Annotated in this window: 31 protein-coding genes and 1 pseudogene; 17 read left to right on the plus strand and 15 right to left on the minus strand. The window is 68.5% G+C overall.

All coding sequences use genetic code 11. The annotated features are described in order from the left end of the window. The 4 genes and pseudogenes from HMPREF2581_RS17350 to HMPREF2581_RS17365 form a co-directional block, all read left to right on the plus strand. Positions 1-344 (plus strand): annotated as a pseudogene (locus HMPREF2581_RS17350) (glutamine synthetase); the annotation flags it as partial. A 156-nt stretch (positions 345-500) separates the two neighbouring features. Then, entirely contained in the window at positions 501-1,871 is a 1,371-nt protein-coding gene (locus HMPREF2581_RS17355; RefSeq protein ID WP_003088677.1) for an APC family permease, read from the plus strand. A 487-nt stretch (positions 1,872-2,358) separates the two neighbouring features. Then, positions 2,359-3,588, plus strand: a complete 1,230-nt coding sequence (gene sstT, locus HMPREF2581_RS17360) for a serine/threonine transporter SstT (RefSeq protein WP_003088680.1) — start codon at positions 2,359-2,361, stop codon at positions 3,586-3,588. Positions 3,589-3,708: 120 nt separating this feature from the next. Beyond that, positions 3,709-4,611, plus strand: coding sequence for an RluA family pseudouridine synthase (locus HMPREF2581_RS17365; RefSeq protein ID WP_003111649.1), 903 nt, complete (start codon positions 3,709-3,711; stop codon positions 4,609-4,611). Positions 4,612-4,768: 157 nt separating this feature from the next. Here HMPREF2581_RS17365 and HMPREF2581_RS17370 read toward each other — a convergent pair whose 3' ends face one another. The 4 genes from HMPREF2581_RS17370 to cmrA form a co-directional block, all read right to left on the minus strand. Then, complete coding sequence (locus HMPREF2581_RS17370; RefSeq protein WP_003139685.1) at positions 4,769-6,643, minus strand: DUF3857 domain-containing transglutaminase family protein; 1,875 nt, start codon at positions 6,641-6,643, stop codon at positions 4,769-4,771. A 174-nt stretch (positions 6,644-6,817) separates the two neighbouring features. Next, positions 6,818-7,078: a membrane protein insertion efficiency factor YidD gene (gene yidD, locus HMPREF2581_RS17375; RefSeq protein ID WP_003088692.1), complete on the minus strand. Its 261-nt coding sequence runs from the start codon at positions 7,076-7,078 to the stop codon at positions 6,818-6,820. Between the two features lie 58 nt (positions 7,079-7,136). Then, positions 7,137-8,492: a hypothetical protein gene (locus HMPREF2581_RS17380; RefSeq protein ID WP_015503020.1), complete on the minus strand. Its 1,356-nt coding sequence runs from the start codon at positions 8,490-8,492 to the stop codon at positions 7,137-7,139. An 87-nt stretch (positions 8,493-8,579) separates the two neighbouring features. Beyond that, positions 8,580-9,512: an AraC family transcriptional regulator CmrA gene (gene cmrA, locus HMPREF2581_RS17385; RefSeq protein ID WP_003088694.1), complete on the minus strand. Its 933-nt coding sequence runs from the start codon at positions 9,510-9,512 to the stop codon at positions 8,580-8,582. 581 nt (positions 9,513-10,093) lie between these two features. Here cmrA and HMPREF2581_RS17390 point away from each other — a divergent pair. Then, positions 10,094-10,390: an antibiotic biosynthesis monooxygenase family protein gene (locus HMPREF2581_RS17390; protein WP_003088696.1), complete on the plus strand. Its 297-nt coding sequence runs from the start codon at positions 10,094-10,096 to the stop codon at positions 10,388-10,390. A gap of 57 nt (positions 10,391-10,447) precedes the next feature. Here the strand turns inward: HMPREF2581_RS17390 and HMPREF2581_RS17395 are convergent, their stop codons facing one another. Continuing rightward, entirely contained in the window at positions 10,448-12,442 is a 1,995-nt protein-coding gene (locus tag HMPREF2581_RS17395; protein ID WP_016254166.1) for an alkaline phosphatase D family protein, read from the minus strand. A gap of 327 nt (positions 12,443-12,769) precedes the next feature. On the opposite strand from HMPREF2581_RS17395, the gene HMPREF2581_RS17400 reads away from it, so the two are divergent. Further along, positions 12,770-13,276, plus strand: a complete 507-nt coding sequence (locus HMPREF2581_RS17400; RefSeq protein ID WP_003139679.1) for a sigma-70 family RNA polymerase sigma factor — start codon at positions 12,770-12,772, stop codon at positions 13,274-13,276. After that, positions 13,273-14,226, plus strand: coding sequence for a FecR family protein (locus HMPREF2581_RS17405; protein ID WP_003139677.1), 954 nt, complete (start codon positions 13,273-13,275; stop codon positions 14,224-14,226). Before HMPREF2581_RS17400 ends, HMPREF2581_RS17405 begins: the two co-directional genes overlap by 4 nt. 37 nt (positions 14,227-14,263) lie before the next feature. On the opposite strand, the gene cynS is transcribed toward HMPREF2581_RS17405, so the two are convergent. Together cynS and cynT are read right to left on the minus strand one after the other, a co-directional pair. After that, entirely contained in the window at positions 14,264-14,734 is a 471-nt protein-coding gene (cynS, locus tag HMPREF2581_RS17410; protein WP_003088707.1) for a cyanase, read from the minus strand. A 39-nt stretch (positions 14,735-14,773) separates the two neighbouring features. After that, complete coding sequence (gene cynT, locus HMPREF2581_RS17415; protein ID WP_003139674.1) at positions 14,774-15,436, minus strand: carbonic anhydrase CynT; 663 nt, start codon at positions 15,434-15,436, stop codon at positions 14,774-14,776. 114 nt (positions 15,437-15,550) lie between these two features. Between cynT and cynR the strand changes: the two genes are divergently transcribed. After that, positions 15,551-16,438, plus strand: coding sequence for a transcriptional regulator CynR (cynR, locus tag HMPREF2581_RS17420; protein ID WP_003139672.1), 888 nt, complete (start codon positions 15,551-15,553; stop codon positions 16,436-16,438). 6 nt (positions 16,439-16,444) lie between these two features. Here cynR and HMPREF2581_RS17425 read toward each other — a convergent pair whose 3' ends face one another. Beyond that, the gene (locus tag HMPREF2581_RS17425) at positions 16,445-17,830 is read right to left on the minus strand and encodes an MFS transporter (protein WP_049259910.1); all 1,386 of its coding nucleotides are present in this window, start codon (positions 17,828-17,830) and stop codon (positions 16,445-16,447) included. Between the two features lie 140 nt (positions 17,831-17,970). Here HMPREF2581_RS17425 and HMPREF2581_RS17430 point away from each other — a divergent pair, with 140 nt between their 5' ends. The 8 genes from HMPREF2581_RS17430 (at position 17,971) to HMPREF2581_RS17465 (ending at position 30,362) form a co-directional block, all read left to right on the plus strand. After that, entirely contained in the window at positions 17,971-18,873 is a 903-nt protein-coding gene (locus tag HMPREF2581_RS17430) for a LysR family transcriptional regulator (protein WP_003107805.1), read from the plus strand. A gap of 261 nt (positions 18,874-19,134) precedes the next feature. Then, the gene (locus HMPREF2581_RS17435) at positions 19,135-22,092 is read left to right on the plus strand and encodes a TonB-dependent receptor (RefSeq protein ID WP_016254167.1); all 2,958 of its coding nucleotides are present in this window, start codon (positions 19,135-19,137) and stop codon (positions 22,090-22,092) included. Positions 22,093-22,095: 3 nt separating this feature from the next. Beyond that, the gene (locus HMPREF2581_RS17440) at positions 22,096-23,904 is read left to right on the plus strand and encodes an extracellular solute-binding protein (protein WP_003139665.1); all 1,809 of its coding nucleotides are present in this window, start codon (positions 22,096-22,098) and stop codon (positions 23,902-23,904) included. Between the two features lies 1 nt (position 23,905). After that, on the plus strand, positions 23,906-24,979 hold the full coding sequence (locus HMPREF2581_RS17445) for a microcin C ABC transporter permease YejB (protein ID WP_003139663.1): 1,074 nt from the start codon (positions 23,906-23,908) through the stop codon (positions 24,977-24,979). Position 24,980: 1 nt separating this feature from the next. Beyond that, entirely contained in the window at positions 24,981-25,997 is a 1,017-nt protein-coding gene (locus HMPREF2581_RS17450; protein WP_003109648.1) for an ABC transporter permease, read from the plus strand. A gap of 1 nt (position 25,998) precedes the next feature. Continuing rightward, complete coding sequence (locus tag HMPREF2581_RS17455; protein WP_011666683.1) at positions 25,999-27,609, plus strand: ABC transporter ATP-binding protein; 1,611 nt, start codon at positions 25,999-26,001, stop codon at positions 27,607-27,609. 145 nt (positions 27,610-27,754) lie between these two features. Continuing rightward, positions 27,755-28,936: an aminotransferase class V-fold PLP-dependent enzyme gene (locus HMPREF2581_RS17460; protein WP_003120247.1), complete on the plus strand. Its 1,182-nt coding sequence runs from the start codon at positions 27,755-27,757 to the stop codon at positions 28,934-28,936. Between the two features lie 202 nt (positions 28,937-29,138). Continuing rightward, the gene (locus HMPREF2581_RS17465) at positions 29,139-30,362 is read left to right on the plus strand and encodes a DUF2235 domain-containing protein (RefSeq protein WP_003139649.1); all 1,224 of its coding nucleotides are present in this window, start codon (positions 29,139-29,141) and stop codon (positions 30,360-30,362) included. 19 nt (positions 30,363-30,381) lie between these two features. Here the strand turns inward: HMPREF2581_RS17465 and HMPREF2581_RS17470 are convergent, their stop codons facing one another. From HMPREF2581_RS17470 to HMPREF2581_RS17500, 7 genes are all read right to left on the minus strand, one after another. Further along, positions 30,382-31,437: a copper resistance protein B gene (locus HMPREF2581_RS17470; protein WP_003139648.1), complete on the minus strand. Its 1,056-nt coding sequence runs from the start codon at positions 31,435-31,437 to the stop codon at positions 30,382-30,384. Then, positions 31,434-33,254, minus strand: a complete 1,821-nt coding sequence (locus HMPREF2581_RS17475) for a copper resistance system multicopper oxidase (protein ID WP_003139647.1) — start codon at positions 33,252-33,254, stop codon at positions 31,434-31,436. Before HMPREF2581_RS17475 ends, HMPREF2581_RS17470 begins: the two co-directional genes overlap by 4 nt. Before the next feature lie 148 nt (positions 33,255-33,402). Next, complete coding sequence (locus HMPREF2581_RS17480) at positions 33,403-34,041, minus strand: YdcF family protein (RefSeq protein ID WP_003088740.1); 639 nt, start codon at positions 34,039-34,041, stop codon at positions 33,403-33,405. Further along, positions 34,038-34,706: an HAD family hydrolase gene (locus HMPREF2581_RS17485; RefSeq protein ID WP_003139646.1), complete on the minus strand. Its 669-nt coding sequence runs from the start codon at positions 34,704-34,706 to the stop codon at positions 34,038-34,040. The genes HMPREF2581_RS17480 and HMPREF2581_RS17485 overlap by 4 nt, the downstream gene beginning before the upstream one ends. 1 nt (position 34,707) lies before the next feature. Continuing rightward, on the minus strand, positions 34,708-35,871 hold the full coding sequence (locus tag HMPREF2581_RS17490) for an MFS transporter (protein ID WP_003109654.1): 1,164 nt from the start codon (positions 35,869-35,871) through the stop codon (positions 34,708-34,710). 43 nt (positions 35,872-35,914) lie between these two features. Continuing rightward, entirely contained in the window at positions 35,915-37,639 is a 1,725-nt protein-coding gene (locus tag HMPREF2581_RS17495) for a carbamoyltransferase family protein (RefSeq protein ID WP_003139645.1), read from the minus strand. 179 nt (positions 37,640-37,818) lie between these two features. Next, entirely contained in the window at positions 37,819-40,461 is a 2,643-nt protein-coding gene (locus HMPREF2581_RS17500; protein WP_003139644.1) for a TonB-dependent receptor, read from the minus strand. 275 nt (positions 40,462-40,736) lie between these two features. Here HMPREF2581_RS17500 and fusA point away from each other — a divergent pair, with 275 nt between their 5' ends. Then, positions 40,737-42,845, plus strand: a complete 2,109-nt coding sequence (gene fusA, locus HMPREF2581_RS17505; RefSeq protein ID WP_003139642.1) for an elongation factor G — start codon at positions 40,737-40,739, stop codon at positions 42,843-42,845. The last annotated feature ends 17 nt before the right edge of the window (positions 42,846-42,862 follow it).

The raw sequence follows: 42,862 nt of genomic DNA on the forward strand, positions 1-42,862 counted from the left end.
CCACCGGCAGCCCGGACGCGGTACGCCTGGAACATCGCGTCGCCGGCGCCGACGCCAACCCCTACCTGCTGCTGGCCTCGGTGCTGGCCGGGGTACACCACGGCCTGACCAACCAGGTCGAGCCGGGCGCGCCGATCGAAGGCAACTCCTACGAGCAGTTGGAGCCGAGCCTGCCGAACAACCTGCGCGACGCCCTGCGTGAACTGGACGACAGCGAGATCCTGGCGAAGTACATCGATCCGAAGTACATCGACATCTTCGTCGCCTGCAAGGAAAGCGAGCTGGAGGAGTTCGAGCACTCGATCTCCGACCTCGAGTACAACTGGTACCTGCACACCGTGTGAGCATGGGCGGGCGGCTCCGGTCCGGCGCCGCCCGCCCGTTCTTCCGTCGAGGTTTCCACCCTTGCTGAAGGTAGACGGCGGCAAGCCTGCGGTTTCCGCCCGTCCGCCTTCCTTTGCTGTGCATTAGAAAAAGAAGAAATCGAGGCAAGCATACCCATGTCGAATCCTCCCCCCACCGCAGAACGAACCCAGCTTCGCAAGTCCCTCAAGCTGTGGCAGATCGTCATGATCGGGTTGGCCTACCTGACCCCGATGACCGTCTTCGACACCTTCGGCATCGTATCCGGGATTTCCCAGGGACACGTGCCCACCGCCTACCTGCTGGCCCTCGCCGGCGTGCTGTTCACCGCGATCAGCTACGGCAAGCTGGTCCGCCAGTTCCCCACCGCAGGCTCGGCCTATACCTACGCGCAACGGGCGATCAATCCCCATGTCGGCTTCATGGTCGGCTGGTCGTCGCTGCTGGACTACCTGTTCCTGCCGATGATCAACGCGCTGCTGGCGAAGATCTACCTGACCGCACTGTTCCCCGAGGTCGCGCCATGGGTCTGGGTGGTGATGTTCGTGCTGATCATGACCCTCATCAACATCAAGAGCGTGAACCTGGTCGCCAATTTCAACACCGTCTTCGTGCTGGTCCAACTGGCGATCATCGTGGTCTTCATCGGCCTGGTGATCCATGGCCTGAACAACGGGGAGGGGACCGCCACGGTGCTCAGCACCCAGCCGTTCTTCTCCGAGCACGCGCATCTCTCGGCGATGGTGGCGGGGGCGACGATCCTCTGCTTTTCCTTCCTCGGTTTCGACGCGGTGACCACGCTGTCCGAGGAAACCCGCGACGCCGCCAAGGTGATCCCGCGGGCGATCTTCCTCACCGCGCTGTACGGCGGGGTGATCTTCATCACCGTGTCGTATTTCCTGCAGTCCTATTTCCCGACCAACGTACGCTTCAAGGAACCCGACGCGGCGCTGCCGGAAATCGCCCTGTACGTCGGCGGCAAGCTGTTCCAGTCGATCTTCCTCTGCGCCACCTTCATCAATACCCTGGCGTCTGGCCTGGCCTCCCAGGCCAGCGTGTCGCGCCTGCTGTACGTGATGGGGCGGGACAATGTGCTGCCGGAGCGGATCTTCGGCTTCGTCCATCCGAAATGGCGTACGCCGTCGATCAACGTGCTGATCGTGGGCATGGTGGCGCTCTCGGCGATCTCCTTCGACCTGGTGACGGCGACCGCGCTGATCAATTTCGGCGCCCTGGTGGCCTTCACCTTCGTCAATCTCTCGGTGATCGTGCATTTCTATGTGCGCGGCGGGCGCAACCGCAGCCTCAAGGAGCATTTCCACTACCTGGTCCTGCCGCTGCTCGGCGCGGCCATCGTCGCGGTGCTCTGGCTCAACCTGGAAAGCACCTCGCTGGTGATGGGGCTGATCTGGGCCGGGCTGGGCTTCGGCTACCTGTTCTACCTGACCCGCAGCTTCAGCCGTCCGCCGCCGCGCTTCCAGGAGAGCGAACTGAGCCCGACCCAGTGAGGCGAGCGGTGAATGGATTCAGCGAAAAAGTGAAGGAAAAAGATTGGTAATCTTCACGAAATTTTCACGGTGACGGGTCAATCATGGACCCATGGCTAACGGACTAGCCCCCCATCTGAAGCCCGCCTCACGGCGGGCTTTGGCTATCTGCAGACAGCGAATTCAGCGTTTTCCCTCCTTTTCACAGGGGTTTCCGGCCTCCCGGCTGGCAATGCACCTGCGACGACATGTCCGAATCCAGACAGAATTGGACGCCCCCAAAAAGCGCAGACACGGCTAGAATCCACGCCGTCCCGATCCGGTTCGATGGCCGTGGCGGGGGAGCCTGGTATCCGCTGGTCGGTGTTTCCTGTGGTGCTGCGCGTCCTTCCCTAGACTACCCGGCTCGCTCGAACCATCCCTTCGCGGGGGCGGAACGGCACAGGGTCGTTCGGCATGGAAGCTGCCTGGGCCGGCCTTCGACACACCTATAAGAGTAGAAATCTGCATGACATACCCTGAACGTCCCCTGCTTCATCTGCTGACGCGTACCAGCCTGGTGGGCCAGATCATCGTCGGCCTGATCGCCGGCCTGCTGCTCGCCAGCTTCTTCCCGGCCGCCGCGCTCAAGGTCGGCTTCATCGGCAAGGTCTTCGTTTCCGCGCTGAAGGCCGTCGCGCCGGTACTGGTGTTCGTCCTGGTGATGGCATCCATCGCCAACCACAGGCAAGGCCAGCAGACCCATATCCGGCCGATCCTGCTGCTGTACCTGGTCGGCACCTTCAGCGCCGCGGTGGTGGCGGTGATCGCCAGCTTCGCCTTCCCCTCGAGCCTGGTGCTGGCCAGCCATCCGGGCGAGATGTCGCCTCCGGGCGGCATCGCCGAGGTGCTCCAGTCCCTGCTGCTGAGCGTGGTGGACAACCCGGTCAACGCCCTGATCTCGGCCAACTTCATCGGCATCCTGGCCTGGGCCATCGGCCTCGGCATCGCCTTCCGCCACGCCAGCGATACCACCCGCAACCTGCTCTCCGAGCTGTCCAACGGCGTCTCGCTGATCGTCAAGGTGGTGATCCGCTTCGCCCCGCTGGGCATCTTCGGCCTGGTCGCCTCGACCTTCGCCGAGTCCGGCGTCGAGGCCCTGAAAGGCTATGCCCACCTGCTGGTGGTGTTGCTCGGCTGCATGCTGTTCGTGGCCTTCGTGGTCAACCCGCTGATCGTGTTCCTGAAGATCCGCCGCAATCCCTATCCGCTGGTGCTGACCTGCCTGCGCGAAAGCGGCATGACCGCCTTCTTCACCCGCAGCTCGGCAGCCAATATCCCGGTCAACCTGCAGCTCTGCGAGCGCCTGGGCCTGCACGAAGACACCTATTCGGTATCGATCCCGCTGGGCGCGACCATCAACATGGCCGGCGCAGCGATCACCATCACCGTGCTGACCCTGGCAGCGGTGCATACCCTGGGCATCGCCGTGGACGTACCGACCGCGATCCTGCTCAGCGTGGTGGCGTCGGTCTGCGCCTGCGGCGCATCCGGCGTGGCCGGCGGCTCGCTGCTGTTGATCCCGCTGGCCTGCAGCCTGTTCGGGATTCCCAGCGAGGTGGCGATGCAGGTGGTAGCGGTAGGCTTCATCATCGCGATCCTCCAGGACTCCGCGGAGACGGCGCTGAACTCCTCGACCGACGTGCTGTTCACCGCCGCCGCCTGCCTGGCGGAGGAGCGCAAGGCGAGCGCCGCCTGATTCGATCCCTGGATCACGGAAGAAACCGCCCTCGGGCGGTTTCTTCGTTTCGCTCCGGCGCGCTTTGACCTGTGCGCCGCGCTGCGGCCTAATGTTCGCCCGTCCTTCCCGAGTTGCCGCATGTCGTCTCCTTCCTTGCCCGACGCCAGTCTCCGCGCCAGCACCCTGCATCTGCCGGCCGGCCCCTGGAGCACCGTGCTCGATTGTCTCTGCGCGCGTTTCCCGGCCATCGACCGCGATACCTGGCTGGCGCGCATGCAGCGGGGCCGGGTGCTGGACGCCGAGGGGCGTGCGCTGGGCCCGCAGGCGGCGTATCGCGAAGGCCTGCGTGTGCACTACTTCCGCGAGTTGCCGGCGGAGGCGCCGATCCCTTTCGAGGCGCGCATCCTGTACCGCGACGAGCATCTGCTGGTGGCGGACAAGCCGCACTTCCTGCCGGTGATGCCGGCCGGCGGCTATGTCGAGCAGACGCTCCTGGCGCGGCTGGCCCGCAGCACCGGCAATCGCGACCTGGTGCCGCTGCATCGGATCGACCGGCATACCGCCGGGCTGGTGCTGTTCTCGACCAATCCCGGCAGCCGCGGGCGCTACCAGGCGCTGTTCCGCGAGCGGCGCATCGACAAGTACTACGAAGCGATCGCTCCGGCCTTGCCGCGACTGGACTTCCCGTTGCTGCGCAGGACCCGCCTGGTGCCCGGCGAGCCGTTCTTCCGCATGCGCGAAGGCGAGGGCGAGCCGAACAGCGAGACGCGCATCGAGGTCGCCGAGCGCAACGGCCGCTGGTGGCGCTACCGGCTGTATCCGGTGACCGGCAAGAAGCACCAGCTGCGCGTGCACCTCGCGGCACTCGGCGCGGGTATCCAGAACGACGGGTTCTATCCCGAGCTGCTGGACGCCGAGGACAGCCCCGACGATTACCGGCGGCCGCTCAAGCTGCTGGCCAGGGGGCTGCGCTTCGACGACCCGCTGAGCGGGGAGAGGCGTACGTTCGAATCCGGGCTGCGGCTCGATTGGCAGGTGTAGGCGACAGGCTCGCCAGCGGAATGCTGGCGTACGTCGCCGACCCGGAGCGCATGGCGCGTTTCTATGAGCAGGCGCTCGGCCTGGAGGGCTGCGCGGGCGAGTAGAAGAATCGCCCGCTGTGCGGCTGGACGCGCCCGCCGGAGCGGGCGCGCGTCGCTCAGGGACGCTTGTCCAGCTTGACCACCAGGCGCAGTTGCTCGACGCAACCGCGGCTCTGCTCGATCAGCTTGCCGAACTCGGCGCTGTTGATCTCGTCGTGGTTGAGCCAACTGGTCTTCTGCACTTCCCGGTAGCGATAGTGGTAGCCGCCGTCCTTGGCCGGTTCGGCCTGCAGGTCGATGTCGAACCAGGGGCTGCGGATCTCGCAACTGTGCGCCGGCTCGTCGGTCTTGCCGCCGGACAGGCTGATGTCGTAGGAGGTGATCTGCGGTTCGCCCAGGTACAGCTCGGCCAACTGGCCTTCGCTACGGTACTTGGCGAAGGCATCCCACTGGCTGGCCAGGTCCTGGCGGTTGTAGAAATACTCTCCGCCGAGCCGGTCGAGGGCGCGGCGGTCGGTAAGCCTGGCACTGATCGTATAGCTGGGTGGCAGCACGAACTGGCTGTCGTCGCGCTCCAGCACGCAGTCGCTGCCTTCCTTGGCGAAGTTGCGGCACAGGTCCTGGTCGGTGCTGGTGCGGCCGCGCTGGCGATCGGCGACGCTGAGCTGCATCAGCGGCGCATTGGACAGCTCCACGCGCGACTCGACCCGGGCTTCGCCGTCATGGGTGTAATACTCGCTGCGGGTCACGCGCAGGGTGTCGCCGGGCGCTTCCAGGGGAATCTCGTCGCGCCGCACCTTGCCGTCGGCGCCCAGCACCAGCGCCCAGCGCTGCTGGATGTCGGGCATGGTGCGGCCGGGAGCGAACACCGGGTTGGTCGGGTCCAGCCACCAGGTCTTGCCGTCCACCTCGGCGCGGACGATGGCATGGTTCGGCGCGTACATGCCGGGCACCAGCAGGTCCCAGACCACGTCGCCGCGGCTGACCAGGGTCGGTTCGGCCTTGATCCCGGCGGCCTTGAGCATGGCGGCGAGGAGGATCGCCAGGTCCTTGCAGTCGCCGTAGCCATTGCGCTCGATCTCCGCCAGGGAGAAGGGCACGTAGCCGCGCTCGCTGGCGCGCCAGTCGCCCAGGTAGCGGTAGGTGTCGTTGATGTACTGCATCAGGCCGGCGACCTGCTCGCGGGCCGGCTTGCCCTTCACCGCGGCGACGGCCGCCGCGGCGCCCTTGGGCAGCTCCGCGGCGAGGATCTCGTTGTAGCGCGCGGCGAACGGGCCGAAGTTGTCCTGCAGGTCCAGCGAACTGCCCAGCTCCAGGCGCGGGGTATGGCGCAGGTAGGCGTTGCCGGCTTCGTTGATGTAGTTGGTGTATTGCGGCTTTTTCAGGCTGACCTTGAGGGTCTTCTTGTCGGCGCTCTGTTCGATGCGATAGGCGTCCATCAGCTCGCTGCGCACGAAGATCGGCCGCTCGGCCTTGAACTCGGCGACGAAGCGGTCGTCGCGCACCGGCATCGGCGGGCGGCTGAGGATGTAGTGGAACTGGGTGCTCAGCGGCTTGGCGGTGAAGTGCTCGCGCAGGGTGTAGCTGATGCGGGTGCCGACGCGCAGGTTGGGGAACGCCAGGGAGGTCTGGCGTTCGCGCAGGAAGCCCTGGTCCGGGTTCGGCGCGGTGCGCGTATCGATCTGCGACTGGTCCAGCGGCACCGGCTTGCCGCCGGGCTGGGTCAGCTCGGCCTTCTCCACGATCAGGCTGTCGGTCTCCGCGTAGCTGCGATCGATGCGCGAGAGCATCTCGCGGCCGCTCGGCTTGAGGATGGTGAAGCTGTAGGTGCTCACGCAATCGGTGCTGTTGTCGGCGTTGAACTGGCAGCGGAACTCGGTTTCGCCGGCCAGCGGCGCCTCGGCGATCGGTTGCAGCGCGGCGAGGGCCGGGGTGGCGGCGCAGAAGACGCTGGCGGCGAGGAAGGAAGGGGAGAAGGGATGACGGGGCATCGGAGCCTCAGGATGAAACGTTTGAGCGGAACTCCCCGGCGTAGTCGGGCGCAAGGGGGCGCCGGGCGATAGCCGGGGAGATGGACCCTGAATGATAGGTTTTATCAATTCCGCATGTCGACCGGCGGGTCCGGTTATGTGCGGGATGTCGCCGTTGCGATCTTTTCGCCGGCTTCATTCGCCGGGCTTCGCCGTTCTGTGGCAGGCGCACGCCTGTTCCTGGCGCTCCGGAACCGGGTCGTAGCCGCCCGGGTGCCAGGGGTGGCAGCGCAGCAGCCGGCGCGCGCCGAGGTAGCCGCCTCGCAGCGCGCCATGTACGCGGATGGCTTCCAGGGTGTAGTGCGAGCAACTGGGGTAGAAGCGGCAGCGGGGACCGATCAGCGGGCTGATTGCGTACTGGTAGAAGCGGATCAGCCCGATCAGCAGGAACTTCATGGCGAGCCCTCGGCGGGGTTGCGGCGGCGAGCGGGCATTGTAGCGCCGTTGTCGGTCCTCAAGGAGCATTCTCCGCTGCGCAATAAAGGGTCCGCCCGTCGACGAGGCTGCGAGCAGTCGCCAGGCGGCCGCGCAGGCCGGGTTCTTCCGGCGCCAGCGTGCCCTCGCGCCAAGCGCCTCCGCGCAATGGAATCAGTGCCGAACGGCCGTAGCCCGGGCAGTACGCCTCGGCGTCGCCCTCCAGGTAGTCGACGCCGTCCAGGGTCAGCTCGCCGACATTCCAGCGCGCGCCGAGGTAGGCCTGGCGGAACGGCCCGTCGGCAAGAACGTAAAAGCCCCCGCGCACCTTGCTGGCCGCCGTGGTGAAGCCGATGGTGCGGCGCGGTTGCGGGATCACCAGCAGCGGTCGCCGTGGGTCGGCGAAGGCCTCCTGCAACTCGACCAGGCGCTGGCGGGTGGCGCCCATCTCACGCCGGTAGCGCTCGCCGCGCGCCCGCGCGTCGTCGGGAAGTTCGCTCCAGGCCGGAGGCTGGTCGCGCAGCAGGTAGTCCAGCGGCCAGGTGCCGGCTATCGCGGCCTCCTTCCAGTCCGCGTCGTCGTCGCGCAGGTCCAGCAGCACTCCGGCCAGCGCGCCGATCTCGTAGGCTTCGCTGTCGACGCCGACGCCGATCTCGTTGGCATCGTAGAAGGCCAGCGCGTACTCCCGCAGCGCCTGCCGATAGCGTTGCGGATCCTCGGCGAAATCGGTGCGGTAGCGCGCGGCGGCGGCCATCTCGATGTAGCGCGCGGTGCCTTCGCTGAGATCGACCTGCGCCGCCAGCCGGCTTTCCTCGGGAGCAGCTTCGCGCCAGCGGCGCAGCCAGCCCTGGGCGTCGCTCAGGTAGCTGTCGCGCTGCCCGGGCGTGCGCAGGGCCTGGAGCAGCGACTGGAACAGGGCATAGCGGTATTCCCGCGGGCGCGGGTCGAGCGTGGCCAGGTCGCCGCGATAGCCACCGGGCTTGCGCAGGCCCGGCCAGTCTTCCTGGGCGTAGCGATGGAAGGCTTCGTGCGGGCCGATGGCGGCCAGCGTCTCGCTATTGCCGGTATTGCTCCGCAGGTGCGCGGCGCTGATCTGCAGCAGCACCGCCGGACGGCCCCGGTAACGCGGAAAGGCATAGCTCAGGTCGAGATCCGGGTCGCTGTCGCCCGCCGCCGTGGTGCGCTGCGCGCGGCCTTCGGCATCGGCGACCCAGGTACTGCGGCCATCGCTGTAGAGGAAGGCCTTGTCGGCCATCCGCCAGCCGGGCCAAAGTCGTTCGCTGTGCTGGCCGACGGCATGGGCATAGGCCAGGTAGCGGCGGGCGAACGACTCGCTGTCCGTCGCCGCGGCGGGAAGGGACAGGGCAAGCAGGAGCAGGGGCAGGGCTCGGGTCATGGCGGGTACGGTTGCGCAAGGTCGGTCGGGGCGACGAAGGTATCCCGCCGCTTCCCGATTGACCGTCGCGGCCGCTGCCGCGTTCCCCTAGGCGGTGTTGCGCGCCCGCGCCAGGTCGCGCAGCGGCGGGGCGCCGAACAGCCGGCTGTACTCGCGGCTGAACTGCGACGGGCTTTCGTAGCCGACCCGGTAGCCGGCGGCGGCCACTTCCAGGCCCTCGCTGAAGATCAGCCGGCGTGCTTCCTGCAAGCGCAGCTGCTTCTGGTACTGCAACGGGCTCATCGCGGTCACGGCCTTGAAGCGGTGGTGCAGGGTCGAGGGGCTGAGGTTGACCACCTGGGCCAGTTGCTCGATGCGCAGCGGCTTGCCGTAGTTCTGGTTGATCCAGTCGATGGCGCGGGTGATGCGGTGGGCCTGGCTGTCGGCGATGGCGATCTCGTGCAGGCGCTGGCCCTGGCCGCTGCGCAGCAGCCGGTAGAAAATCTCGCGGAGGATCAGCGGCGCCAGCATCGGGATGTCGCGCGGGCTGTCCAGCAGATGGATCAGGCGCAGCACCGCATCCAGCAGGCTGGCGTCGATACGGTCGACGTAGAGGCCGCGGTCGCCGCGCCGGCTGGCCACTTCCATGGGCCCGGCGTCGGAGATCAACTGGGTGATTTCCGCCGGGTCGATATCCAGCCGGACGCAGAGGTAGGGCGCGTCCGGCGAGGCGTCGATCACCTGGCCGGCCAGCGGCAGGGTGACCGAGACCACCAGGTAGTGCAACGGATCGTAGATATAGCGTTCCTCGGCCAACTGCACCTCCTTGCGGCCCTGGGCGATGATGCACAGGGCAGGTTTGTGCATGCCGCGCGCCGGCAGGGTGGGGCCGTCGGCGCGGATCAGGGCGAGGGGTTCGACGGCGGTGCCGTAGATACCGTCGCGGGGGCAATGCCTGAGCAGCGACTGCGCCAGTTCGCTCTGGCGCTGGCGCAATTCGGCGGGGAGATCGACGGAAAGAAGCGGGGTGTTTTCGCTCATGCGGGGACTCGCGGGGGAAACCTTCCCAAGACTAGCGCGCGTCGCGGCGACAGGCATCCATCGCGCTGCGCGATGGCAGGATCAGGCAAGCATTCGCCAGGAACAGGCAAGCCAGCTCGTTTCACCGGGCGCAAGCGGATGAGAAAAAACCGGAACGCGGCAGTTTCAGGCAAGAACCCGACAGTATCCGTCTACCGATTCCCCGCGCCGTCCCCCTAATCTGGCTGGCATGGCGGAATCTCCGTCATGCCGATGGGAAATACCTGCAGGGGGACACACCTATGTCAAATCAACAGGCCAGACTGTCATCGGGCGGCGTGCCGCCGGAGCGCGCGCCGGGCGCCTCCCGTTCGCGGTCGCGCGACGGCGCTCTGGTCCCCGACACGCCTTCCCGTTCGCCTGCCGGCCCCGCCGCGGGCGGCACGCTGGCGCGGACCCATCCCGGCAACTGGTAATCGGAGGCAGGGCACATGCGTCACCCTTACACCCCACAGCGGCCGGCCGGCGTCTCGGCGCCGCCGGCCCTTCCACTCCTGGTGCCGCTTGCGCAGCGGCGAATCCATGTCGAGGAGGCAGAGAGCATGCCAGCGTTCAATCGGGCCAGTCACCTGGTCAGCATTCGCGCCCGCAGCGGCCAGTCGCACCGCCTCGGCCTGCGCCTGCAAGAGCTGGCGCAGGCGGGCCAGGCCGCGCCCGGTTGCCTGCGCTACGAACTGCGCCAGGCGGACGGGGACGCCGACCTGTGGCTGTTGCACAGCGAGTGGAGCGATGAAGCGGCCATGCAGGCGTACCTGTCCGGCGACGCCCAGCGGGTCTTCGCCGAGGTGCTCTGGCAAGCGCTGGCGGCGACCCTGGACGTGCAGGAGCGGCCGTTCTGAAACCGGGCGGGCGGATGACGCGGCGCGGCGTCCGCCCGTCCCCCTTGTTCTGGCGTCTCAGCGACCCGGCGCGACCGGCGACTGGTCCGCTCGTTCGTCTTCGACGTCGCGATGTCGCTCGAAGGCGGTCGCCGGCGAGCCATCGGCATTGACCTGCAACACCGCGCGCGGACGGCCGTCCTCGCCAATGAATACCTGGCCGATCCCGGCGCTGTTCCACAGGCGCTCGCCGGCCTGGCTGTGCTGCGGAACGCGCGGGCGGATTTCCAGGCTGCGCCGCTGGGTCAGCCAGTTCAGTGGCGACCAGGGCGCATAGAGCCAGCGGTTGAGGCGGTCGAACCAGTCCAGCAGGCGTCGCGGGAATTCGTTCTTGATCCCGCTGCTGGTGATCTGCCAGAGCCGGGGCCCGCGCTCGCGGTGGCGAATCCGGATGTCGTAGACGAAGGAGTAATGCACGTCGCCGGAAAGGATCAGGTAGTTACCCGGCGTGCGCGAGTGGCGGAAGATATTCATCATCACCGAGGCCGCGCCGCGATGGGCCATCCAGTTTTCCGCATCGACCAGCAGCGGCTGGCCGATCCAGCTGAAGAGCTTCTGCACGCCCTCGATCAGCTTGACCCCGAACATCGGCGCCGGCGACACGATGATCGCCGCCTTTTCGCCGAGCAGGTCCTGCTGGAGTTCACTCAGCGCCTCCCAGTCCATCAGCCCGGAGGGCCGGCCCAGGTTGCGCTCGCTGCGCCAGCGGCGGGTGCGCGTGTCGAGGACGATCAGGGTCGGGCTGCCAGGCAACCGGTAGTGCCAGTGCTGGAAGTCGAGCAGGGCATCGAGCAGGCGGTCCTGCTCGGCGCAGGGCAGCCGGCCGTCTGCCGCGGCGCCCTCCATCAGGGCCGCGACCGGCGCCAGCCATTCGCCGCAATGCTGCGGGTCGTTGCCCCAGCCCTGGCAGAGCAGGTAGGCGAGCAGGGCGTTGCCGATGATCCGCCGGGAGAACGGATGGCCGTAGGCGGTCAGCTCCCAGCGCGCGGAAAGGTTCCAGTCGTCGGTGATGTCGTGGTCGTCGAAGATCATCAGCGACGAGATATGCGCCAGTGCCCGCGCCACGCCGGGCAGGCCATCGCGGAAGGCTTCGATGTGCCGGCGCTCGTCGGCGAAGCGCTGCGCGTGCCGCGCATCCAGCCCCGGCGGCGGTTCCAGCCTGACCAGGCGCCAGGGCGCCGGCGACCAGACCAGCAGGTACATCGCCAGCACCTCGGCCAGGCCGACCAGATGGTTGTGGGCGTTGGCCGAGGTGAAGATCGGCTTCTTCACCCCGCCGAAGAAGCGCTCGCGCAGGGCTTCGTTGGACTTGAAGGCGGGCAGCAGGTCCTCGCGCCGGTAGTAGGTGGCCGGGTGTGCGTAGAGCGCCTCGCTGTCGTCCACCAGCGCGCCTTCCAGGTGTTCGCCGTACAGGCCGAGGCGGCGGATCAGCCCATGGATGGCCACCAGCATCGGCCCGGCGACGTCGTCGGCGTAGACCTGGTCGCCGCTCATCATCAGCAACGCCGGGCGGCTTTCGGCCTGCAGCAGGTTTTCCTCCAGCAGCCGGTCGACCTGCAGCAGGCCATCGGCCGCCGGGTGATGCGGCTTGCGGCAGGAGCCGTGGAGCAACTGGTCGAGACGTGGCTTGAGCACCAGGCTGGCGCGCTGGCGACCGGGGTAGAGCAGATGCGGCGCCCATTCGGCGATTCCCGCGGGCTCCCCGCCGTCGGCGGCGAGGCGCAGGTCGTAGTCGACCAGGCGGGCGCAGGGCAACGGCGGGTCGAGCGCGACATCCAGCAGGTGCAGCCAGGCATGGGTGCCGATGCGGATGGCCGAGTGGGTTCCTTCCGCGAGGCGGATCCGACGCTCCGCCTCGCCTTCGCTGGCGAGGATCAGTTCGATGGTCGTCGGGCATGACGTGGCCAGCCAGAACACCAGGCGCTCGGGCTCTGCGCGGCGCAGCAGGGGGCCGGCCAGGACCAGGGGCAGGGTGTCGTTGGGCGGGGTGTCGTTGGGGAGCGAGGCGGACATTGGTGCGGGCGCTGTCGACGCGGCGAAACAAGCTGACGAGTATGCCGCTTTCCGCGGATCGCGGCGTTGCCATTTCGTAAGGAATGACGACAGTCGTCGCGGGATGGCGATCTTCTAATGCCAAAAAGTTAAGTACACCTTAATTAATATTCTTTTTTGCGTTCGGGCTTCTGCGGCATATTGCCTTCCGCGCAGGCCCGGCGGCCTGCCATCGCTGTTTGCGGGAGGGACACGTGCAATCCGACGTCGGCGCCGCCTCCCGCCGATCAAGGTTTCGCCTGCCACCCCGACGCCCGGTGGCGCAGGCCCGTAGCACGAGAGTGCGGAATGGGCATGGATCAGACACGCAATCGCCTCGTCGGCCTGATGTTCCAGAACGACTATTCCTGGCTGAGCGGGCGCCTGCGGCGCTACCTCGGCTGCCCCCACAGCGCCGAGGACATCGCCTCGGAAACCTTCCTCAAGGTCCTCGCCCTGCCGGACCCGGCAAGCATCCGCGAGCCGCGCGCGCTGCTCACCACCATCGCCCGCCGGTTGATGTACGACGGCTGGCGGCGCCAGGACCTGGAACGCGCCTACCTGGACAGCCTGGCCGGGCTTCCGGAGGCCCTCGCGCCGTCCGCCGAGGAGCAGGCCCAGGTGGTGGAAACCCTGCTGCGCCTGGAGCGCATGCTCGCCGGGCTGTCGCCGAAGGCCCGCGCCGCCTTCATCCATAGCCAGATCGGCGGACTGACCTACGTGGAGATCGCCGGCTTGCTGGAGGTTTCCGTCAGCCGCATCCACCAGTACATGGTCGAGGGCTTCAAGCAGTGCTACCAGGTGCTTGCCGAATGAGACAGGGAAGGCGAGAACGCATCCTCGACGAAGCGGCGCAGTGGATGGCGCTGCTGCAATCCGGCCATGCCGGCGCCGAGGAGCGCCTGGCGTTCCAGCAGTGGCGCCAGGCCGACGCCGAGCACGGTGCGGTGTTCGACCGGCTCAGCCTGGGCTTGCAGTCGTTTCGCGACGAGCCCTTGCACGGCTTGCGCGCCGAGCAATTGATCGGAGCCCTCGAGGCGCCGTCCGCCCGTCGCCGGTTTCTCCAGCGCAGCCTCGGCCTGGCGGCGTTCGGCGTGGCGACGCTGGCGCTGGGGCGGATCGGCATCGTCGGCTTCCCCTGGCCCGGCGACCTGTATACCGGCACCGGACAACGCCAGAGTTTCCGCCTGGAGGATGGCAGCCAACTGGTGCTGGACGCGCGCAGCCGGGTACGCCCCGAATTCGATGGCTACCGGCGTCGCCTGCGCTTACGCGAGGGGCGCCTGCTGGTTGACGTGGCACGGGAACCGGCGCGGCCGTTCGTCGTCGACACCGGGCGCGGCCAGGTCGAGGCGCAGGGAACCCGCTTCCAGGTCAGCGATGACGGCGCCAGCTCGCGAGTGGTGGTGCTCGAGTCGCGGGTGCGGATCACCACTGCCGACGGACGGCAATGCCTGCTGGAGCGCGGCCAGAGCGCGCGTTTCGACGCCTCGGCGATTCTCGCCCGAGGTCCTGCCGAAGGCGGCGAGAGCGCCTGGCTGGATGGCCGGCTGGAGGTCCGCGACCGTCCGCTGGGGGAGGTACTGGAGGCGTTGCGCGCCTATCGCCGCGGCATCGTCAGCGTCGCCGACGACGCGGCGGCGCTGCGCGTCAGTGGTATCTACCCGCTGGACGACAGCGGCGTGGCGCTGGCATTGCTGGAGCAGAGCCTGCCGATCCGGATCGACTACCACGGGCCCTACTGGGTCAGCATCGCCAGCCGCTGAGGCGCGCGCCCGGCGGCGAGCCGGGCGGCGCGACGCTTCAGAACGGTTTGGTCGGCAGGTACTTGCCGTCGAGGGTGATCACCGCCCGCGAGCCGCCTTCCGGGTCCTCGACCTTCTTGATGTCCAGCTTGAAGTTGATCGCGCTGATGATGCCGTCGCCGAACTGTTCGTGGACCAGTGCCTTCAGGGTGCTGCCGTAGACTTGCAGCATCTCGTAGAAGCGGTAGATGGTCGGGTCGCTGGGAATGCCGCCGGGAATGCTGCCGCGCAGCGGGATGCTTTGCAGCAGGAGCACCGCGTCGTCGTCCAGGCCGAGTTGGGCGGCGACCTTGCGCGCCGCCGCCTCTGGCAGGGCATGCTGGCCGAGCAGGGCGGCGGTGACGAAGGTCAGGGCGAGACCGGTGCCGTCGGCCAGATCCTGCCAGGACAGGCCCAGGCGGGCCTTGTTCAGGACCACGGTCTCGGCCAGTTGCTGGCGCGCGTTGGGGGACACTTGGCTGTGTTGCATGGGATGACTCTCCTTGCGGGTGGTTGTGAGGGAAGGGATTCAGGCGACCGCCTGCCCGGGGTCGCCGCCTACCGCGCGCACTTCGGGATGCTCGGCGAGGGAGACGAAGCGCCGGCTGGCGCCGTCGAGGGCGTCGATGCGGCCGCTTTCGATGTCGTAGACCCAGCCGTGCAGGTTCAGCCGACCCTGTTCCAGGGCGCGGGCGACGCAGGGGTGGGTGCGCAGGTTGGCCAGTTGGGCGATCACGTTGTGCCGCACCAGGGCGTCCAGCCGCGCCGCCTCGGAGGCGTGTTCGTGGGCGCTGTTCATCGCCCGTGCGGCCTCGGCGTGGTGCAACCAGCCGGCCACCGCCGGCAACTGGTCGAGACAGGCGCAGGACGCGATGGCGCCCATCGCGCCGCAGTCCGAGTGGCCGCAGACCACGATGTCGCCGACCCCGAGCACCGCCACCGCGTATTCCACCGAGGCGCTGACCCCGCCGGGCTGCGGCCCGTAGCCGGGGACGATGTTGCCGGCATTACGGATCACGAAGAGTTCGCCGGGCTCGCGCTGGGTCAGCAGCTCGGGGACCACCCGGCTGTCCGAGCAGGCGATGAACAGCGCCTTGGGGGCTTGCCGGGTGGCCAGGGACTTGAACAGTTGCGAGCGCGCCGGGTAGGCGTCGCGCTGGAAGCGGAGAAAGCCGTCGATGATGTCACGCATGGCGCTGGGCTCCTGGCCGTCGAATGGTGGGGCCAGGATGCGCGGATTGAGCCATAGGGTCCAAGACCGGTTTATTATTCCAATCATTGGTCTGGCCTATAGTTGGATGTTTCCATGCTGCTTCGCCACCTGCGCTACCTGCTCGCTGTCGCCGAGCATCGCAACTTCACCCGCGCCGCCGAGGCGCTGCACGTTTCGCAGCCGACCCTGTCGCAGCAGGTGCGGCAACTGGAAGAGCAACTGCGCGTGCAATTGCTCGACCGCTCCGGCAGGAGCGTGCGTCCCACCGATGCCGGCGAGTTGTACCTGCTTCATGCGCGGCGTGCCTTGCGCGAGCTGGAAGCGGCGCAACGGGCGATCCACGAGGTGCGCGACCTCAGTCGCGGCCGCCTGCGCCTGGGCATGACGCCGACCTTCACCTGCTATCTGGTGGGCGCCCTGGTGGATCCGTTCAATCAGCGCTATCCAGGCATCGAGTTGAGCCTCGAGGAGTTGCCCCAGGACGCCCTGGAGGCGGCGCTGATCGACGATCGCCTGGACCTTGGCGTGGCCTTCAGCGAACCGGGTTCGCTGGAGATCGACAGCCAGCCGCTCTACCTGGAGCGCCTGGGCCTGGTGCTGGGGGCGGAACACCCGGCGGCGGACGCACCGCTGGCCGCCGCAGCGCTGGCGGAGTTGCCGTTGGCGTTGTTGCGCGACGACTTCGCCACGCGCCGGCACATCGACGCTTACCTGCGCCAGCAAGGGGTGACGGCGCGGGTGGCGCTGGAGGCGAACTCGATCAGCGCCATCGTCGACGTGGTTCGCCGCGGACGGCTGGCCAGCATCCTGCCAGAGGCGGTGGCGCGCCAGCAGGCCGGGTTGCGCTGCGTGGCGCTGCGGCCGGCGTTGCCGACCCGCCAGGTAGCGCTGTTCTGGCGCCAGGGCAGCCATCCCGGCGCCGCGCGCCTGGCCTTCCAGGCCCTGGCGCTGGAACTCGGCGCCGAGCTGGGCGACGCCTGAGCGGGATCAGCCGCGACTCGGCTGCAACGCCGCGGGTTCCTCGCGGCGCAGACGCAAGGCCAGGGCGGCGCCAAACAGGGCGAGCAGGGCGCTGAGCGCGGTCACCCATTCGATGCCGCGCGCCTGGCTGGCCAGCAGGCTGGCGGCATCGGCGCCGCGCACCTGGGCGTTGGCCAGCGCCACCAGCAGGGCCAGGCCGAGCGCGCCGCCGATCTGCTGGGTCATCGAGGCCATCCCCGAGGCGACGCCCTGTTCGGCGGGATCGACGCCGCTGGCGGCGCTGACCCACATGGCGGTCCAGGTCATGCCCTGGCCGACGCTGAGGATCACGATGGCCGGCAGCAGCGCCAGGAAGCCGCGCCCCAGCGGCAGGCACGCTGCCAGCAGGCCGAGCCCGAGTGCGCCCAGCAGCAGGCCGGCGACCAGCGTCGCGCGTGCCCCGTGGCGGGCCAGCAGGCGCTCGGCGACGCGGATACCGAGGGTACAGAGCAGAGTCGCCGGGAGGAACGCCAGGCCGGTCTGCAACACGCTGTAGCCGTACACCGACTGGAAGTAGATGGCCAGGAAGTAGTACTGCACGCCGTAGCTGCTCATGAAGATCGCGGTCAGCAGCATCGCCACCTGCAGGTTGCGGTTGCCCAGCAGGCGCAGCGGCATCAGCGGGTCGCGGCTGTAGTGTTCGATGGCGAGGAACGCCAGTAGCAGCGGGACGGAAAGGTAAAGTCCGAAACGTACCGAGGGCGCATCCCAGCCCGACTCGGGGCCCTGGACCAGGGCGAAGACCAGCAGGGTGGCGCCGGCGGTGACCGTCAGCGCGCCGGCCAGGTCGAAGCGCCGACCGCGCTGGCGCCGGGCGTCGGCCGGGATCAGGCGCAGGGCGAGCAGCGCCGCGGCGCCGGCCAGCGGCACGTTGACCAGGAAGATCGAGGCCCAGCCGAACAGCTCGGTGAGCGCGCCGCCGAGCGCCGAACCGAGGGCCAGGCCGAACGCCGAGGCGATGCTCCAGATCGCCAGGGCACGATTGCGCGCCGGGCCCTCGGCGAAGTGATTGCCGATCAGCGCCAGGGTCGCCGGGAACAGCAGCGCGCCACCCAGGCCCTGCACGGCGCGGGCGAGGATCAACGGCAACTCGCTCTGGGCCAGGCCGCCCGCGAGGGAGGCGAGGGCGTACAGGCTTTGCCCGAGGACGTACATGCGGCGCCGGCCGAGCAGGTCGGTGGCGCGCCCGCCGAGCAGGAGGAAGCCGCCGAAGGCCACCGTATAGGCGCTCACCACCCATTGCAGGCGTTGCGCCGAGAAATCCAGCGCCCGGCTGATTTCCGGCAGGGCGACGAACACGATGGTGGCGTCGAGGGCGATGATCAGTTGCGCGCTGGCGAGCAGGGCGAGCATCCAGTTGGAAGGGGCGGCACGGTCCGTCACGGCGGGACTCCTGGTCTGGGTTGGGCGCGGCCAGTGTTTCTCATGCTGGAATCGTGATAAATAGCCTCTCCGTCCTTTCACTGATGAAAATAATCATCGATGAGATCGCCATGGACCTGAATGCCGTCAAGTTGCTCGCCCGCGTGGCCGAGACCCGTAGCTTCACCCAGGCCGCCGTTTCCCTCGGTCTGACCCAGTCCGGCCTGTCGCGCGCCATCGGCCGGCTGGAAGCCGAACTCGGCGTGCGTCTGCTGCACCGCACCACCCGCAGCGTCAGCCTGACCCCGGACGGCCAACTGTTCTACGAGCGCTGCGCACCCTTGCTGGCGGAGCTGGAGGAAGTCGAGAAGTTGCTGGTGGACCGCCAGTGCGCGCCGAGCGGTCCGCTGAAGATCACCACCCCGCAGGCGCTCGGGCGGATCGTGATCATGCCGGTGCTGCGCGAACTGACCCGGCGCTACCCGCAATTGCAGATCGAGGCGGCGATGACCGATCGCCTGGTCGACCTCACCGAGGAAGGCTTCGACGCCGCCGTGCGTCTCGGTCGGGTGGGCGACGTGCGCCTGATCGCCCGGCCATTGGCGGCGTTGCGCTGGGTCACGGTGGCGTCGCCGGAATACCTGCGCAGTCACGGCACGCCGGAGCGCCTGGAGCAACTCGCCGGGCACAACTGCCCGACGGTGCGCGACCTGCACACCGGCAAGCTGCTGGAATGGCAGTTCCAGCGCGACGGCCAGCCGCTGAGCCTGGCGGTGCGCGGCGACCTGGTGCTGGACGTGGCCGACGCGCTGGTCGACGCGGCGCTGGTCGGCCAGGGCATCGTCCAGGTGATGGGCTTCATGGCCGAGGAGGCGATCCGCCGGCGTCGACTGGTACGCATCCTCCAGCCGTTCGAACCGCCGCTGTGCCCGGTGTCGCTGATCTACCCGCCGTCGCGGCAGTGCTCGCTGAAGATCGGCGCGCTCTACGAGGAACTGAAGAGCGCGCACTGGTGCGGGGCGCTGACGTACTGACCCGAGGGCGGCAGGGCGGATAACGCCGTGTTCGGACCGGCGGATAGCCGCAAGCGGCTATTCGCCCTACGCGGGGCAAGGCCGGTAGCGGAGCTGGGGAAGATTGTCGGGTGGGGCGAATAACGCCGGAGGCGTTATCCGCCGATACGCCTATTCGCCTGCGTTTATAAGCTCAGAACAAAGCGTTCCAAGCTGGCCCTGCAAATCTCCCGCGCTCATCGCTCATCCCCTGGAAACCATGTTTTCGGGGGGAACCGAACGATGCCGCACCATGCTCCATCCACACGCCTGCCTTCCAGCCTGGCCCTGGCCGCGCTGCTCGCGGCGGCCTACGCCGCGCCGCCGGAGGCACGTGCGGAGACGCCCGCGCCCGCCGCCAAGGCGCTCACCTTCGACGTCGCCGCCGGCCCGCTGGACCAGGTGCTGCTAGGCATCTCGCGACAGAGCGGCTTGCTGATCTCCTTCGAGCAGTCGCTGGTGCGCGGCCGGCAGGCGCCGGCGGTGCGCGGTCCGCTGAGTGTCGACCAGGCCCTGGAACAGGCCCTGCGCGGTAGCGGCCTGCAGTTCCGCCGTTCCGAGCGCGGCGCGGTGATTTCCGCCGCGCCGCTGCGCGCGGCCGTACCGGCGGCGAAGGTGCAGCCGCTGGCGGCGAACGCGGAGCAGACCCTGGAGCGGGTGGTGGTGACCGGCTCGCGGATTCCCCGCGCCCAGCAGGAAGGGCCGTCGCCGGTCACGGTGATCAGCAGCGAGGAAATCCAGAACCGTGGCTACCGCAACGTCTTCGAGGCCTTGCAGACGCAGACCCAGAACACCGGCATGACCCAGGGCGAGGACTACGGCAACACCTGGCAACCGGCGGCCAACGCCCTCAACCTGCGCGATCTCGGCCCCAACCACACGCTGGTGCTGATCAACGGCCGGCGCGTCGCCGACTACCCGACCGCCTATGGCGGCTCGGTGAACTTCACCAACCTGGCGAACATCCCGGCGGTCATGATCGACCGCATCGAGATCCTCAGCGGCGGCGCCTCGGCGATCTACGGCTCGGATGCCATCGCCGGGGTGGTCAATATCGTCCTGAAGAAGAAATTCGATGGCGTCGACGTCAACCTGCGCGCCGGCACCACCGAGCGCGGCGGCGGCGACAACCAGCGCCTGCAACTGGTCGGCGGCGGCGCGACGGGCGACTTCGAAGGTCTGTTCGGCCTGCAGGTCGAGCAGCGCCAGCCGGTCTGGGCCAACCAGCGCGGTTTCATGGACAGCTACCCGGACGGCAACAACGTCGGTTACCGGCTGAACCCGCAGAGCGGACGCTACCTCGGCGACGCCTCCTGCGCCGGCCTCGGCGGCCTGTTCGGCGGCAACGTGGCGCCGGTGCCGGGCGCCAGGGGGGGCTATCGCTGCATGACCGACCAGTACTACAACAACTACTGGACCCTGCAGACCAAGAAGGAAAACTACGACGGCTACGCCGGCGGCACCTGGCACCTGAGCGACAGCGGCAAGCTGTTCGCCGACCTGCTGTTCGGCTTCGACCACCTGCAGAACAATACCCGCGGGCCGTCCTTCACCTCGCCGGACTTCATCAATGCCTCCAGCGGCGACCTGGAGCGCTGGTACCGGCTGTTCTCGCCCGAGGAGATCGGCGGCAAGAGCAGCAACAACAGCAAGTGGCGCGAGGTGTCCTGGACCGGCACCCTCGGCTACAGCGACCGCGTCGCCAATACCTCCTGGGAATACGAACTGGCCGCGACCCGCTCCGAGTACCGCAGCGACCGCACTACCCGCTACACCCCGGCGGCCGGGATCCTCGACCTGTACCTGGGCCGCAAGCTCGGCGAACGCGATGGCTACCCGGTCTACGATCCCGATCCGGCGCGCCTCGGACGTCCGCTGAGCGAGGAAGAATGGCGCAGCCTGCGGCGCAACGTGACCCAGCACAGCGAGTCCTACTCGCAGACCTACAGCTTCACCGGCAACGGCGAGCTGTTCGACCTGCCGGCCGGCCCGGTGGCCTTCGCCGGCGTGCTGGAGGTGGGCAAGCAGGGCTACAGGATCCGCCCCGATTCGCAATACAACGACGGCTCCCTCTACAACGTCTCCAAGGCCAGCAGCTCCGGCGGCTCGCGCGACCGTTACGCCGCCGGCGGCGAATTCAGCATCCCGCTGCATGACACGCTGCTGGCGTCCGCCGCCGGCCGCTGGGACCAGTACAGGTTCAGCGGTCGCACCGAGGAGCAGACTACCTACAACCTGGGGCTGGAGTGGCGCCCGCTGACCAGCCTGCTGCTCCGCGGCAGCTACGGCACCAGCTTCCGCGCGCCGGACCTGAACTACATCTACCAGGCCGACGCCAACGGCTACTACCCGGCGCAGAAGGACTACTACGGTTGCGAGAAAGGCGTCGACGGCGCTTGCAAGAACGGTCGGGTCGACTACGTGCAGAGCGGCACGCCCGACCTGAAGTCCGAGCGCGGGCGCTACTGGAGCTACGGCTTCGTCTGGTCGCCGTCGAGCAGGTTCGACTTTTCCGCCGACTACTACCACATCCAGATCGACGACCTGCTGACCACCCTCGACCCGGACAAACTGCTGCGCGACGAGGCGGCCTGCCGCAGCGGCGGGCTCGATCCGGACTCGGCGCAGTGCCGCGACACCCTGGCGCGGGTCGAACGCAACGCCGGCGACGCCAGCGTCGATCCGAATCGCCTGAACAAGGTCTACGTCAATGCCATCAACGCGGCCAAGGAGCGCACCAGCGGCATCGACCTGCGCAGCAACATCCGCTGGGGCGCCGGTGACTACGGCGCGTTCTCCTCGACCCTCGGCTACACCCTGGTGTTGTCCCACGACTACCAGCAGTCCGACGACTACCCCAGCGAGAACCAGCGCGACAGCCTCGACTCCCACGACTGGCGCAGCAAACTCAACGCCAGCCTGACCTGGGACTACGCACAGTTCACCTCGACGCTCTTCGCGGTGCGCTACGGCAGCGTTACCAACGCCGCTGGCAGCGGGCGCCTGAGCCCGTGGACGGTGTTCAACGCCAGCGCCCGCTACCGGCTCAACGAACGCGCCAGCGTCGGCCTGACGGTGAACAACCTGCTCGACCAGATCAAGGAGGACGACTCCGATGGCTGGCCGTACTATCCCACCGGCAACTACGACGCCATGGGCCGCCAATGGTGGCTGGACTTCAGCTATCACTTCGGTGGTTGAGCCATGCCCGGACGCATCCTGGTCTTCGCCTGCTGCCTGCTCGCCAGCCTGGCCCGCAGCGAGCCGCGCCATGCCATCACGCTCTACGACGAGCCGGCGAAATACCCGCCGGGTTTCCAGCACTTCGACTTCGTCGACCCGCAGGCGCCCAAGGGCGGCAGCCTGCGGCGGATGGAAAGCGGCAGCTTCGACACGCTGAACCCCTTCGCCAACCGCGGCACGCCGATCAGCATGACCCAGGCCGCGCTGATCTACGAAACCCTAGGCTTCCAGTCGCTGGACGAGCCGTTCACCGAATACGGCTACCTGGCGCGCTACATCGAGAAAGCCCCGGACAACAGCTGGGTGCGTTTCCATATTGATCCGCGGGCGCGCTTCAGCGACGGCGTGGCGGTCACCGCCGAGGACGTGAAGTTTTCCTTCGACAGCCTGGTCGAGCAGGGCAGCCCGTTCTGGCGCGCCTACTACAAGGAGGTCCTCGAGCCGGTGGTGGAGGACCGCCTGCGCATCCGCTTCGACTTCCGTCATGCCGGCAACCGCGAACTGCCGCTGGTGCTGGCCCAGCTCTACGTGCTGCCCAGGCATTGGTGGCAGGGACGCGACTTCAACCGCAGCAGCATGCAGCCGCCGCTGGGCAGCGGACCTTACCGGCTGGAGAAGGCCGAGGCGGGGCGTTCGGTGAGCTACCGGCGCAACCCCGACTGGTGGGCTCGCGACCTGCCGGTCGGGCGTGGCCTGTACAACTTCGAGCGGATCCGTTTCGACTACTACCGCGACAGCGGCGTGGCCTTGCAGGCGTTCAAGGCCGGGCAGGCCGACATCAATGTCGAGACCAGCGTCAAGGCCTGGAGCAGCGGCTACGACTCGCCGGCCCTGCGCGATGGCCGGTTGCGCCAGGAGAGCTTTCCCTACCCGTACCCGGCCAGCCTCCAGGGCCTGGTGTTCAACCTGCGCCGGCCGCTGTTCGAGGACCGCCGGGTACGCCAGGCGCTGAGCCTGCTGTTCGACTTCGAATGGACCAACCGGCAGCTCTTCGGCGGTCGCTACAAGCGCCTGCGCAGCTATTTCGACAACTCGGAGATGGCCGCTCGCGGCCTGCCCGGCGCCGACGAACTGGCCTTGCTGGAGCCGCTGCGTGGGCAGATCCCCGAGGAGGTCTTCGGCCAGGCCTACGCTCCGCCGGTGAACGACGGCAGCGGCGATATCCATGAGCGCCTGGTGCAGGCCTACCGCCTGCTCGGCGAGGCCGGCTGGCATGCCGTCGAAGGACGCCTGCTGGATACCGCCGGACGGCCGCTGCGCTTCGAACTCCTGCTCCAGGGCAAGGGCCTGGAGCGCGCGCTGCTGCCGTTCCAGCGCAACCTGGCGCGGATCGGCATCGATATGCGCCTGCGCCAGGTGGACGCTTCGCAATACATCGAGCGCATACGTGCGCGGGACTACGACATGATCGTTTCGAGCTTCTCCCAGTCCAATTCGCCGGGCAACGAGCAGTACAGCTTCTGGCATTCCTCCAGCTACGCCGATCCCGGCGGCTACAACCGCATCGGCCTGAAGGACCCGGCCATCGACCGGCTGGTGCAGGCGGTGGTCGAGGCCGACTCGCGGGCCGCCCTGGAAACCGCCGTGCGCGCCCTCGACCGGGTGCTGCAATGGGGCTACTACCTGATCCCGACCTGGTATTCCGACGAGGTCTGGATCGCCAGCTGGAATCGCTTCGGCCGACCGCCGCAGGCGCCGCGCTACAGCCTGGGGCTGAACACCTGGTGGGAAGTCCGCGAGCGGGCCGTGCCGAGCCGGCAGGCGCAGTGACATGGGCGGCTACCTGTTGCGCCGCCTGGCGCTGATCCTGCCGACCCTGCTGGGCATCCTGCTGATCAACTTCGCCATCGTCCAGGCCGCACCCGGCGGGCCGGTGGAACAGGCCATCGCGCGCCTGCAGGGCGTCGACGGCGGCGGCCCGCTGGGGCGTGGCGGGGAGGGCGGGCATGGCGCGCTGGAACCGCAGCGCCACGGCGAGACCGGCATCGACCCGCAGCTGGTGGCCGCCCTGGAGCGCCAGTACGGCTTCGACAAGCCGCCGCTGCAACGGCTCTGGCTGATGCTGTCGAGCTACGCCCGGCTGGATTTCGGCGAGAGCTTCTACCGCGACGCGCGGGTCGTCGACCTGATCGCCGAGAAGCTGCCGGTCTCGCTGTCCCTGGGCTTGTGGGCGACGTTGATCACCTACCTGGTGTCGATTCCCCTGGGGGTGGCCAAGGCGGTGCGCCACGGCAGCGCCTTCGACCTGTGGAGCAGCGCGTTGGTGGTGGTCGGCTATGCGGTGCCCGGCTTCCTCTTCGCCATCGTCCTGATCGTGCTGTTCGCCGGCGGCAGCTACCTGGACTGGTTCCCCCTGCGCGGCCTGGCTTCCGAGGGCGCCGAGCGCCTCGGCCCGTTGGCGCGTTTCGCCGATTACCTCTGGCACCTGGCGCTGCCGGTGGGTTCGCTGGTGGTCGGCGGTTTCGCCAGCCTGACCCTGCTGACCAAGAACAGCTTCCTCGACGAGATATCCAGGCAGTACGTCGCCACCGCTCGCGCCAAGGGCCTCAGCGAGCGCCGGGTGCTCTACGGCCATGTGTTCCGCAACGCCATGTTGCTGGTGGTGGCCGGGCTGCCGGCGGCGCTGGTCTCGGTGTTCTTCACCGGGTCGCTGCTGATCGAGGTGCTGTTCTCCCTCGACGGCCTCGGCCTGATGGGCTACGAAGCGGCGCTCGGCCGCGACTACCCGGTGGTGTTCGGCAGCCTGTTCATCTTCACCCTGCTCGGGTTGCTGGTGAAGCTGGCCGGCGACCTGGCCTACAGCCTGGTCGACCCGCGCATCGACTTCGCCGCGAGGAAACAGTGAGATGGCCATCGTCCTTTCCCCGCTGCACCGCCGCCGCCTCGCCGCGTTCCGCGCCAACCGCCGCGGGCGCCTGGCGCTGCGGCTGTTCCTCGCGCTGTTCGTCGCCTGCCTGTTCGCCGAGCTGATCGCCAACGACCGCCCGCTGCTGCTGGAATACCGTGGGCAGTGGTTCCTGCCGGTGCTGCGGGACTATCCGGAAACCGCCTTCGGCGGCGAGCTGCCGTTCCCGCCGGACTACCGCGGTCGCTTCATGAGCGAACGCATCGCCCGCGACGGCTGGGCGCTGTGGCCGCCGATCCGCTTCGACGCCCGCAGCATCAACTACGCGCGCCCGGCGCCGGCGCCGCCCTCGGCGGAGAACTGGCTGGGCACCGACGACCAGGGCCGCGACGTGCTCGCGCGGGTGATCTACGGCCTGCGCCTGTCGATCCTCTTCGCCCTCGGCCTGACCCTGGCCTCGTCGTTGCTGGGAATCTGCGCCGGCGCGGTGCAGGGCTACTACGGCGGCTGGATCGACCTGTTCGGCCAGCGCTTCATCGAGGTCTGGTCGGGTCTGCCGATGCTTTACCTGCTGATCATCCTCGCCAGCCTGGTGCAGCCCGGGGTCGGCTGGCTGCTGGCGATCATGCTGCTGTTCTCCTGGACCAGCCTGGTCGACGTGGTTCGCGCCGAGTTCCTTCGCGGTCGTCACCTGGAGTACGTCAAGGCGGCGCGGACCCTCGGCCTCGGCGACGCCGGGGTGATGTTCCGGCACATCCTGCCCAACGCCATGGTTGCGACCCTGACCTTCCTGCCGTTCCTGCTCTGTGGCGCGGTGACCACCCTGACCGCCCTGGACTTCCTCGGTTTCGGCCTGCCGCCCGGCTCGCCGAGCCTTGGCGAACTGGTCGGGCAGGGCCGTGACAACCTCCAGGCGCCCTGGCTCGGGCTGACCGTGTTCGTGGTCCTGGCGACCTTGCTCAGCCTGCTGGTGTTCATCGGCGAAGCGGTGCGCGACGCCTTCGATCCGAGGAAATGAGATGAACCGGGAACTGTTGCGAGTGGAAAACCTGAGCGTCGCCTATGGCGACACGCAGGTCGTGAAGGGGATCGACTTCAGCCTGCGCGCCGGCGAGACCCTGGCCCTGGTCGGCGAGTCCGGCTCCGGCAAGTCGCAGACCGCCCACGCCCTGCTGCGCCTGCTGCCGGGCGCGGCGCGCCTGGGCGGCAGCGTGCGCCTGGACGGCGAGGAACTGCTCGCCCTGTCGCCGCAGGCATTGCTGGCGATTCGTGGGCAGCGCATCGGCATGGTGTTCCAGGAGCCGATGACCTCGCTCAATCCATTGCAGCGCATCGGCCGCCAGGTCGGCGAGGGCCTGCGCCTGCATCGCCGCCTGCGTGGCGCCGCGCTGCGCGGGCGGGTACTGGAACTGCTCGAACTGGCCGGCCTCGAGCAGCCGCGACGCCTGCTCGAGGCCTATCCGCACCAGCTCTCCGGCGGCCAGCGACAGCGAGTGATGCTGGCCATGGCGCTGGCTTGCGAGCCGCAACTGCTGATCGCCGACGAACCGACCACGGCTCTCGACGTCACCGTGCAGAAACGCCTCCTGGAGCTGCTGCAAAGCTTGCAGCGACGGCTGGGCATGGCGATCCTGCTGATCAGCCACGACCTCAACCTGGTGCGCCGGGTCGCCGATCGGGTCTGCGTGATGCACGATGGCCGGATCGTCGAGGAGAACGCCTGCGAGACGCTGTTCCGCTCGCCCCGGCATCCCTACACGCGCCTGCTGATCGAGGCCGAGCCGGGTGGGCTGGCGGAGCCGGTGGCGTGCCGCGAGACCTGCCTGGAGGTGCGCGCGCTGAGCCTCGACTACCCCGCGCCCGGCGGCTGGCTGCGCCGGCGCGCGGGACTGCGCGCGGTGCACGAGGTCAGCCTGCGGCTGCGCCGTGGCAGCACTCTGGGGATCGTCGGCGAAAGCGGTTCAGGCAAGTCCTCCCTCGGCCAGGCGCTGCTGCGCCTGTTGCCGGCCGAAGGGCAGATCCTGTTCCAGGGCGAGCGCCTCGACCGGCTGCACGGCAAGCGCCTGTTGCCATTGCGCCGGCAGTTCCAGGCGGTGTTCCAGGACCCCTACGGCAGCCTCAACCCGCGCCTTAGCGTGGAACAGATCGTCGGCGAAGGCCTGCGTATCCATGGCATCGGCGATGCCGGCGAACGCCGCGCGCGGGTGCTGGAGGCACTGCGCGAGGTCGGTCTCGACGAGCCTTGCCTGGAACGCTATCCCCACGAGTTTTCCGGCGGCCAGCGCCAGCGCATCGCCATCGCCCGGGCGCTGGTGCTGAAACCGGCGCTGATCCTGCTCGACGAACCGACCTCGGCGCTCGACCGCAGCGTGCAGTGCCAGGTGGTCGAGCTGCTGCGTCGGTTGCAGCGCCGCCACGGGCTGAGCTACCTGTTCATCAGCCACGACCTGGCCGTGGTTCGCGCCCTGGCCCACGACATCCTGGTGCTCAAGGACGGCCGGGTGGTGGAGCAGGGCAGCGCCGCGGCGCTGTTCAGCCAGCCGCGCCATCCCTATACCCGCGAGTTGCTCGGGACGATGCCGGCGCTGCGCCTGGAAGAGCACCTGCGGGTGGCCGGGCTGGGAATCTGAGGCGGGAAACCATGCAGACTCTAAGGATGTTCCGAAAGGTTCTTTCCAGACGCCCCGGCGCTTTTCTTAAGATCGGCCTGCGGGCCCGTCAGGGACAAGGAGCCATGTCGGCTTCCGGGTCCGTCCGATCGATTGGGGGAATGCGATGAGTTCGTTACCGTTGTACTTCGATTACGCCGCCACCACGCCCGTGGACGAGCGCGTGATCCGGGCCATGGTGGAGTGTCTCGGCTACCAGGCGTGTTTTGGCAATCCCGCGTCGAATTCCCATGCCTACGGCCGCCAGGCGCGGCGGGCAGTGGAGCGGGCCAGGGAGCAGGTGGCCGCGCTGGTCGGCGCCAGCGCCGGGCAGATCGTCTGGACTTCCGGCGCCACCGAATCCAACAACCTGGCCCTCAAGGGCGTGGCCCAGGCGCTGGACGCACCCGGCCACCTGATCACCAGTCGCCTGGAGCACAAGGCGGTGCTGGACACCGTGCAGCAACTCGCCGATGACGGCTGGAGCGTGACCTGGCTGGCGCCCGGCACCGATGGCCTGATCCGGCCGGAACAGGTGGAGGCGGCCTGGCGCGCCGATACCCGTCTGGTGTCGCTGATGCGGGTCAACAACGAACTCGGCACCCTGACCGACATCGCCGCCATCGGCGAACGGGTGCGCGAGCGCGGCGCGCTGTTCCACGTCGACGCGGCGCAGGCCAGCGGCAAGGTGGCGATCGACCTGGGCCGCCTGGCGGTGGACTTGATGTCGTTCTCCGCACACAAGACCTACGGGCCCAAGGGCATCGGCGCGTTGTACGTCGGGCCGCGCGCCGAGCGGCGGCTGAAGGCGCAGATCCACGGCGGCGGACACGAGCAGGGCCTGCGTTCCGGGACCCTGGCGACCCACCAGATCGTCGGTATGGGCGAGGCCTTCGCCCTCGCCGGCGAGCTTTTCGAGGAGGAGGGCAGGCGCATCGCCGGACTCCAGCGGCGTCTGCTGGAGGGGCTGGCGCAGATCGACGGCTGGCGCCTGAACGGCAGCGCCGACGCACGCATCGCGCATACCCTGAACCTGACCTTCGACAACCCGGCCTTTGTCCCCCAGGCACTGGAGTCCAGCCTGGCGGTGTCCAGCACCTCGGCCTGCAACTCGGCGCGGCCGGCGCCGTCCCACGTGCTTCTCGCCCTCGGCCACGATGCCGCCAGCGCTGGCCGCAGCGTGCGCCTGAGCCTCGGTCGCTACACCCGCGAGGCCGACGTCGACGCGGCGGTGGCCGCCCTCAAGGCCGCGGCGGATAGTGGCGCGCCGGCGTGGCAGCCGTTCCTCGGGGTATCCAGGGCAGGCTGAGCGGCCGGCTCGACCCGCCCTCGCCGAAGCCAGGGGCTGCGGATAACCGCGAAGCGGTTATTCGCCCTGCGGCTCCAGGGGCTTTTCGTCTTTGCCGCCATTTCCCGGCAATGTGCGCTTGGCGGATCATCCAGGTTGGGTATCATGCGTCGCCATTCCCATCCACCGCCGACGGAAGTCAGGCTTTGCCTGCGTGAGCCCAATGGACGATCTCTCCCCCGATTCCGCCTTGCCGCCTGCCGGCAGCGCCCAGGACAACGACGCGCCGCGCCAGTTGGTGGTCTGCATCGACGGAACCTCGAACCGCTTCGGCGACCAGCCGACCAACGTGGTGCGCCTGTACCGCTCGCTGTCGCGCGATCCGCGCAGGGTGCTGGCCTACTACGACCAAGGCGTCGGCACCTTCGGCCTGAAGGAAACCCTGTTCGAGTGGCAGAAGTTTCCCTCGCGGATCGCCGGCCTGGCCTTCGGCTGGGGGCTCAAGCGCAACGTCGAGGGCGCCTATCGCTTCCTCGCCGAGCACTACCGGCCCGGCGACCAGATATTCCTCTTCGGCTTTTCCCGTGGCGCCTACGCGGTGCGCGTGCTGGCCGCGATGCTGCGTGCGGTGGGCCTGATCGATGCGCACCAGCCGCACCTCTTCGACTACGCCTGGACCCTGCTCACCACCCGCATGCCGCCCCGCGCCGAAGACAAGCGGGCCGGCACGCGTCGCCGCGGGCCGGACTTCGGCCTGCTGGGACGCTTCCGCAAGGTCTTCGGCCGGCAGGTGAAGGTGCACTTCCTCGGCCTGTTCGACACCGTGACCTCGGTGGGCTGGGTCTACGACCCGCTGACCGTGCCGTATTCCTCGAACAACGAAATGGTCGACGTGGTCCGCCAGGCCCTGGCCATCGACGAATGCCGCTGCTTCTTCCGGCAGAACCTCTGGTTCGGCGAGAAGGACCGCAAGTCCGACGTGTTGCAGGTGTGGTTCCCCGGCATGCACTCCGATGTCGGCGGTGGCTATGCGCCGAAGGACTCGCGGCTGGCCCTGGTGGCCTTTACCTGGATGCTCGGCGAGGCGCTGGAGGCCGGCCTGCATGTCGACCCGGCGCGCAGCCGCGACCAGTTGCGCGCACGTTCGAAGCAGGGCCCGGACCCGACCGCGCCGATCCTGCCGGTGATGACCCGGCCCTGGCGCCTGGCCGAGTGGCTGCCGCTGCTGGTCTGGGACCGCCGCAGCGGCAACCGCGCCTGGCGCTGGTCGCGTGGCCGGCCGCGCTCGCGGCCGCTGGAACCGGTCGGGCAGGAAACCCGGGTCAAGCTGCACCGTTCGGTGCAGCGGCGGCTGGACGAATGCCCCGACTACCGGCCGTGCAACCTGCCAGCGCTGGAACGCTGCGACCTCATCGACGATTCGCCGTTGCTTGACGGCTACCGCTAGCGGTTGGCCGCGATCGCGTTCAGAACCACATGCGGATACCGGCGACGAAGCGCGCCTCGTCGTCGTCCTCGCCCTCGGCGCGGGCCAGGTCGGCGCTGTTGCCGTAGGAGCGGTTCCAGGTCACCCCGATGTAGGGCGCGAACTCGCGACGGATCTCGTAGCGCAGGCGCAGGCCCAGCTCGCTATCGGCAAGGCCCGAACCGATGCCGCGGGCGGGATCGCTCCTGCCGTACAGGTTGACCTCGGCGCTGGGCTGGAGGATCAGCCGGTTGGTCAACAGGATGTCGTACTCGCCCTCCAGGCGCAGCGCGCTCTGGCCGTTCTCGCCGAGGAAGGCGGTGACTTCCGCCTCGAAGTCGTAGAGCGCCAGGCCCTGCACGCCGAACGCCGCCCAGGTCTGCGGCGAGCCGGGCTTGAAATCCTGGCGCACGCCGGCGACCAGGTCCCACCAGGGACCGATGGCGTGCCCGAACAGCGCCTGGACCTCGGCGTCCTCGGTCTTGCCGTCGAGCCGTTCGCCTTCGCTGCGCAGCCACAGGCGGTTGATGTCGCCGCCGATCCAGCCGCTGGCGTCCCAGGCCAGCGCGCTGCCGTCGTCGGCGTCCTGGTATTCCAACTGGTCGAGCAGGAAGAAGCTGTTCAGCGCGCTGTCGTGCACCTTGTGCCCCTCCAGCGGCGGAAAGGCGGCACGGCGGTCGGCCTCGGTCGGCACCGGGATCGGCGTACGGCTCTGGCTGGGCGCGGCCTGCCCCGGAGGTTGCCGCGCAGCGTGGCTCATCCCCGGCATCCGGCCATGGTCCATTCCCTGGTGCTCCATGGGCTGTGCCGGGGCGGGCGATGCGGCGCCGTGGTCCATCCCCGGCATCCGGCCATGCCCCATCCCCTGGTGGTCCATGGGTTTCGCCGGGGCGGAGGTCCTCTGGCCGTGGTCCATGCCAGGCATCGCGCCGTGGTCCATGGCCGAGTGCTCCATGCCATTGTCCTGCGCGGCCTCGACGGGATTCGGCAGGCCCAGCAGCAGACCCAGGGCGAGGGCACCGCCGGCCAGGCGGGCGGGTTTCGGCTGGCGGCTCATGCGTTGTCTCCTTCGTCTACCCGCACTTCGCGGAACATGCCCATCTCCATGTGGAACAGCAGGTGGCAGTGGTAGGCCCAGCGCCCCAGGGCGTCGGCGGTGACCCGGTAGCTGCGGCGGGTGCCCGGCGGCATGTCGATGGTGTGCTTGCGCACCAGGAAGTTGCCTTGCTCGTCCTCCAGGTCGCTCCACATGCCGTGCAGGTGGATCGGGTGGGTCATCATGGTGTCGTTGACCAGGACGATCCGCAGGCGCTCGCCGTAGGTCAGGCGCAGCGGCTCGGCGTCGGAGAACTTGATGCCGTCGAAGGACCAGGCGAACTTCTCCATGTGCCCGGTCAGGTGCAGCTCGATGGTGCGCCCCGGCTCGCGGCCGTCCGGGTCGGCGAAGCGGCTGCGCAGGTCGGCGTAGGTCAGCACCCGCCGCCCGTTGTCGCGCAGGCCGAGGCCGGGGTCGGCGAGCTTCGGTGTCGGCGTCATGGTCTGCATGTCGACCAGCGGGTTGCCGTCCTCCGAAGCCGGATGGGACTGCATCGGCATGGCGCCCATGCCCATCCTGGAATGGTCCATGCCGCTCATGTCCATGCCGGCCATCTTCGAGTGGTCCATGCCGTTCATGTCCATGCCCGACATCTTCGAATGGTCCATCTCGCTGGCGGGCCTCGTCGCCGCGCCATGCCCCATGGCGCCGTGGTCCATGCCGCCCATGCCCATGTCGTCCATGCCGATCAGCGGGCGCGGATCGGGCGTCGGCACCGGCGCGCTAAGCCCTTCGGCCAGCGCCAGGGTGCCGCGGGCGTAGCCGCTGCGGTCCATGGACTGGGCGAAGAGGGTATAGGCGCGCTCGCCGCCCGGCTCGACGATCACGTCGTAGGTCTCGGCCACGGCGATGCGCAACTCGTCGACGCTGACCGGCTCGACGTGCTGTCCGTCGGCGGCCACCACGGTCATCTTCAGGCCGGGAATGCGGACGTCGAAATAGCTCATCGCCGAGGCGTTGACGAAGCGCAGGCGGAGCTTTTCGCCGGGGCGGAACAGGCCGGTCCAGTTGCCGTCCGGCGGCTGTCCGTTGAGCAGGTAGGTATAGGTGTAGCCGCTGACGTCGGCGAGATCGGTGGGACTCATCTTCATCTCGGCCCACATCTTGCGGTCGGCCAGGGTCGCGGCCCAGCCGTTGGCGCTGACGTCGTCGATGAAGTCGCCGACGGTGCGCTTGTGGAAGTTGTAGTAGTCGGACTGCTTCTTCAGCTTGGCGAGGATGCGCTGCGGCTTCTCGTCCGACCAGTCGCTGAGCAGCACCACGTAGTCGCGGTCGTAGCTGAACGGTTCCGGCTCGCGGGCGTCGATCACCAGGGCGCCGTAGACCCCGGCCTGCTCCTGTAGCCCCGAGTGGCTGTGGTACCAGTAGGTGCCGTTCTGCCGGACCTTGAAGCGGTATTCGTAGAGACCGCCGGGAGCGATGCCTTCGAAGCTGAGGCCCGGCACGCCATCCATGTTGGCCGGCAGGATGATGCCGTGCCAGTGGATCGAGGTGTCCTCGGCGAGGCGGTTGCGCACCCGCAGGGTCACGTTGTCGCCTTCGCGCCAGCGCAGGGTCGGGCCGGGCAGCGAACCGTTGATGGTCATGGCGGTGGCCGGCGAGCCGCTGAGGTTCACCGGGGTCTCGCCGATGAACAGGTCGAAACTGTCGCCGGCGAGCAGGTTCTGCTGGCCCGGCCCGGCCAGGGCCCAGGCCGGGGCGCGCCAGAGACCCAGTCCGCCGAGCAGACCGGTGGCGGCGAGGCCTTTGACGAAGGTGCGTCGCGAAGTTCTGTGCATCCGCTGGTTTCCACGCAGGTGGCAGGACGGACTGCGCGAGCCTGCGCAGCCGGGAGGTCGCGGCCCCGCCAGGGCGGTGCGGCGATGCGGACACCCTAGCGGCGCGCGCCTGTCGGCAAGCTGTGGGGAAGATTACAGAGCTGTCAGCTCAGCGCGGCGGGTTCACCAGGTGGCGGTCGAAACCCCGCGCCACCAGGCGTTCCCAGGCGTCCATGACCTGCGCCGGGATCGGGCAGGCGACCTGGAAGCCCAGCGCCGGGTAACGCATGATGCGGTCGAGGTCGCCAACCATCTCGTCGATCACCCCGAGTACGCCGACCAGGTTCGAGATGCCGTCGGGAAATGCGTAGTCGGGCGCATCCACGTGTCCCTCCAGCCCCGGCCAGCGGACCGGCAGGGTCAGCGCCACGCGGCGGATCGAGTTGGGCTTGGTGACGAAGGTCGCGCGGCGCAGGTCGGGGAACAGCTCGCGGGCGAAGGCGATGTTCTCGGCGAAGTTGGTCGCCCGCGGCTCGATCACGATGAGGCTGTCGCTTACCCCGCGTGCCCTGGCGTGGCGGGCGAACAGCTCGGCTTCCGGCTCGACCCAGAGATGGCGCGTCCAGTGCCCGGTGTTGCCGGTGAACAGCAGGCGTTCGGCGAGGCCGCGTTCGAGCAGTTCGCAGGCGTGGTCGCAGACCCGCAGGTCGTAGGAGCCGCATACCACCAGCAGTTCGCAGGGCACATGGCAGCGGCCCTGGCCGAGGAAGTCCCAGAGCAGCCGGGCATCTTGCAGGGTCGGGCTCATGGGACGCCAACGCTCCTCTCGCTGTCGGTCGTGGCGGGGTGCCGATGCTGGCAGTACAGCCGGTCGTCTTCGCGGACGATCCGCAGCTCGCGGAAATCCCGGACCGACCAGCGCGCGCCGGCGGCGAGCAGGCCGCTCTCCTCGCCGATCGCCACGCAGGTCGCGCCGGCGGCACAGGCTGCCTGCACGCCGCTGAGGGAGTCTTCGAACACCAGGCAGCGCGACGGTGCCACGCCGAGCCTGGCCGCGGCCAGGCGATAGCCATCCGGAGCCGGCTTGCCGTGGACCACGTCGTCGCGGCTGACCAGGGTGCGGAACGCCGCCTGCAGGTCGTGCTGGCGCAGCACGTGGTCGATGCGTGCCGGCCAACTGCTGGTGACCAGCGCCAAGGGCACGTCCAGCCAACGCAACTGGCGGATCACCGCGGCGACGCCGGGCAGCAGGGGACAGTCGGCGCCTTCCTCCAGCGCATCGACCCGTTGCTTGAGGATCCGCCGGCGCTCCATCGGCAGGTGGCCGAACAGATAGTCCAGGGTGTAGCCGCCCGGGCGACCGTGCACGTGGTCGCGCAGGCAGTCCGGGCCGAGCGCCACGCCCTGTTCGCCGGCAACCCGGCTCCAGGCCGCGGCGATGGCTTCGCGGGAGCTGATCAGGACGCCGTCCATGTCAAACAGAACGGCTGAAAACGCTAGTCGATGCATCTCGGGCACTCTGTAGGGCAAGCCAGACCAGGACCGCGCCGCCGAGGGCGAACAGCGCCATGATCAGATAGGACCACTGCGGCAGGCCTTCGTACAGCCAGCCGGCGGCCGGACTGGCGAGGCCCATGGGCAGCGCTACCGCCAGAGAGTAGTAGATTCCCTGGGTCAGTACCCGCGCGCTTTCCGGCGCGTGGTCGCGGATGTAGCGCATCACCGCGGCGTGGTAGGCGGCGAAGCTGAGGGCGTGCAGGCACTGGCCGAGGAGGATCGCGGCGAGATGTTCGCTGCCGGCCAGCAGGCCCCAGCGCAGCGCCGCGCAAAGGCTGGAGAAGAGCATCACCTGGAGCGCCGGGTGGCGGTCCAGGATGCGGTTGGAGACGGCGAAGAAGCTGATCTCGGCGATCACCGCCAGGCCCCAGAAGGCGCCGACCGAGAACGACGAGTAGCCCAGCGCCTGCCAGCCCAGCGAGGCGGTGGTGAAGTACAGCGAGTGGCTCAGCTGGATCATTCCCGCCGCGGCGATGGCCAGCAGCAGGGGGCGTTGCCGGAGGATCCCGCGCAGGTCGGGACGGCGCCTGGCGCCCGGCAGCGGCGAGTCCGGACGGCGCAGGCTGCGGCGACGGAGGAACAGGCAGGCCAGCGCGGTGAGCAGCATCGTCAGGCCGACCAGGGCGGGCACCAGTTGCTGGCCGAACCGACCGAGCAGCAGGCCGCCCAGGGTCGCGGTGAGGATGAAGGCCAGCGAACCGACCGCGCGTACCCGCCCGTAGTTCTGCAGGGCGGCCTTGTCGCGCTTGAGCAGGTAGGACTCGGTGAGCGGCAGCACGCTGGTCCAGAACGCGCCGTAGAGCACGCTCAGGGCGATGAACAGCGGCAGGCCCTCGGCCAGCTGGAACAGCAGGGCGCAGGCGCCGGCCAGGGCCGCCAGCAGGGTCGCCAGGCGCAACTGGTCGATGCGCCAGTCGGCCACGTAGGTCAGCGCCACCCCGGCGATCACCTGCGGCCAGTAGGCCGCGGCGATCAACAGGCCGATCTGGCTGGCGCCGAAGCCCAGGCTGGCCAGCCAGGTCGGCCAGAAGGGATAGATCAGCCCCTCGGCGGCGAAGTAGCCGGAAAAGATCAGGTACATGCCGGTTCCCGCGTCGCCGTGCCGGTTCGCTGCGGTTTGCGCCTCACTCGAAGCGCGCCCTGGCGAAGGCGTTCTCGCCCTTGCGCCAGACCAGCAGGGACTCGCCCAGCACCACCAGGTCGACCATGCCGTCCTCCAGCGCGCCGAGGGCGTCCTGCGGGGCGCAGACGATCGGTTCCTCGTGGCGGTTGAAGGAGGTGTTGATCAGCGCCGGCTGGCCGCTGCGGGCATGCCAGGCATGCAGCAGGGCGTGCATGAACGGATCGGCCTGCGGCCGGATGATCTGCGGCCGGGCGGTGCCGTCGACATGCACCACCGCCGGGCAGCGCTCGCGGAAATCCGCATGGCAGTCGTAGGTCATGGTCATGTAGTCGGCCGCCACCTGGTCTTCGCGCCAGCCGATGTAGCAGCCCTCGGCGTGCTCGACCGCGGTGACCGGGGCGAATGGCATGAACTCGGTGCGTTCCATGCGCTGATTGAGCCAGTCGTTGGCGCTGGCATCGCCGGGATGGTAGACGATGCTGCGGTTGCACAAGGCGCGCGGACCGAACTCCATGCGGCCCTTGAACATGCCCAGCACCTGGTTTTCCCGCAGCGCTTCGACCAGCGTCTCGATCAGGTTGGCTGGCCGGCTGTAGGCCAGCTGCGGGTACTGGCTGGCGATCAGCTCGGCATTCTGCGCGGCGCTGCGCGCGTCCGGCCCGAGGGCCATGCTCGGCGCCGGGAAGCGCGTACCGTTCTCGCGATAGGCCACCGCCACCGCCGCGGCCAGGGCCAGGCCGCCGTCGCCCATGCAGGGCAGCACGTAGACATCGCGGACCCCGGGGATCTCGCGCAGGCGCTGGTTCAGCTTGACGTTGCCGAACACCCCGCCGGCCAGGCACAGGTTGGCGCAACCGGTGCGCGCCACGTGCTGCCGGGCGATGGCCACCAGCAGGTCTTCGGAGTGCCGTTGCGCGGCGGCGGCGACATCCGCCGGGCGTTCCGCCGCGCAGCGTTGCAGCAGCGGATCGCTGTAGCCGTCGTAGGAGGGCAGGTACAGTTCGCCGCAGCGGGCGCGCAGGCGGCCGTTCTCCAGGCGGATCATGTCGTTCATCAGCGGCAGCAGCTTTTCCGCGTCGCCGAACGCCGCCAGGCCGGTGATCTTGCCTTCGTGGCGGTTCGGCTTGAAGCCGAGCAGGCGGGTGATGCGCCCGTAGAAGTAGCCCAGGCTGTCGACGCTGGTCTCGCGTTGCAGGACCGTCTCGCCGCCGTCGGCGCGGTAGTGGGTGACGGTGAGCGACTGGAAGTCGCCGCGGCCGTCGCAGGTGAGGGTCAGCGCCTCGTCGAACGGCGAGCAGACGAATGCGCCGAGGGCGTGGCATTCGTGATGGTCGATGTACTCGACCTTGCCGCGCAGGCCGTTGGCGCGGACGAAGGCATCGAATTCGCCGCGCTTGGCCTTGTCGTTGGCCATCTCGTCGGCGATCCGCTTGCGCAGGTGCGGCAGGCCCTCGGGACGCTCGCGGGTTTCCTCGAGGACCCGGTCCAGGTAGAGGTCGAGGTGCCGCCCGGCGTCGAACCCGGCGTTCCAGCCGTAGGCGATGCGGTCGATGTCGGCCAGGTCGATGCCGGCCTCGCCGAGCACATAGTCGATGGAGCGGCTCGGCCAGGCCTTGTGGTCCTTCTGGCGGGTGAAGCGCTCCTCGCTGGCGGCGGCGACGATCCCGCCGTCGCGCACCAGGCAGGCGCCGGCCAGGTCGTTGTTGGTGATCCCGAGAATGATCATGCGGTGTCCTCTTGCGCGAACGGGTGGGGGGCGAGAGGCGTAATAGGTTGCATGGCACCGGGAGCCCAACAACCTGCCAGATCTGGTCGCCTGCGAAATCTGGCAGGGCTACCGGATCTGGTAGCTGGACAGCCGTCGACGGGCTTGCCGGCCATACCGGCCGGGCGCCCGCGCCGGCATCAGAAGCTGTAGCTGAGGCGGCCGAACAGGATGCGCCCGTAGGGATCGGTGTAGCGCGGGTCGTAGCCGCTCTGGAAGGTGTAGGTCTGGTTGCTGAACGGCGGTTCGCGGTCGAACAGGTTCTTCACCCCGAGGGTCAGCCCCAGCGCATGGCTGAGGCGGTAGCTGCCGGCCAGGTCCCAGAGGTTCCACGAGCCGACCCTGCCGTGGCTGGCGCGATCGTAGTCGTTGTAGCCGCTGGTGTAGCGGTTGCTCAGGGTGGCCTGCCAGGCGTCGCGGCTCCAGGTGGCGTTGGCGACGTGCTTCCAGCGGGCGATCACGCCGACGCCCTGGAAGTCGCCGACGTTGTCCAGGTACTGGCCGCCGATCTGCTGCTGGAAGTCGTAGCGGGACACGTAGGTGCCTTGCAGGTCGAGCCCGAACTGCCCGTAGCGGCTGGCCGGGAAACGATAATCGAGGCTCAGGTCGACGCCGCTGGTCTTCACTTTGCCGAGGTTGGCCAGTCCGGTGACGACGTGATCGATCGAGCCGTCGGCCTTGCGCACGATGCGTCCGGCGTAGGCCTGCGGGTCGGCGAAGATCGCCGCTTCGGGAAACTCGGCGATCTGGTTGGCGATCCTGATCCACCAGAAGTCCAGGCCGACGGAAAGGTCGCGCAGCGGCTGGTAGACCAGGCCCAGGGTAACGTTGCGCGCGGTTTCCGGTCGCAGGTCGGTGTTGCCGCCGGTGGCGTTGTAGAACTGCTGGGCGCAGTCGCGGTTGGCGATGCCGCCCTGGCTCGGCTGGCCGCCGGCGCACAGGCGTGGGTCGTCGTAGTTGGCGCTGGTATAGGTGGTGAAGGTCGGGTTGTACAGTTCGTACAGCGACGGCGCGCGGAAACCTTCGCTGTAGGCGCCGCGCAGGACCAACTGGCGGAACGGCTGGAAGCGGAACGAATATTTCGGGTTGGTAGTGCTGCCGAAGTCGCTGTACTTGTCGTGGCGGATCGCCGCGCTGAGTTCCAGGCTGTCCAGCACCGGCACGTTGAGTTCGGCGTACTGCGCCTTCAGGTTGCGCTCGCCGCTGACCGTGGCGGCGGGATCGACGCCGAGGCTCTGCACGTTGCCGGCGAAGTCCTGGATGTCCTGGTGGAACGCTTCCTTGCGGAATTCGCCGCCCAGCGCCAGGGCCGCCGGCCCGGCGCCGAACCAGTCGCCGATCTCCCGGCTGGCGCGGGCGTCCAGGCCCTTGACGCGGCCGACCGAGGTACGGAAGTCGCCGCTCAGGGCATGGCTGCCGAGGTAGGCGAGGCCGGCGTCGGTCTGCGGCCCGAACGGGTTCAGCGTCCCGTTGGCGATGCCGAGGGCGGCGGCGCGATCGTCGACGTAGCCGCTGTGGATATGGTCGACCACCTTGTTCTGGTTGTACGAGGCGCCGATATCGTAGTCCCAGCCGGCGAACTGGCCGTCGAAGCCGAGCAGCAGGCGCTGGCCGGTGTTCTGCGAGGATTGCAGGCGTGGCCCGAGCACGCTCTGCCGCCAGTTGACCTCCACCGGCCGGCTCGGGTCGAGGACGAAGCCGCCGGGACCGGGAGTGATGCCGTTGCCGGGATAGAAGGCGGTGCCGGGATCGATCTGCAGGCCGGTGAGGGTCCCTGGGCCGACCTGGGTAGCGTTGTCGTTGCGCGACCAGAAGTACTCCAGGCTGACGTTGTGCTCGTCGGCCAGCTTGCCGGTGGCGCGGCTGAACACCGAGGTCTTCTCGGTTTCCGGCACCAGGTCGAGGTAGCGCCACAGGCTCTGCCGGCAGATGCCGTTGCGCGGGATCAGGTCGGCGCCCTTGCAACCGCCGGCGGCCAGCGGATTGCTGGCGTTGGCGCCCTGGCTCCAGTTGCCGGGGAAGGCGGTGCCGGAGCTGTAGTCGAGGCCGCGTCCCGGCTGGTAGTTGTAGGTGTAGCCGCGGTCCTTGGCGCCGAGGCGTTCCTGCTTGTCGTAGTTGGCCACCGCGAAGACATTGAAGCGATCCTCCTCCAGCTCGCCGAAGCCCCAGCTAGCGCTGACGTTGCGCTGGTTGCCGCCGCCGTCCTGGGTGGGGGAGGCGTAGCCGCTGTCGACGCGGCCTTCGTTCAGGCTCTTGCGGGTGATGAAGTTGATCACCCCGCCGATGGCATCGGTGCCGTACAGTGCGGAGGCGCCGTCGCGCAGCACCTCGACCCGGTCGATGGCGGCGAAGGGAATGGTGTTGAGATCCACGGCGGAGCCGTCGATGGCATTGTTCGCCAGACGCCGGCCGTTGAGCAGCACCAGGGTCTTGTTCGCGCCGATCCCGCGCAGGTCGGCGAACGAGGCGCCGCCGGTGGCGCTGCCGACCGAGCGACTGGAGTTGTATACGCCCTGGTTGCCGGAAAGCCGGCCGATCAGTTCCTCGGTGCTGGTCACGCCCTGTTGGCGCAGCTCCTCGGCGCGCAGGACGCTGATCGGCACCGCGGTTTCCGCATCGACCCGGCGGATCGCGCTACCGGTCACCTCGATTCGTTGCAACTGGACCGTGGGCGGGTCGACAGGCGCCTGTCCCTCCGCCGCGGCGGCGCTGCTGGGAGCGAGCTGCAGGGCCAGCAGCAGGGCGGCGCCCAGCGGCGGGTCGGTGTGGAGCGATCGGTGCATGGTCGGGGCATCCCTTGTTCCGGTGTGTCCAGGGATGTCCGTCGAGCCGGGGGATTTTCCAGGGACGGCTTAGACCTTTGCGCCATGAGTTTATGTCCGCTGGGAACAAGCCCTGCCGTTGCGCCTTTCATCGGCGGGCCGGAGCGGCAGAACCAGTCCCCTCTGCCGAGGTCGAAAAGCAGGCGTCGCGGCGGTGCTGTGGCGTCCTTTCTTCAGCTACATTTTTCTTTCAGCAGTCGTTCCCATCATCCAGGGCAGCACCCAAGGGGCAGATCATGGCTCGCACCACTCCCATCGAGCTTTATCGCAACATCGGCATCGTCGCCCACGTCGACGCCGGCAAGACCACGACGACCGAGCGGATCCTCTTCTACACCGGCGTCAACCACAAGATGGGCGAGGTCCATGACGGCGCGGCGACCATGGACTGGATGGTCCAGGAGCAGGAGCGCGGCATCACCATCACCTCGGCGGCGACCACGGCCTTCTGGCAGGGCTCGACCAAGCAGTTCCCGCACCGCTATCGCTTCAACATCATCGACACCCCCGGCCACGTCGACTTCACCATCGAGGTGGAGCGCTCGCTGCGCGTGCTCGATGGCGCGGTGGTGGTGTTCAGCGGCGCCGACGGGGTCGAGCCGCAGTCCGAGACGGTCTGGCGCCAGGCCAACAAGTACCATGTGCCGCGCCTGGCCTACGTGAACAAGATGGACCGCCAGGGCGCCGATTTCCTCCGCGTGGTCGCGCAGATCAAGCTACGCCTGGGCCATGTCCCGGTGCCGATCCAGCTGGCGATCGGCGCGGAGGAAAACTTCAGCGGGCAGATCGACCTGGTGAAGATGAAGGCCATCTACTGGAACGATGACGACCAGGGCACCAGCTACCGCGAGGAGGAGATCCCGGCGGAGTTGCGGGCGCTGGCCGAGGAGTGGCGGGCGCACATGGTCGAGGCCGCCGCCGAGGCCAACGACGAACTGATGAACAAGTATCTGGAAGGCGAGGAACTGAGCATCGAGGAGATCAAGGCCGGGCTGCGCCAGCGGACCCTGGCCAACCAGATCGTACCGGCGGTGCTCGGCTCCTCGTTCAAGAACAAGGGCGTGCCTCTGGTGCTCGACGCGGTGATCGACTATCTCCCGGCTCCGTCGGAAATCCCGGCGATCAGGGGCACCGACCCGGACGACGAAGAGAAGCACGACGAGCGCCATGCGGACGACGACGAGCCGTTCTCGGCGCTGGCGTTCAAGATCGCCACCGACCCCTTCGTCGGCACCCTGACCTTCGCCCGTGTGTATTCCGGGGTGCTGACTTCCGGCGATGCGGTGCTCAACTCGGTGAAAGGCAAGAAGGAGCGGGTCGGGCGGATGGTGCAGATGCACGCCAACCAGCGCGACGAGATCAAGGAAGTGCGCGCCGGCGACATCGCCGCGCTGATCGGCATGAAGGACGTGACCACCGGCGACACCCTGTGCGCCATCGACAAGCCGATCATCCTCGAACGCATGGACTTCCCCGATCCGGTGATCTCGGTGGCGGTGGAACCGAAGACCAAGGCCGACCAGGAGAAGATGGGCATCGCCCTGAGCAAGCTGGCCCAGGAAGACCCGTCGTTCCGCGTGAAGACCGACGAGGAGACCGCGCAAACCATCATTTCCGGGATGGGCGAGTTGCACCTGGACATCATCGTCGACCGCATGCGCCGCGAGTTCGGCGTCGAAGCCAATATCGGCAAGCCGCAGGTGGCCTATCGCGAGACCATCCGCAACACCTGCGAGATCGAGGGCAAGTTCGTCCGCCAGTCCGGCGGCCGCGGCCAGTTCGGCCATTGCTGGATCCGCTTCGCTCCGGCCGACGAGGGGCAGGAAGGCTTGGAGTTCCACAACGAGGTGGTCGGCGGGGTGATTCCCCGCGAGTTCATCCCGGCGATCCAGAAGGGCATCGAGGACCAGATGCAGAACGGTGTGCTCGCCGGCTACCCGCTGATCGGCCTGAAGGCGACGGTGTACGACGGCTCCTACCATGATGTCGACTCCAGCGAGATGGCGTTCAAGATCGCCGCCTCGATGGCCACCAAGCAACTCTCGCAGAAGGGCGGAGCGGTGCTCCTGGAGCCGGTGATGAAGGTCGAGGTGGTGACCCCGGAGGACTACATGGGCGACGTGATGGGCGACCTCAACCGCCGGCGTGGCCTGATCCAGGGCATGGAGGATACCCCGGCGGGCAAGGTGATCCGTGCCGAGGTCCCGCTGGGCGAAATGTTCGGCTATGCCACCGACGTGCGCTCGATGTCCCAGGGGCGCGCGAGCTACTCGATGGAGTTCGTCCGCTATGCCGAGGTACCGGCCAGCGTGGCCGAGGCGATCGTCGCCAGGCAGGGCCGCTGAGAGCCGCCGCGCGCCGC

This window comes from Pseudomonas sp. HMSC057H01, assembly GCF_001836405.1.
GTDB classification, from domain to species: Bacteria; Pseudomonadota; Gammaproteobacteria; order Pseudomonadales; family Pseudomonadaceae; genus Pseudomonas; species Pseudomonas aeruginosa.

What these genes read in the sequence shown, in the direction of transcription:
- HMPREF2581_RS17355 (WP_003088677.1), top strand. Translation starts at nt 501, where the DNA reads ATGTCGAATCCTCCCCCCACCGCAGAACGAACCCAGCTTCGCAAGTCC.
- sstT (WP_003088680.1), top strand. Translation starts at nt 2,359, where the DNA reads ATGACATACCCTGAACGTCCCCTGCTTCATCTGCTGACGCGTACCAGC.
- HMPREF2581_RS17365 (WP_003111649.1), top strand. Translation starts at nt 3,709, where the DNA reads ATGTCGTCTCCTTCCTTGCCCGACGCCAGTCTCCGCGCCAGCACCCTG.
- HMPREF2581_RS17370 (WP_003139685.1), bottom strand. Translation starts at nt 6,643, where the DNA reads ATGCCCCGTCATCCCTTCTCCCCTTCCTTCCTCGCCGCCAGCGTCTTC.
- yidD (WP_003088692.1), bottom strand. Translation starts at nt 7,078, where the DNA reads ATGAAGTTCCTGCTGATCGGGCTGATCCGCTTCTACCAGTACGCAATC.
- HMPREF2581_RS17380 (WP_015503020.1), bottom strand. Translation starts at nt 8,492, where the DNA reads ATGACCCGAGCCCTGCCCCTGCTCCTGCTTGCCCTGTCCCTTCCCGCC.
- cmrA (WP_003088694.1), bottom strand. Translation starts at nt 9,512, where the DNA reads ATGAGCGAAAACACCCCGCTTCTTTCCGTCGATCTCCCCGCCGAATTG.
- HMPREF2581_RS17390 (WP_003088696.1), top strand. Translation starts at nt 10,094, where the DNA reads ATGCCAGCGTTCAATCGGGCCAGTCACCTGGTCAGCATTCGCGCCCGC.
- HMPREF2581_RS17395 (WP_016254166.1), bottom strand. Translation starts at nt 12,442, where the DNA reads ATGTCCGCCTCGCTCCCCAACGACACCCCGCCCAACGACACCCTGCCC.
- HMPREF2581_RS17400 (WP_003139679.1), top strand. Translation starts at nt 12,770, where the DNA reads ATGGGCATGGATCAGACACGCAATCGCCTCGTCGGCCTGATGTTCCAG.
- HMPREF2581_RS17405 (WP_003139677.1), top strand. Translation starts at nt 13,273, where the DNA reads ATGAGACAGGGAAGGCGAGAACGCATCCTCGACGAAGCGGCGCAGTGG.
- cynS (WP_003088707.1), bottom strand. Translation starts at nt 14,734, where the DNA reads ATGCAACACAGCCAAGTGTCCCCCAACGCGCGCCAGCAACTGGCCGAG.
- cynT (WP_003139674.1), bottom strand. Translation starts at nt 15,436, where the DNA reads ATGCGTGACATCATCGACGGCTTTCTCCGCTTCCAGCGCGACGCCTAC.
- cynR (WP_003139672.1), top strand. Translation starts at nt 15,551, where the DNA reads ATGCTGCTTCGCCACCTGCGCTACCTGCTCGCTGTCGCCGAGCATCGC.
- HMPREF2581_RS17425 (WP_049259910.1), bottom strand. Translation starts at nt 17,830, where the DNA reads ATGCTCGCCCTGCTCGCCAGCGCGCAACTGATCATCGCCCTCGACGCC.
- HMPREF2581_RS17430 (WP_003107805.1), top strand. Translation starts at nt 17,971, where the DNA reads ATGGACCTGAATGCCGTCAAGTTGCTCGCCCGCGTGGCCGAGACCCGT.
- HMPREF2581_RS17435 (WP_016254167.1), top strand. Translation starts at nt 19,135, where the DNA reads ATGCCGCACCATGCTCCATCCACACGCCTGCCTTCCAGCCTGGCCCTG.
- HMPREF2581_RS17440 (WP_003139665.1), top strand. Translation starts at nt 22,096, where the DNA reads ATGCCCGGACGCATCCTGGTCTTCGCCTGCTGCCTGCTCGCCAGCCTG.
- HMPREF2581_RS17445 (WP_003139663.1), top strand. Translation starts at nt 23,906, where the DNA reads ATGGGCGGCTACCTGTTGCGCCGCCTGGCGCTGATCCTGCCGACCCTG.
- HMPREF2581_RS17450 (WP_003109648.1), top strand. Translation starts at nt 24,981, where the DNA reads ATGGCCATCGTCCTTTCCCCGCTGCACCGCCGCCGCCTCGCCGCGTTC.
- HMPREF2581_RS17455 (WP_011666683.1), top strand. Translation starts at nt 25,999, where the DNA reads ATGAACCGGGAACTGTTGCGAGTGGAAAACCTGAGCGTCGCCTATGGC.
- HMPREF2581_RS17460 (WP_003120247.1), top strand. Translation starts at nt 27,755, where the DNA reads ATGAGTTCGTTACCGTTGTACTTCGATTACGCCGCCACCACGCCCGTG.
- HMPREF2581_RS17465 (WP_003139649.1), top strand. Translation starts at nt 29,139, where the DNA reads ATGGACGATCTCTCCCCCGATTCCGCCTTGCCGCCTGCCGGCAGCGCC.
- HMPREF2581_RS17470 (WP_003139648.1), bottom strand. Translation starts at nt 31,437, where the DNA reads ATGAGCCGCCAGCCGAAACCCGCCCGCCTGGCCGGCGGTGCCCTCGCC.
- HMPREF2581_RS17475 (WP_003139647.1), bottom strand. Translation starts at nt 33,254, where the DNA reads ATGCACAGAACTTCGCGACGCACCTTCGTCAAAGGCCTCGCCGCCACC.
- HMPREF2581_RS17480 (WP_003088740.1), bottom strand. Translation starts at nt 34,041, where the DNA reads ATGAGCCCGACCCTGCAAGATGCCCGGCTGCTCTGGGACTTCCTCGGC.
- HMPREF2581_RS17485 (WP_003139646.1), bottom strand. Translation starts at nt 34,706, where the DNA reads ATGGACGGCGTCCTGATCAGCTCCCGCGAAGCCATCGCCGCGGCCTGG.
- HMPREF2581_RS17490 (WP_003109654.1), bottom strand. Translation starts at nt 35,871, where the DNA reads ATGTACCTGATCTTTTCCGGCTACTTCGCCGCCGAGGGGCTGATCTAT.
- HMPREF2581_RS17495 (WP_003139645.1), bottom strand. Translation starts at nt 37,639, where the DNA reads ATGATCATTCTCGGGATCACCAACAACGACCTGGCCGGCGCCTGCCTG.
- HMPREF2581_RS17500 (WP_003139644.1), bottom strand. Translation starts at nt 40,461, where the DNA reads ATGCACCGATCGCTCCACACCGACCCGCCGCTGGGCGCCGCCCTGCTG.
- fusA (WP_003139642.1), top strand. Translation starts at nt 40,737, where the DNA reads ATGGCTCGCACCACTCCCATCGAGCTTTATCGCAACATCGGCATCGTC.